Annotated in this window: 55 protein-coding genes and 1 pseudogene (1 of these 56 only partly in view); 41 read left to right on the top strand and 15 right to left on the bottom strand. The window is 68.2% G+C overall.

Annotated features, from left to right (window positions below; all coding sequences use genetic code 11):
* On the bottom strand, window positions 1-1,618 hold the 5' portion of the coding sequence (locus tag ACFU5V_RS30105) for an alkaline phosphatase D family protein (protein ID WP_378703499.1). The gene continues 38 nt to the left of window position 1, outside the view; the window shows 1,618 of its 1,656 coding nt (coding positions 1-1,618); it begins with the start codon at window positions 1,616-1,618; the stop codon falls past the left edge of the window.
* Between the two features lie 240 nt (window positions 1,619-1,858).
* Here ACFU5V_RS30105 and ACFU5V_RS30100 point away from each other — a divergent pair, with 240 nt between their 5' ends.
* The 5 genes from ACFU5V_RS30100 (at window position 1,859) to ACFU5V_RS30080 (ending at window position 6,110) form a co-directional block, all read left to right on the top strand.
* Window positions 1,859-2,071 carry a DUF4287 domain-containing protein gene (locus ACFU5V_RS30100; protein ID WP_087556750.1) on the top strand — a complete coding sequence of 71 codons (213 nt, stop codon included), beginning with the start codon at window positions 1,859-1,861 and terminating at the stop codon, window positions 2,069-2,071.
* Window positions 2,072-2,174: 103 nt separating this feature from the next.
* Window positions 2,175-4,103: a molecular chaperone HtpG gene (gene htpG, locus ACFU5V_RS30095; RefSeq protein WP_378431342.1), complete on the top strand. Its 1,929-nt coding sequence runs from the start codon at window positions 2,175-2,177 to the stop codon at window positions 4,101-4,103.
* A 6-nt stretch (window positions 4,104-4,109) separates the two neighbouring features.
* Complete coding sequence (locus tag ACFU5V_RS30090) at window positions 4,110-5,099, top strand: NAD-dependent epimerase/dehydratase family protein (protein ID WP_378431343.1); 990 nt, start codon at window positions 4,110-4,112, stop codon at window positions 5,097-5,099.
* Between the two features lie 65 nt (window positions 5,100-5,164).
* Complete coding sequence (locus tag ACFU5V_RS30085; protein ID WP_378703497.1) at window positions 5,165-5,734, top strand: mismatch-specific DNA-glycosylase; 570 nt, start codon at window positions 5,165-5,167, stop codon at window positions 5,732-5,734.
* 25 nt (window positions 5,735-5,759) lie between these two features.
* Window positions 5,760-6,110 carry a hypothetical protein gene (locus ACFU5V_RS30080; RefSeq protein ID WP_378703495.1) on the top strand — a complete coding sequence of 117 codons (351 nt, stop codon included), beginning with the start codon at window positions 5,760-5,762 and terminating at the stop codon, window positions 6,108-6,110.
* Between the two features lie 12 nt (window positions 6,111-6,122).
* Here the strand turns inward: ACFU5V_RS30080 and ACFU5V_RS30075 are convergent, their stop codons facing one another.
* Window positions 6,123-7,517 (bottom strand): acyl-CoA dehydrogenase family protein, encoded by a 1,395-nt coding sequence (locus tag ACFU5V_RS30075; protein ID WP_378431346.1) that lies wholly within the window; start codon window positions 7,515-7,517, stop codon window positions 6,123-6,125.
* Between the two features lie 130 nt (window positions 7,518-7,647).
* On the opposite strand from ACFU5V_RS30075, the gene ACFU5V_RS30070 reads away from it, so the two are divergent.
* Together ACFU5V_RS30070 and ACFU5V_RS30065 are read left to right on the top strand one after the other, a co-directional pair.
* Complete coding sequence (locus ACFU5V_RS30070; RefSeq protein ID WP_378431347.1) at window positions 7,648-8,457, top strand: class I SAM-dependent methyltransferase; 810 nt, start codon at window positions 7,648-7,650, stop codon at window positions 8,455-8,457.
* 55 nt (window positions 8,458-8,512) lie between these two features.
* Window positions 8,513-9,190, top strand: a complete 678-nt coding sequence (locus ACFU5V_RS30065) for a L,D-transpeptidase (RefSeq protein ID WP_378431348.1) — start codon at window positions 8,513-8,515, stop codon at window positions 9,188-9,190.
* Window positions 9,191-9,241: 51 nt separating this feature from the next.
* On the opposite strand, the gene ACFU5V_RS30060 is transcribed toward ACFU5V_RS30065, so the two are convergent.
* A complete protein-coding gene (locus tag ACFU5V_RS30060) occupies window positions 9,242-10,939 on the bottom strand; it encodes a fumarate hydratase (RefSeq protein ID WP_378431349.1) in 1,698 nt (565 codons plus the stop codon).
* A gap of 145 nt (window positions 10,940-11,084) precedes the next feature.
* On the opposite strand from ACFU5V_RS30060, the gene ACFU5V_RS30055 reads away from it, so the two are divergent.
* Window positions 11,085-11,888 (top strand): type II CAAX prenyl endopeptidase Rce1 family protein, encoded by an 804-nt coding sequence (locus ACFU5V_RS30055; RefSeq protein ID WP_378431351.1) that lies wholly within the window; start codon window positions 11,085-11,087, stop codon window positions 11,886-11,888.
* 6 nt (window positions 11,889-11,894) lie between these two features.
* On the opposite strand, the gene ACFU5V_RS30050 is transcribed toward ACFU5V_RS30055, so the two are convergent.
* Both ACFU5V_RS30050 and ACFU5V_RS30045 read right to left on the bottom strand, forming a co-directional pair.
* Window positions 11,895-13,139: an esterase/lipase family protein gene (locus ACFU5V_RS30050; RefSeq protein WP_378703494.1), complete on the bottom strand. Its 1,245-nt coding sequence runs from the start codon at window positions 13,137-13,139 to the stop codon at window positions 11,895-11,897.
* Between the two features lie 324 nt (window positions 13,140-13,463).
* A complete protein-coding gene (locus tag ACFU5V_RS30045) occupies window positions 13,464-13,601 on the bottom strand; it encodes a hypothetical protein (RefSeq protein WP_378431353.1) in 138 nt (45 codons plus the stop codon).
* A 303-nt stretch (window positions 13,602-13,904) separates the two neighbouring features.
* On the opposite strand from ACFU5V_RS30045, the gene ACFU5V_RS30040 reads away from it, so the two are divergent.
* On the top strand, window positions 13,905-14,423 hold the full coding sequence (locus ACFU5V_RS30040) for an OmpA family protein (protein WP_378431354.1): 519 nt from the start codon (window positions 13,905-13,907) through the stop codon (window positions 14,421-14,423).
* A 9-nt stretch (window positions 14,424-14,432) separates the two neighbouring features.
* Here the strand turns inward: ACFU5V_RS30040 and ACFU5V_RS30035 are convergent.
* A pseudogene (locus ACFU5V_RS30035) lies at window positions 14,433-15,564 on the bottom strand (NADH:flavin oxidoreductase).
* Between the two features lie 138 nt (window positions 15,565-15,702).
* Here ACFU5V_RS30035 and ACFU5V_RS30030 point away from each other — a divergent pair.
* From ACFU5V_RS30030 to ACFU5V_RS29935, 20 genes are all read left to right on the top strand, one after another.
* Window positions 15,703-17,334 (top strand): amidohydrolase, encoded by a 1,632-nt coding sequence (locus ACFU5V_RS30030; protein WP_378431356.1) that lies wholly within the window; start codon window positions 15,703-15,705, stop codon window positions 17,332-17,334.
* Window positions 17,331-18,743, top strand: coding sequence for a chloride channel protein (locus ACFU5V_RS30025; RefSeq protein ID WP_378703493.1), 1,413 nt, complete (start codon window positions 17,331-17,333; stop codon window positions 18,741-18,743). The genes ACFU5V_RS30030 and ACFU5V_RS30025 overlap by 4 nt, the downstream gene beginning before the upstream one ends.
* 72 nt (window positions 18,744-18,815) lie before the next feature.
* Window positions 18,816-19,715, top strand: coding sequence for a restriction endonuclease (locus ACFU5V_RS30020; protein WP_005253670.1), 900 nt, complete (start codon window positions 18,816-18,818; stop codon window positions 19,713-19,715).
* 190 nt (window positions 19,716-19,905) lie between these two features.
* Window positions 19,906-21,114, top strand: a complete 1,209-nt coding sequence (locus ACFU5V_RS30015; protein WP_378431361.1) for a serine hydrolase domain-containing protein — start codon at window positions 19,906-19,908, stop codon at window positions 21,112-21,114.
* A 108-nt stretch (window positions 21,115-21,222) separates the two neighbouring features.
* Window positions 21,223-21,645, top strand: coding sequence for a hypothetical protein (locus tag ACFU5V_RS30010; protein WP_378431362.1), 423 nt, complete (start codon window positions 21,223-21,225; stop codon window positions 21,643-21,645).
* A gap of 218 nt (window positions 21,646-21,863) precedes the next feature.
* On the top strand, window positions 21,864-22,223 hold the full coding sequence (locus tag ACFU5V_RS30005; protein WP_015889709.1) for an NADH-quinone oxidoreductase subunit A: 360 nt from the start codon (window positions 21,864-21,866) through the stop codon (window positions 22,221-22,223).
* A 49-nt stretch (window positions 22,224-22,272) separates the two neighbouring features.
* Window positions 22,273-22,827: an NADH-quinone oxidoreductase subunit B family protein gene (locus ACFU5V_RS30000; protein WP_005574811.1), complete on the top strand. Its 555-nt coding sequence runs from the start codon at window positions 22,273-22,275 to the stop codon at window positions 22,825-22,827.
* Between the two features lie 120 nt (window positions 22,828-22,947).
* Window positions 22,948-23,784, top strand: a complete 837-nt coding sequence (locus ACFU5V_RS29995; RefSeq protein WP_378703492.1) for an NADH-quinone oxidoreductase subunit C — start codon at window positions 22,948-22,950, stop codon at window positions 23,782-23,784.
* The gene (gene nuoD / locus ACFU5V_RS29990; protein ID WP_378431364.1) at window positions 23,784-25,100 is read left to right on the top strand and encodes an NADH dehydrogenase (quinone) subunit D; all 1,317 of its coding nucleotides are present in this window, start codon (window positions 23,784-23,786) and stop codon (window positions 25,098-25,100) included. The genes ACFU5V_RS29995 and nuoD overlap by 1 nt, the downstream gene beginning before the upstream one ends.
* On the top strand, window positions 25,097-26,017 hold the full coding sequence (nuoE, locus tag ACFU5V_RS29985) for an NADH-quinone oxidoreductase subunit NuoE (protein ID WP_378431365.1): 921 nt from the start codon (window positions 25,097-25,099) through the stop codon (window positions 26,015-26,017). The genes nuoD and nuoE overlap by 4 nt, the downstream gene beginning before the upstream one ends.
* Window position 26,018: 1 nt before the next feature.
* Window positions 26,019-27,317 (top strand): NADH-quinone oxidoreductase subunit NuoF, encoded by a 1,299-nt coding sequence (gene nuoF, locus ACFU5V_RS29980; protein WP_378431366.1) that lies wholly within the window; start codon window positions 26,019-26,021, stop codon window positions 27,315-27,317.
* A gap of 111 nt (window positions 27,318-27,428) precedes the next feature.
* On the top strand, window positions 27,429-29,930 hold the full coding sequence (locus ACFU5V_RS29975) for an NADH-quinone oxidoreductase subunit G (RefSeq protein WP_378703490.1): 2,502 nt from the start codon (window positions 27,429-27,431) through the stop codon (window positions 29,928-29,930).
* Window positions 29,927-31,279 carry an NADH-quinone oxidoreductase subunit NuoH gene (gene nuoH / locus ACFU5V_RS29970; RefSeq protein ID WP_378703489.1) on the top strand — a complete coding sequence of 451 codons (1,353 nt, stop codon included), beginning with the start codon at window positions 29,927-29,929 and terminating at the stop codon, window positions 31,277-31,279. The genes ACFU5V_RS29975 and nuoH overlap by 4 nt, the downstream gene beginning before the upstream one ends.
* Window positions 31,272-31,838 carry an NADH-quinone oxidoreductase subunit NuoI gene (gene nuoI / locus ACFU5V_RS29965; protein ID WP_378703488.1) on the top strand — a complete coding sequence of 189 codons (567 nt, stop codon included), beginning with the start codon at window positions 31,272-31,274 and terminating at the stop codon, window positions 31,836-31,838. Before nuoH ends, nuoI begins: the two co-directional genes overlap by 8 nt.
* A 31-nt stretch (window positions 31,839-31,869) precedes the next feature.
* Window positions 31,870-32,679 carry an NADH-quinone oxidoreductase subunit J gene (locus ACFU5V_RS29960; RefSeq protein ID WP_378703604.1) on the top strand — a complete coding sequence of 270 codons (810 nt, stop codon included), beginning with the start codon at window positions 31,870-31,872 and terminating at the stop codon, window positions 32,677-32,679.
* Window positions 32,676-32,975 (top strand): NADH-quinone oxidoreductase subunit NuoK, encoded by a 300-nt coding sequence (gene nuoK, locus ACFU5V_RS29955; protein WP_005239116.1) that lies wholly within the window; start codon window positions 32,676-32,678, stop codon window positions 32,973-32,975. The genes ACFU5V_RS29960 and nuoK overlap by 4 nt, the downstream gene beginning before the upstream one ends.
* 69 nt (window positions 32,976-33,044) lie before the next feature.
* On the top strand, window positions 33,045-34,937 hold the full coding sequence (gene nuoL, locus ACFU5V_RS29950) for an NADH-quinone oxidoreductase subunit L (RefSeq protein WP_378703486.1): 1,893 nt from the start codon (window positions 33,045-33,047) through the stop codon (window positions 34,935-34,937).
* On the top strand, window positions 34,934-36,502 hold the full coding sequence (locus tag ACFU5V_RS29945) for an NADH-quinone oxidoreductase subunit M (protein WP_378703485.1): 1,569 nt from the start codon (window positions 34,934-34,936) through the stop codon (window positions 36,500-36,502). Before nuoL ends, ACFU5V_RS29945 begins: the two co-directional genes overlap by 4 nt.
* Window positions 36,502-38,124, top strand: a complete 1,623-nt coding sequence (nuoN, locus tag ACFU5V_RS29940; protein WP_378431372.1) for an NADH-quinone oxidoreductase subunit NuoN — start codon at window positions 36,502-36,504, stop codon at window positions 38,122-38,124. Before ACFU5V_RS29945 ends, nuoN begins: the two co-directional genes overlap by 1 nt.
* 155 nt (window positions 38,125-38,279) lie before the next feature.
* Complete coding sequence (locus ACFU5V_RS29935; protein ID WP_378431373.1) at window positions 38,280-39,014, top strand: DUF1906 domain-containing protein; 735 nt, start codon at window positions 38,280-38,282, stop codon at window positions 39,012-39,014.
* Here ACFU5V_RS29935 and ACFU5V_RS29930 read toward each other — a convergent pair.
* Window positions 38,977-39,522 carry a nuclear transport factor 2 family protein gene (locus ACFU5V_RS29930; protein ID WP_378703484.1) on the bottom strand — a complete coding sequence of 182 codons (546 nt, stop codon included), beginning with the start codon at window positions 39,520-39,522 and terminating at the stop codon, window positions 38,977-38,979. The two genes, ACFU5V_RS29935 and ACFU5V_RS29930, sit on opposite strands and share 38 nt — an antisense overlap.
* A 356-nt stretch (window positions 39,523-39,878) precedes the next feature.
* Between ACFU5V_RS29930 and ACFU5V_RS29925 the strand changes: the two genes are divergently transcribed.
* Window positions 39,879-40,349, top strand: coding sequence for a MarR family winged helix-turn-helix transcriptional regulator (locus tag ACFU5V_RS29925; RefSeq protein ID WP_378431376.1), 471 nt, complete (start codon window positions 39,879-39,881; stop codon window positions 40,347-40,349).
* A gap of 9 nt (window positions 40,350-40,358) precedes the next feature.
* Here ACFU5V_RS29925 and ACFU5V_RS29920 read toward each other — a convergent pair whose 3' ends face one another.
* Both ACFU5V_RS29920 and ACFU5V_RS29915 read right to left on the bottom strand, forming a co-directional pair.
* Window positions 40,359-40,709 (bottom strand): hypothetical protein, encoded by a 351-nt coding sequence (locus tag ACFU5V_RS29920; RefSeq protein ID WP_378431380.1) that lies wholly within the window; start codon window positions 40,707-40,709, stop codon window positions 40,359-40,361.
* A 109-nt stretch (window positions 40,710-40,818) separates the two neighbouring features.
* Window positions 40,819-41,601 (bottom strand): hypothetical protein, encoded by a 783-nt coding sequence (locus ACFU5V_RS29915; RefSeq protein ID WP_378429953.1) that lies wholly within the window; start codon window positions 41,599-41,601, stop codon window positions 40,819-40,821.
* A gap of 317 nt (window positions 41,602-41,918) precedes the next feature.
* Between ACFU5V_RS29915 and ACFU5V_RS29910 the strand changes: the two genes are divergently transcribed.
* Window positions 41,919-43,253: a mannosyltransferase gene (locus ACFU5V_RS29910; protein ID WP_378703482.1), complete on the top strand. Its 1,335-nt coding sequence runs from the start codon at window positions 41,919-41,921 to the stop codon at window positions 43,251-43,253.
* On the opposite strand, the gene ACFU5V_RS29905 is transcribed toward ACFU5V_RS29910, so the two are convergent.
* Window positions 43,201-43,485: a 4a-hydroxytetrahydrobiopterin dehydratase gene (locus ACFU5V_RS29905; RefSeq protein ID WP_124389488.1), complete on the bottom strand. Its 285-nt coding sequence runs from the start codon at window positions 43,483-43,485 to the stop codon at window positions 43,201-43,203. The genes ACFU5V_RS29910 and ACFU5V_RS29905 overlap by 53 nt on opposite strands.
* Window positions 43,486-43,543: 58 nt before the next feature.
* Here ACFU5V_RS29905 and ACFU5V_RS29900 point away from each other — a divergent pair, with 58 nt between their 5' ends.
* Window positions 43,544-43,924, top strand: coding sequence for a (deoxy)nucleoside triphosphate pyrophosphohydrolase (locus ACFU5V_RS29900; RefSeq protein WP_378430016.1), 381 nt, complete (start codon window positions 43,544-43,546; stop codon window positions 43,922-43,924).
* A 2-nt stretch (window positions 43,925-43,926) separates the two neighbouring features.
* Here ACFU5V_RS29900 and ACFU5V_RS29895 read toward each other — a convergent pair whose 3' ends face one another.
* Window positions 43,927-44,103, bottom strand: coding sequence for a hypothetical protein (locus ACFU5V_RS29895; protein WP_005253649.1), 177 nt, complete (start codon window positions 44,101-44,103; stop codon window positions 43,927-43,929).
* A 331-nt stretch (window positions 44,104-44,434) separates the two neighbouring features.
* Between ACFU5V_RS29895 and typA the strand changes: the two genes are divergently transcribed.
* The 6 genes from typA to ACFU5V_RS29865 all read left to right on the top strand — a co-directional run bounded on the left by typA (window position 44,435) and on the right by ACFU5V_RS29865 (window position 51,436).
* Window positions 44,435-46,342, top strand: coding sequence for a translational GTPase TypA (typA, locus tag ACFU5V_RS29890; protein WP_276142009.1), 1,908 nt, complete (start codon window positions 44,435-44,437; stop codon window positions 46,340-46,342).
* A 122-nt stretch (window positions 46,343-46,464) separates the two neighbouring features.
* Window positions 46,465-48,312 carry an ABC transporter family substrate-binding protein gene (locus ACFU5V_RS29885; RefSeq protein WP_378703481.1) on the top strand — a complete coding sequence of 616 codons (1,848 nt, stop codon included), beginning with the start codon at window positions 46,465-46,467 and terminating at the stop codon, window positions 48,310-48,312.
* On the top strand, window positions 48,309-49,187 hold the full coding sequence (gene mshB / locus ACFU5V_RS29880) for an N-acetyl-1-D-myo-inositol-2-amino-2-deoxy-alpha-D-glucopyranoside deacetylase (RefSeq protein WP_378703480.1): 879 nt from the start codon (window positions 48,309-48,311) through the stop codon (window positions 49,185-49,187). Before ACFU5V_RS29885 ends, mshB begins: the two co-directional genes overlap by 4 nt.
* A 99-nt stretch (window positions 49,188-49,286) precedes the next feature.
* On the top strand, window positions 49,287-49,445 hold the full coding sequence (locus ACFU5V_RS29875) for a hypothetical protein (protein ID WP_005239161.1): 159 nt from the start codon (window positions 49,287-49,289) through the stop codon (window positions 49,443-49,445).
* A gap of 14 nt (window positions 49,446-49,459) precedes the next feature.
* Entirely contained in the window at window positions 49,460-49,888 is a 429-nt protein-coding gene (locus ACFU5V_RS29870; RefSeq protein ID WP_378429957.1) for a hypothetical protein, read from the top strand.
* Between the two features lie 30 nt (window positions 49,889-49,918).
* On the top strand, window positions 49,919-51,436 hold the full coding sequence (locus ACFU5V_RS29865) for a catalase (protein ID WP_378703478.1): 1,518 nt from the start codon (window positions 49,919-49,921) through the stop codon (window positions 51,434-51,436).
* Here ACFU5V_RS29865 and ACFU5V_RS29860 read toward each other — a convergent pair.
* Window positions 51,433-51,810, bottom strand: a complete 378-nt coding sequence (locus tag ACFU5V_RS29860) for a VOC family protein (RefSeq protein ID WP_378703476.1) — start codon at window positions 51,808-51,810, stop codon at window positions 51,433-51,435. The two genes, ACFU5V_RS29865 and ACFU5V_RS29860, sit on opposite strands and share 4 nt — an antisense overlap.
* A gap of 39 nt (window positions 51,811-51,849) precedes the next feature.
* On the opposite strand from ACFU5V_RS29860, the gene ACFU5V_RS29855 reads away from it, so the two are divergent.
* Window positions 51,850-52,683: a uroporphyrinogen-III synthase gene (locus ACFU5V_RS29855; protein WP_378703474.1), complete on the top strand. Its 834-nt coding sequence runs from the start codon at window positions 51,850-51,852 to the stop codon at window positions 52,681-52,683.
* Window positions 52,684-52,753: 70 nt separating this feature from the next.
* On the opposite strand, the gene ACFU5V_RS29850 is transcribed toward ACFU5V_RS29855, so the two are convergent.
* The 3 genes from ACFU5V_RS29850 to ACFU5V_RS29840 are packed head-to-tail and all read right to left on the bottom strand — an operon-like array spanning window position 52,754 to window position 55,490.
* Window positions 52,754-53,467, bottom strand: a complete 714-nt coding sequence (locus tag ACFU5V_RS29850; RefSeq protein ID WP_378703472.1) for a uracil-DNA glycosylase — start codon at window positions 53,465-53,467, stop codon at window positions 52,754-52,756.
* Complete coding sequence (locus ACFU5V_RS29845) at window positions 53,452-54,993, bottom strand: PH domain-containing protein (RefSeq protein WP_378703470.1); 1,542 nt, start codon at window positions 54,991-54,993, stop codon at window positions 53,452-53,454. Before ACFU5V_RS29845 ends, ACFU5V_RS29850 begins: the two co-directional genes overlap by 16 nt.
* The gene (locus ACFU5V_RS29840; protein WP_378429962.1) at window positions 54,990-55,490 is read right to left on the bottom strand and encodes a PH domain-containing protein; all 501 of its coding nucleotides are present in this window, start codon (window positions 55,488-55,490) and stop codon (window positions 54,990-54,992) included. The genes ACFU5V_RS29845 and ACFU5V_RS29840 overlap by 4 nt, the downstream gene beginning before the upstream one ends.
* 82 nt (window positions 55,491-55,572) lie before the next feature.
* Between ACFU5V_RS29840 and ACFU5V_RS29835 the strand changes: the two genes are divergently transcribed.
* Window positions 55,573-55,758, top strand: coding sequence for a hypothetical protein (locus ACFU5V_RS29835; protein ID WP_378429963.1), 186 nt, complete (start codon window positions 55,573-55,575; stop codon window positions 55,756-55,758).
* Between the two features lie 45 nt (window positions 55,759-55,803).
* Window positions 55,804-56,022, top strand: a 219-nt coding sequence (locus tag ACFU5V_RS29830) for a hypothetical protein (protein ID WP_378703468.1), incomplete at its 3' end; no start/stop codon positions are given.

The following is a 56,022-nucleotide window of genomic DNA, read 5'->3' as shown; positions in this document are numbered from 1 at the left end:
TGGTCTTGAACCGGGGTGTGCCGTCGCTGTCGTTGCGGGCCTGTTCCATCACGAGGCGGGCCGACCGTCCCTTCAGGTGGAGGGTCGCCACCTGATCACCGAAGAACGGTCCGGCGACCTTGGACCAGTCGAGGGGAACCGGTGGCACCCGCGACACCCGGCCCAGGATGAAACGCACGGTCCGCTCGGTGGCGCGCCGCCACGAGATCCGGAACGTCACGTTCATGGCCGCCGGGACGTAGTTGTGGAGGGGTGAGCACGTCAGCTGATAGACCAGTGACTGCAGCGGTTCGGGGTAGTGGGCCTGCGCGGCGTAGGCGTGGTGGACGTCGCCGGACAGCACCGAGATGGTGGACGGCGCGCGGCCACGCGGCCCGGCCCGGTGGCCCTTGCCGACGTCGGCGAGGAGCCGGGCGAGCCGGTCGAACGAGTCACGAAACGCCGCCCAGTGCTCCAGGTCCGCCCCGCGCCGGATCTTCTCGGCCCAGGCCGCCACCCGGGGGCCGCGTGATCCGGCGGCGAGGCGTTCGTTCCAGGACTCCAGGTCGTGGAGGGCACGGGGCAGCAACCACGGAAGCGACGTCCCGACGAGCAGGTGGTCGTAGTCGCCCTCGGTCTGACGTTCGATCCAGGAGAACTCCGGGTCGGACACCATCTCGCGGCGGCCGTCGGCGAGGATGCGCCCACACCGCGAGTCGATGACGAGCAGCCGTGCGACCCCGAGGTCGCGTCGATACGACCATTGCGTGCCCTTCGCGCCGTCCGCCTCCTCGTCGGCGGCCGACGCGAACTCCCGGAGCATCGGTTCGACGTCGCCGCCGTGCTTCCGAACACGTTGGTACAGATCGTTTTCGGCGAGGAGGCTCGGTGACAGGTTCCCCAGGTGCTGATAGACCCAGTACGACGACAACGCGCCCACGATGCGCTCCTCCCACCACGACGTCGCCTCGACGTCGTCGCGCCAGGACTCGGACGTGTTCCAGTCGTCGCGCACGTCGTGATCGTCGAAGATCATCGACGTGGGCACCGTGGACATCAGCCAGCGCACCTGAGGGTCAGACCACGATTCGGCGTACAGCCAGGTGTATTCCTCGAAGTTGCGCACCTGCGGGCCGGGTGGCTCCTTCACGTCGTGGATCTCGGCGACCCGCGCCTCGGTCTCGGGGGAGAGTTCGTCGGCATACACCTGGTCCCCGAGCAGCAGCAGGGCGTCCGGCCACCGGTCCGGGGACTGTCCGGCCATCCGCACCGCGTACGCGTCGAGGGCGTCGGCGCCGAGGTGCCGGTTGTCCTCCGTCGTGGACATCGTGGCGAACCGGCACGATCCGAACGTCAGGACGAGGGCGTCGTCGTCCTCGCGGAGCGTGCGGATCACCGACGGGACGGCATTCGGCAACGGCCACACCGGACGGCCGTCGAGGGTCACGTCGTACGGAGTGGTCGATCCCGGTTCCAGATCGTCCACGACGACGAGCGCGTAATGGTGACCCGACACGTTCCACGTGCGTTCCTCGTGGCCGAGGACCCGGACGGTGCACGCCTCCGACGTCTCGACCCACACCGTCGCATCGCCCGTGCCGACATGTCTGAGCAGCGGTCCCAGAATCAGCTCCGCCACTTTGTCACCCTGCCGGAATTCTCTTCGCGCGTGACCGGTACATACGGTCAGACTACGGATCCCGGGCCAACTGCGAGGCGGCTTCTGCGTCGAAATCGGTCATCGCCGTTTCGAGCGGGAAGCGTGGCTACCGGGAGGTGTCGCGGCAGCTCGCCGAATGGGCACATTCCGTCTGAGTGTCGCTTCCTGAAGATGCTTGTCGGACAGGATGTGTCGGCGGGTGCCGGTAGCGTGTCGCGCATGGCTGAACCGGTGAAGGGTCCCGCGTCGTATTTCCCGTCGATCGAGGAGAAGTACGGCCGGCCGATCAGTGAGTGGCAGACGCTCATCCGCTCGTCCGAGCTGACCAAGCACATGGAGTTGGTGAGCTGGCTGAAGTCGGAGCACGGACTCGGCCACGGTCATGCCAACGCGCTGGTCGCGCACACTCTGAAGGAGGACGCCGCCGGCTGACGGGCCACCAGCGGTAGCTCGCCGCGATGAATCCGGAATTTTGCCGCGGGATATCATTCCGACGAATCTGGTGTCGAGGGTTCTGCTGTCGAAGGGAATCGAAGTGAGCACGAAAATCGAACAACTGGAGTTCCAGGCGGAGACCCGCCAGCTCCTGGACCTCATGATCCACTCGGTGTACTCCAACAAGGACTCGTTCCTGCGGGAGCTCATCTCCAACGCCTCGGACGCGCTGGACAAGTTGCGGCTCGAAGCGTTCCGCAACAAGGACCTCGACGTCGACACGTCGGATCTGCACATCGAGATCGAGGTGGACGCGGACAAGCGCACGCTCACGGTCCGCGACAACGGCATCGGCATGTCTCACGAGGAGGTCGTCGACCTCATCGGCACGCTGGCCAAATCCGGCACCGCGGACCTGCGCCGCAAGTTGCGGGAAGCGAAGGACGCCGCCGCCTCCGAGGAACTGATCGGGCAGTTCGGCATCGGCTTCTACTCGACGTTCATGGTCGCAGACAAGGTGACCCTCCTGACGCGTAAGGCCGGCGAGAGCGAGGCCACGCGCTGGGAGTCGAGCGGCGAGGCCACGTACACGATCGAGGCCGTCGACGACGCCCCGCAGGGCAGCTCCGTCACCCTGCACCTCAAGCCGGAGGACACCGAGGATCACCTGCACGACTACACGTCGGAACGGAAGATCAAGGAACTCGTCAAGCGGTACTCCGACTTCATCGCGTGGCCGATCCGGATGGACGTCGAGCGCACGGTCCCCGCGGAGGGCGACGGCGAGGACGAGGTCACCACGACGTCCGAGACGATCAACTCGATGAAGGCGCTGTGGGCCCGCTCGAAGGACGACGTCTCCGAGGACGAGTACAAGGAGTTCTACAAGCACATCGCCCATGCCTGGGACGAACCGCTCGAGGTCATCCCGATGAAGGCCGAGGGCACATTCGAGTTCCAGGCCCTGCTGTTCATTCCGTCCCACGCGCCGTTCGACCTGTTCATGCGGGACGGGAAGACGGGTGTGCAGCTGTATGTCAAGCGCGTCTTCATCATGGACGACTGCGACCAGCTGATGCCGGAATACCTTCGCTTCGTCAAGGGTGTGGTCGACGCTCAGGATCTCTCCCTCAACGTCTCCCGTGAAATCCTGCAGCAGGACCGGCAGATCCGCGCCATCCGCCGCAGGCTCACCAAGAAGGTCCTCACCACGATCAAGGACCTGAAGGCCGAGCGGCCCGACGACTACCGCACGTTCTGGGCGGAGTTCGGCCGCGCGGTCAAGGAAGGCCTGATGTCGGACAGCGACAATCGGGATGCGCTGCTCGGTATCTCGTCGTTCGCGTCCACCCACAGCGAGGAGGAGCTGACCTCGCTCGAGGACTACGTGGCGCGGATGAAGGACGGTCAGGAGCAGATCTTCTACGCGACCGGCGAATCCCGGCAGCTGCTCGAGAGCTCCCCGCACATGGAGGCCTTCCGTGCGAAGGGCTTCGAGGTGCTGCTGCTCACCGATCCCGTGGACGAGATGTGGGTCGGCGCCGTTCCGGAATTCGACGGCAAGTCGTTCCAGTCGATCGCCAAGGGTGAGGTCGATCTCGACACCGAGGAAGACAAGAAGGCGCACGAGTCGGAGCGGGAGGAGCAGGAGAAGGACTTCGCCGGCCTGCTCTCCTGGATGGCCGACGCGTTGACCGAGCAGGTCAAGGAGGTGCGGCTGTCGACGCGGCTGACCACGTCGCCGGCCTGCATCGTCGGCGACGCGTTCAGCATGTCTCCGGCACTCGAGCGGATGTACCGGGCGTCCGGGCAGCCCGTCCCCACCACGAAGCGCATCCTCGAACTGAACCCCACTCACCCCCTCGTCACCGGGCTGCGCGAAGCGCACGGCGAACGCAACGAGGACCCGGCGCTGGGGGAGACCGCGGAACTCCTCTACGGGATGGCGCTCCTGGCCGAGGGCGGCGAACTCGACGATCCGGCCCGGTTCACCACCATGCTCGCTAACCGTCTCGCCAGGACGGTGTAATACCCCGTGCTGGTATTGGTCACGGGGGGAACAGGTTTCGTCGGAGCGTGGAGCGCGAAGGCGGCGGTGGACGCCGGTCACCGGGTGCGCTTCCTCGTGCGGGATCCTGCTCGCCTCGTGACCAGTGCGGCGGCGCTCGGGCTCGACACGTCCGATCACGTGGTCGGTGACATCACGGACGCCGCCTCCGTGCGCCGAGCGCTGGACGGCTGCGACGCCGTCATCCACGCCGCGGCCGTGGTCGCGGTCGACCCGCGGCGCGCGGAGGAGATGCTGGCGACCAACCTGGCCGGCGCGCAGAACGTGCTGGGAACCGCGGTCGAGCTCGGCCTCGATCCGATCGTCTACGTCTCGAGCATCGCCGCCCTGTTCCAGCCGGGGGCCCGGCTGCTCACCCCCGGCCTCCCGGTGTGCGGACCTTCCGACGCCTACGGCCGCAGCAAGGCGCGCGTGGAGCAGTACGCGCGCGACCTGCAGGCCGGCGGCGCACCCATCGCGATCACCTACCCCGGCATGATCGTCGGCCCGCCCGCGGGAAACCAGTTCGGCGAGGCCGCCCAGGCAGTCGAGGCCGCCGTCCACCTGCGGGGTCTGCCCGGGCGAAGCGCCGCATGGACGATGGTCGACGTGCGTGAGGTGGCCACGGCGCACGCCGCCCTCCTCCAGTCGGGGAGCGGCGCCCGCCGGTTCATGCTCGGAGGTCCCCGGATCCCGATCGCCGGGATCGCCGACATGCTGGCCACGATCACCGGCAGACGGATGGGCGTATACCCGGTGCCGGACTCCGCGCTGCGCCTGGTGGGCAGGCTGGTCGACGCGATCGACCGGTTCGTCCCCTTCGACACCCCGATCTCGGAGGCCGCGATGGAGTACTACACGCGGATGCCCGACACGGACGACCGGCCGAGCGAAACCGAACTCGGGGTGAAGTACCGCGATTCGGCGGAGACCCTGGCCGACACCGTCGCCGGGCTGACGGAGGCGGGCCGACTGTGAATACGGAGGCGGGCCGGCTGTGAATACGGAGGCGGGCCGGCTGTGAATACGGAGGCGGGCAGGCTGTGAGCTTCACGCGCGCCGAGTTGGAGTCGTTCCGGGACGCCGAGGTTCCGGATCTCATCGGACCGGGCTGCCGCCTGCTGTTCGTCGGCATCAACCCGGGACTGTGGACGGCCGCGACCGGGGCGCATTTCGCACGTCCGGGCAACCGTTTCTATCCGGCTCTGCTGGGCGCCGGCATCATCGAGCGGCCGATCAACCCGACGGCGGGCATGTCGGACGCGGATCGCGATCACCTGATCGAGCGGGGCGTCGGTATCACCAACCTGGCGCCACGCGCCACGGCCAAGGCCGACGAGCTGACCGGTGCGGAACTGGCCGTCGGCGCAGAGCGGCTGCGCGGCGTCGTCCGCGATACCGCTCCCCGGGTGGTCGCCGTCGCCGGAATCACCGCCTATCGCACGGCATTCGGGGAGCGGGCCGCGAAGAAGGGCAAACAGCCGCGCACCCTCGAGGGTGCGGAGTTGTGGCTGGTGCCCAATCCCAGCGGGCTCAATGCCCACGAAACGGTCGCTACCCTCGCCGCGTCGTACCGGGAGGCGGCGATCGAGGCCGGAATCGTCTCGCGCTGACCGGGCCGGTCGCTAGGCTGCGGAGATGACCGTCGTCTACAACCTCGTGTTCGTCTGCCACCTGCTCGGCATGGCCGCCCTCGTCGGCGGCTATTTCGCGGTGCTCGCGGCGCCGCGGATCTCCGAGGTGATGGTGTGGGGTGCGCGGCTCCAGTTCGTGACGGGACTGATCCTGGTCGGGCTGGGAGAGGCCGCACTGGAAAAGGACTACAACCACGTCAAGATCGGCGTGAAGCTTCTGCTCTCCCTCGTGGTGGTCGCGCTCGCCGAGATCGTCCGGGGCAAGCAGAAGCGAGGGCAGGAACGCCCGAACCTCGTCCACGTCGTCGGTGGGCTGGGCATCGTCACCGTGCTGGTGGCCGCCCTCTGGACCTGATTTCGCACTCGTTCACTTCTTCGGTGGGGCAAGGATCTTCATCGCCCACCGCTGCGCGGACTCGGGCATCCGGTCCTTCACAGACATCGCGAACTCGCCGGCCTTCGTGCGCACCGACGTGCCCCTGCCGAACCGGCGGTTGAACGCGGATCCCTCGGTCGGCTGATCGAAGTGCAGTGGCGGGGCGCCGTCTGCGGCGCCCAGTGCGCGCCCGATCACCATCCGCTGAATCTCGCTGGTGCCCTCGAAGATGGTGTACAGCTTGGCGTCCCGGTACCACTTCTCGACGGGATGGTCGCTGATGTACCCCCACCCGCCCATCGTCTGCAGCGCCCGCTCGGTGGTTTTCACGGCGACCTCCGACGCCGCGAGCTTCGCCATCGAGCCCTCGCCGTGACGGAACTCCACGCCTGCCGCCGCCATCCACGACGCCCGCCACGTCAGTAGCCGTGCGGCGTCGATCTGGGTCGCGAGGTCGGCCAGCGGAAACGCGATGCCCTGGTTGTCGATGATCGGACCGCCGAACGCCTCCCTCCGGTTCGCGTACTCGGTGGCGTATTCGAGCGCGGCGCGGGCAATCCCCAGCGCCTGAGCCGCGACCATCGGACGGGTCTGCTCGAACGTGCCGAGGGTGGCCGACTTCCGCCGCGGCGCGCCGGTGGCCACCTCCTCCTGCACCTCACGGGCCTTCCGCATGCGGTGCTGCAGTTTGTCGTCGCCGCCGAGCAGATGGTCGGCGGGCACCCGCACCCGATGGAACTTCAGCTCCGCCGTGTGCGACGCACGGCAGCCCAGCTTGTCGAGCTTGCGGACGAGTTCGATGCCCGGGCTTCCGCCGGGAACCACGAACAGCGCCTGCCCCCGATGCCCCAGCTCCGGGTCGACGGTGGCGTTCACGACGTGCACGTCGGCGATGCCCCCGTTGCCGATCCACATCTTGTGGCCCTCGATCACCCAGTCGTCGCCGTCGCGCGTCGCGGTGGTCCGCAGATTGCGGACGTCGCTGCCGCCCTCGGGTTCGGAGATGCACAGTGCGGCGAGTTTAAGGTTGCCGGGCTCGCCGAAGCACTCGGGTGCCCAGCGCAGCATCTGCTCCGGCGTCGCGGCCTGCCCGATCGACGACAGCGCCAGCGCGGGCATCACGATGGCAAGCCCGATTCCGGCGCAACCCCAGAACAGCTCCTCCATGAACAGGGGGAGGGACAGGCCGGTCGGGTCGCCGATCAGGTCGCGATAGAACAGCGGACTGTAGAAGCCCGCGTCCGCGGCCTTCTCGAGGACGTCCCAGGGGAACTCCTGTGCGCGGTCGTGCTCGGCGGCCACCGGCCGGATCACGTTCTCCGCGAAAGCGTGCGTCCGCTCGACGAGGTCCTTCTGCGCCGGGGTGAGCGCGAGGCTGAAGGTCATGGCGGTCCCTCGGTTGCCGTGTTGGTGTGCAACAACGTAACACTCACGGCCCGCGAGAGCTGTGGATCGCAGAATCCTGAGGAATGGGATAGTGATCTCATCATCTGACCGGAGTTGCTAGCGTCGAGGCATGGACGGCGACGAGACGGTCTACACCCACGGCCACGACGAATCGGTGCTGCGAAACCATCGATGGCGCACCGCCGAGAACTCCGCCGGCTACCTACTCCCGCGCCTGCGAACAGGCATGACACTGCTCGACGTCGGGTGTGGGCCGGGCACCATCACCGCCGACCTCGCGGAACTCGTCGCGCCCGGAGTCGTCACCGCCGTCGAGATGAACGACGAGGCGCTCTCGCTGGCGCGGAACGAGTTCACCGAGCGCGGGATCGCGAATATCGAGACCGTCGTATCGGACGTCCACGCACTCGACTTCCCCGACGACAGCTTCGACGTGGTGCACGCGCATCAGGTCCTGCAGCACGTCGGCGATCCGGTGCAGGCTCTGCGCGAGATGAAGCGGGTGTGTCGACCCGGCGGAATCGTTGCCGCCCGCGATGCGGACTACGGCACGTTCACGTGGTATCCGCCGACACCCGAACTCGACGACTGGCTGACGCTCTACAAGGCCGTCGCGCGGGCGAACGGCGGTGAACCCGACGCCGGTCGTCGCCTGCGGTCGTGGGCGCACGAGGCCGGTCTCGGCGACGTCGTGAACACGGCGAGCACGTGGTGTTTCGCGTCCGACGAGGATCGCGAGTGGTGGGGAGGGTCGTGGGCCGACCGCTCGCTGCGATCGGCCTATGCGGACCGGGCGCTCGCGCTGGGGCTCGCCACCGAGGCGGACCTCGACCGCATCGCGGCCGGCTGGCGTGCGTGGGTGCGGGAGAACGACGGCTGGTTCGCGCTCCTGCACAGCGAGATCCTCTGCCGGGTGTAGTGCAGCGCGCAGCGAAAATCTCGCGACCCGCGCCCGGGAATGGAACACTCGCCCCATGACGACGTTGCGCGTGGGTCGACTGTGGTTGCCGGGGCTGATGGTGATTCTGATCGGGCTGGTGTTCGCCCCCGGTGCCTCCGCGGCCCCGGAACGAGCGGTCTTCTCCGGAGACTCGGACCAGGTGGTTACCGTCTACGCCCCGTCGGCGGGGTCGGTGCGCGCCGAACTGACCGCCTGGGAGCGGGGCTCGGACGGCACGTGGCAGGTGTTCGCGGGTCCCGTCCCCGCCGACGTCGGCGCAGAGGGAATCGGTGCGGCGAGCGAATTCTCCACCCGCACGCCTGCCGGTGTCTTCCCGCTGTCGCAGGCGTTCGGCCGGCAGCCCGCACCGGCGACGGCGATGCCGTACTTCCAGGCGGATCGGCGTGACTGGTGGGATTCGAATCCGCTCTCGCCGACGTACAACACGCACGTCCGGCAGGATTCGAGCCCCGGCGGAAACAGCGAGAACCTCTACTCGGCCGGACCGCTCTACGACTACGCGCTCGCGATCGGCTACAACGCCGCCCGCATCCCCGGCCTCGGCTCGGCGATGTTCCTGCACGTCACGGACGGCACCACCACCGAAGGGTGCGTTGCCACCGACCGCGACACGCTGACGACCCTCCTCGGCCGACTCGATCCGGCGAAGAATCCGGTGATCGAGATCGCCGTAGGCGCTTCGCGCCCGTGAGCGGTTAAAGAGTCCAGAGACTCGTTAACCACTCACGGGCGGCGGAGCCGCCTACAGCCCGGGGCGCTTACCGATGGTGAGGGTGGGGGTGGAGACACCGGCGAAGAAGTCCTCGCCCTTGTCGTCGACGACGATGAATGCGGGGAAGTCCTCGACCTCGATCTTCCAGACCGCTTCCATGCCGAGCTCTTCGTACTCGACGATCTCGACCTTCTTGATGCAGTCGAGCGCGAGACGCGCCGCGGGGCCGCCGATGGACCCCAGGTAGAAGCCGCCGTAGGACTTGCAGGCGTCGGTGACCTGCTTGGACCGGTTGCCCTTCGCGAGCATCACCATGGAGCCGCCTGCGGCCTGGAACTGATCCACGTAGGAGTCCATCCGACCGGCCGTGGTGGGGCCGAAGGAACCGGACGCCATGCCGTCGGGGGTCTTGGCGGGACCGGCGTAGTACACCGGGTGGTCCTTGAGGTACTGCGGCATCTCCTCGCCGGCGTCGAGCCGTTCCTTGATCTTGGCGTGGGCGATGTCGCGGGCGACGACGAGCGGGCCGGTGAGCGACAGCCGGGTCTTCACCGGATGCTTGGACAGCTCGGCGAGGATCTCGGGCATCGGCTTGGTGAGATCGATCTTGACGGCGGCGCCCTTGCCGGTGCCGGAGATGCCGTCGGTCTCGGCGTCGAGCTGGGCGTCGGTGACCTCGGGGAGGAACCGGCCCGGGTTGAATTCCAGCTGCTCGAGGAAAACGCCCTCCGGGGTGATCTTCGCCTTGGCCTGGCGGTCCGCCGAGCAGGACACGGCGAGAGCGACGGGCAGCGAGGCGCCGTGGCGGGGGAGCCGGATGACGCGGACGTCGTGGCAGAAGTACTTGCCGCCGAACTGTGCGCCGATGCCGATCTGGCGGGTCAGCTCGAGCACCTTCTCCTCGAGTTCCAGGTCGCGGAAGCCGCGACCGGTGATCGCGCCCTCGTTGGGAAGTTCGTCGAGGTAGTGCGCGGACGCGTACTTGGCCGTCTTCAGCGCGAACTCCGCGGACGTGCCGCCGACGACGATCGCGAGGTGGTACGGCGGGCAGGCTGCGGTGCCGAGGGCACGGATCTTCTCCTCGAGGAACCGCATCATGCCGTCCGGGTTGAGGATCGCCTTGGTCTCCTGGAACAGGTAGGACTTGTTGGCGCTGCCGCCGCCCTTGGCCATGTACAGGAACTTGTACGTGTTCTCGTGGCCGGTCGCCGTGTCGGCGTAGAGCTCGATCTGGGCGGGGAGGTTGCTGCCGGTGTTCTTCTCGTCCCACATCGTGAGCGGCGCGTTCTGCGAGTACCGCAGGTTGAGCCGGGTGTAGGCGTCGTAGACGCCGCGCGCCACGGCCTTCTCGTCGTCGCCGGGGGTGAGCACGTGCTGGCCGCGCTTGCCCATGACGATCGCGGTGCCGGTGTCCTGGCACATCGGCAGGACACCGGCGGCGGAGATGTTGGCGTTCTTGAGCAGATCGAGCGCCACGAACTTGTCGTTGCCCGACGCCTCGGGATCGTCGAGGATGCTCGCGAGCTGCTTCAGGTGATCGCTGCGCAGGTAGTGCGAGATGTCGTGGAGGGCGGTCTCGGTGAGCAGGCGCAGCGCCTCGGGCTCGACGGACAGGAAGGTGCGGCCGCCGGGTCCTTCGACAGTCGACACCCCCTCGGTGGTCAGCAGCCGATATTCGGTGGGGTCCTCACCGATCGGCAGCAAGTCCTCGTAGAGGAAGTCGGCCATTCTATCTCCTGGACAGCGGGTTGTGTGAAGTTCGTCTTCAGGCTAGACGCGGCACCCGGTGGCCCTGTGACGCGGGGGCATGCTTTCCCCTGTGCAGTGGCGCGGCTCACAGAGTTCTCACAAGTAAATCCGTACACTTGACTGGATGCTTGAACACGGAACCAGCTCGGCCGGCCGAACGACCCTTGCGGTCCAGGACGCCGGAGCCGTCGACGACGAGAAGTCCGGTGCACGTGCCAAGCGGCCCGTACTGCACGCCTACCTCGACATCGCGATCGTGGTGGTCGTCCTCGCGGCCACGAACCTGATCGCGCATTTCACCACCGCGTGGGCCAGCATCGCGACCGTTCCCATCGCGGCCGTCGTGCTGCTCGTGCTCACCCGGCGCCGCGGCCTCGGCTGGGCCGAGCTGGGGCTCTCGCCCCGGCACTGGCGCAAGGGGTCGCTCTACGCCCTCGCGGCGATGGGCCTCGTGATCGGCGTCGTCGCGATCGGTGCCGCCCTGCCGATCACCCGCCCCTTCTTCATGGCCGACCGGTACGCCACCATCTCCGGTGCGCTGATCGCGTCGATGATCGTCATCCCGCTGCAGACCGTCATCCCCGAGGAACTGGCGTTCCGCGGCGTGCTGCACGGCACCCTCGACCGGGTGTACGGCGCGCGCGGCGTCTTCGCGGCAGGATCGCTGATGTTCGGTCTCTGGCACATCGCGTCCTCGATGGGACTGACGTCGGGCAACAAGGGATTGTCGAGCTTTCTCGGTGGTGGTGTTCTCGGACAGGTGCTCGGCATCCTCGCGGCGGTGGTCGCCACCGCGGCCGCGGGCGTCGTGTTCACGTGGCTCCGACGCCGCAGCGGCAGTCTGATCGCGCCCATCGCGCTGCACTGGTCGTTGAACGGTGCGGGCGCGCTCGCCGCCGCCGTCGTGTGGCACACGACCATGGGCTGAGCAGGCTCAGCCGGACTCCGGGGCGCCCAGCCACTCGAGCAGCTTCTCGTACACCGACTCGTGGTTGAGCATCGTGAAATGGTTCGCCGGCGACAGGTGCATGCCGTCCTCGTCGCGGAAGCCGACCATCCGCGTCCGATTCCGCCCGGACGCGGACGGCACGAGCACCATGCCGTCGCCGAGCAGACGGCCGAGCGGATGTCTCGGGCTTCGCGTGATCGTCGCGGAGACGAAGAAGTACGTCACGCCGTCGAGGAGGGGGACCTCGCTGACGGCCGCGGCACGGAGGGCGTCCGGGTCGCGACCTCGCCAGTCCTCGTCGACGAGGGAGCCCTGATTCAGATCCCGGATGCCGGCGCTCCTCCGGCGCAGGAGTCCGGAGATCGCGCGCGTCTCGGGCAGTGCGGCCAGGCCGGCGCTCGCATAGTGGACGGCCTGCTCCAACGGGGCGCCCAGGTGAGGTGAGCCGAGGCTCACGACCTGCCGTACCCGCCGCACCCACGGGCGGTCGTCGAGGAAGGCGATCCGGCAGGCGCTGCGGGCGACGAGGCCGCCCATGGAATGCCCGACGAGTGCGATCGACTCGACGTCCACCGGCCAGTGCTCGGTGACCGTATCCAGAAGTTCGGACAGGCTCCTGCCGTTGTCGGAGATGTGCCTGCCGGAGTTGTAGCGGATGTGCAGCGCCGTGTATCCCAGGTCGGTCTCGAGTCGCTCACCGTAGGTCGGGCGGCCGCCCAGCGACCACGCGTCCTCGGTCTCGACGAGTCCGTGCAGGAAGACGACGATACGACTGCGGGCGTGGGGGAAGGCATCGGCGAGCGTGGACTCGTCCGCGGTGAGCGCGACTCCGCCCACCCGTATCGACAGGGGTTCGGCGAGCACGGACCCCTCCGATTCCAGTACGTCGCCGATCAGTCCCTGGATGGCGGCGATGGCCCGGGCTCCGCTGCGGGTCTGGGACGGCGGGACGTTCTCCGCCGACGGGAAGTCGAGGAACTGCCCTGCGAGGGAACCCCCGAGCCGGGCGGTACCGGCGACGAGTGCGTACACGGCGTCGGAGATCTCGTCGTGAAGCGCTTCGGCGGGCCGCGCACGGGCGCCGACGCCGAGGCGTACCCCGGCGAAGACGCGGTCCGAGACGGCGCGGTGGATGCTGCCGATGCCGCCGGCGGCGGCCCCGATTTCGTCGAGAGCCAGCCGGGCGAGTGCCCGCACCTCGGAGCGGCGTCTGATCTGCGGGTCGGTCACAGGATTTGAGTGTACGCATGTGCACTGAGATTGGCGCGTGCTGCGAAACATCGAAACTGCGCAGCGCACGCGATTATTTTGCGAATAAACCAACGGTGAAACGGAAAAGTTGATCTTGCGAATGTCGGCTCAATTGGTCGAGCGACCAATTCCGGGGAAAATGCTGGTGACGCGGATAATGAACATGTTCACGTTACGAATTTTTCATCGTGATAGGTACGTGATCGAATGACGGTTATCCTGCCGACAGCACCGCGACGGGGCTCATGCGCTCGAGCGCACGAACCCCGTCGCGGGTGTTCAAGTCTTGTGCCAGCGGAAATGCTAGCCAAGCGTGGCTGCGGCCGCCGTTGCGGCGTCTCCGCCACCGCCCAATGCGTCGGCGGAACCCGAGAAGAAGTCCAGGGCGCCGGCGAGGTCGGAGAAGGCGGAGAAGAATTCGGACAGGAAGGCGAGATCCATGCGTTTAACTCCTTGCTCGGTTGTGGGCATTTATGTCGGCGCTGAGCGGGCGCCGGATTCATTCCTACCGTTATTGAAATGAGATCGCAATCCGGAGATTTAACCGAATTGGAACGGAAGGCGAATCAACGGTTTCCGGGCAGGTGAGAAGCCTGTGTCCGCATTCACATCCACCCGATTCATCTCACGATGTGGGAGACGGGGCCGTGTTCGAATCCCGCCTTCGGGGGACGCGGGCGGGGCTATCCTCGTCCCACGACGTGTAGCGCTTTCCGGACATACGGACGTATAGGGGAAACCATCATGCGTAAGACCATCGTCACCGGCATCGCGGTCGCGGCCCTCGCGCTGCTCGGTGTGGCCGGCTGTTCCGACGACTCGAACGAGGCTCCGATCGCGACCACGACGACGTCCTCCCCGTCCGATCGGGTGGAAGGCGCGATCAGCAGTGTGCAGGCCACGGCGTCGTCCGCCGTGAACACCGCACGCGAGGCCACCCAGAACGCGATCAACTCGGCCATCGCGGCGGTCCCGATCGGATTCGAGTCGGGAACCGCCGAACTCAACGCCCTCTCGGACGTGACCGTCAAGGCGGTGGCCGCCGCGATGAAGGCGGGCGACGCCAGGATCGAGGTCGAGGCGTACGCGAGTAACTCGGACGAGGCGGCCGCCCAACTACTCGCCGACCAGCGCGCTCAGGCCGTCGCGAACGCCCTCGAGGCGCAGGGGGTCGACAAGAGCCGCATCTCGACCGAGGGCACGGCGAACCCACCCGAAGGCGTGAACGTCGATCAGGTGGAGATCACCGTCGAGGACAGCTGACCGGCGCGGTCAGTGCAGGACCGCCCGGTGCTCGTTGCTGTACGGGATGTGCTCGGCCGTCCTGCCGTCGCGGAGCTTGAGCACCCACTCCGGATCGGACAGAAGTGCGCGGCCGACGGCCACGAGATCGAACTCGCCGTTCTCGTACTGCCGGAGCAAGCGGTCCACGCCGGCGGTATTCGACGCGCCGTCCGACGTGAAGGCCGTCGTGAACACGTCGTCGAGACCCACCGAGCCGACCGTGATCGTGGGCAGTCCCGTCAACCGCTTGGTCCACCCGGCCAGCCCGAGTTCCCCGTCCTCACCGGACAGTTCGGCGAAGGCCGGTTCCCAGTGCCTGCGGGTGGACGGGTGCAGCACGTCGACACCGGCGGCGATGAGGGGCGTGAGCACGGCCGCGAGTTCGCCGGGGGTCTGCGCGATGCGCGAATCGTAGTGATTCGACTTCCACTGGGAGAACCGGTAGACGATCGCGAAGTCGTTCCCGACGGCCTCGCGGATCGCTGTGACCACCTCGACGGGGAACCGGGTGCGTGCCTCGAGGGATCCGCCGTAACCGTCGGAGCGGACGTTGGTGCGGTCCCACAGGAACTGGTCGAGCAGATAGCCGTGGGCGCCGTGCAGTTCGATGCCGTCGAAGCCCACGTCGCGTGCGTTGACGGCGGCCGCCACCCAGGCCTCGCGGAGGGTGTCGAGATCGGGCCCGGTGAATTCGCGTCCCAGCCGGGTCCCGTCCAGGGCGATCCCGGACGGGCTGGCGGTCGTCACCTCGGGGTTCAGCCCGGGGCTGCGGGCCGCGTTCGACGCCCAGATGCCACAGCTGCGGAATGATCTGCCCGCCCTCCGCGTGCACCGCGTCCACCACCGACTTCCAGCCCGCGAGACTGTCCTGTCCGTAGAGGAGCGGCACCCGGGTGTGCGATCCGGCGGCCGGGTCCGGAATGTACGTCCCCTCGGTGATGACCAGACCCACCCCGCCCGCCGCACGCCGGCGGTAATACGCCGCCACGTCCTCCCCGGGAATGCCGTCGGGGGAGAAAGCCCTGGTCATGGGTGCCATCGCGAAGCGATTCCGGAGTCGGAGGGATTTGACGGCGAACGGCTCGAAGAGGCCGTCCACGGGCAGCGGTGTGTCGGTCATGCCTGTCTGCAACCGATCGCGGTTACGCACTATTCCTGCATACGACCTGCTGCGTAGTTGTAATCTGAAGTCACAGTCGACACTCGCTGCCGGCGCAGGGGCACTCGCCCGCGCCCGGTCTGACGGGAGGGTGCACTGATGGGCACGAACGACGGAAAACCTGCCGATCTGGTGCTGTTCGGTGACGTGGTCACCATGAACGACGCCGCGCCACGCGCTCGGGCGGTCGCGGTGCGGGACGGGCGGATCGCCGCCGTCGGCAACGACGCCGCGGTGTTTCCGCTGATCGGACCGGAAACGATCGCGGTCGACGTGCACCGGGCCTGCATCCTCCCCGGGTTCATCGAGGCACACGGTCACCCGCTGAACTCGGCGGTGCTGCTCGGCGAACCGGTCGTGGACATTAGGCCGGTGACCATCGCCGACGCAGGTGAAGTGGTCGACGCCGTCCGCCGTGCCGTCGACGAGCACCCCGACGGCGCCGTGCTCAACGGCTGGGACCCGCTGCTCCAGAAGGGGCTGCCGGAACCGTCCCGGGAATGGCTCAATTCCGTTGCTCCCGACACCTCTCTGGTGATCCTGCACAACACCGGTCACGTGGCGTACTTCAACGACGTCGCCGCCCGGGACGCCGGATTGTCCAAGAAGACCCCAGACCCGGAAGGCGGCAGCTTCGGCCGCGACGAGTCGGGGGAACTGAACGGTTCGGCGTTCGAGGCGCCCGCCGTGATGGCGGTGGCCGCGTCCATCCTCGCCGGCGCGTCCACCCGGCTGCCGGAACTCCTCGCCGCGGAATGCGCGCGGATGAACGCGGCAGGCATCACCACCGCCAGCGAGATGGCATTCGACCCACGCTTCCGGAGCGCCCTGACCGCGATCGCACGGTCCGGGGCGCTCACCACCCGGCTGCGGCTGTACGAGATGTCGAACCCGGAGCGCTCCACGGACGTGTCACCCGGAGTGGGCGACGACCTGCTGCGCCAGGTGGGGATCAAGATCTGGTCGGACGGCTCGCCGTGGGTGGGTAACGCGGCCACCAGTTTCCCGTACCTCGACACGGACGTCACCCGGTCGCTCGGCCTTGCCGGAACACGCGGCAAGGCCAACTACACCGCGGACGAGATTCTCGAGATCAGCACGCCGTACTTCGAGAACGGCTGGCAGATCTCCTGTCACGCCAACGGTGACGCCGCGGTCACCCTGGCCCTCGACGCGTGGGAGCGGATGCTCGCCGACTCGCCACGTGACGATCACCGACTGCGACTCGAGCACGTGGGGGCGATGACCCCGGAGCAGTTCCGCCGTGCGACCGCACTCGGCGTCACGTGCAGCCTCTTCGTCGACCACCTCTACTACTGGGGTGACGCGCTCGTCGACGACCTGTTCGGTCCTGAGCGCGGAGCACGTTGGGCCGCTGCAGCTTCCGCGATCGCAGCGGGGCAGCGGATCTCGTTCCACAACGACGGCCCGGTGACCCCGACCAACCCGTTGCGCAACATCGCCGACGCCGTCACCCGCCGCACCCGGTCGGGACGGGTGCTCGCCCCGGAGGAGCGAATCTCGGTCCCGGACGCCCTGCGCGCGGAGACGATCAACTCGGCGTGGCACCTCCGGAGCGAGGACGCCATCGGGGCGATCGTCCCCGGGCTGCACGCCGATCTCGTCGTGCTGTCGGCCAACCCGCTTCTGGTGGATCCCGACGACATCGCGGACCTCGAGGTGCTCGCCACCATCCTGGAGGGCCGGACGGTCTTCGGAAAGCTGGAGTGATCCGGGTGGCGTCCGGGTCGCGGGCTCTGCGGTCGATCGGGGCGTCCGCCGGGGCCTGGATCCGCACCGCGGGCTACACCCGCAAATGGCTGGTCCTCGGTGTCGTCATCGGTGTCGTCGCCGGGCTCGGGGCGATCGTGTTCTACATCGCGCTGTCGGAGGCGACGCAACTGCTCATCGTCGACATCGGCGGCTACCACCCGCCGACCGCGGCCGGGGACGGCGGCGCGGCAGGCAGCAGGGAGTTCACGAGACCGTGGGCGATTCCGCTCGTGGTGTGCCTGGGCGGTCTGGTGTCGGGCCTCCTCGTGTTCACCCTGGCACCCGAGGCCGAGGGGCACGGCACCGACGCGGCGATCGAGGCCGTGCACCGGGACCCCCGCATGATCCGTGTCCGCGTCGTGCTGGTGAAGCTGGTCGCGTCGGCGATCACGATCGGATCCGGCGGGTCCGGCGGCCGTGAGGGCCCCACCGCGCAGATCTCGGCGGGGTTCGGATCGCTCCTCGCCCGCAGGCTGGACCTGTCGCCGCGGGACGGTCGCATCGCCGTGGCGATCGGCATCGGCTCCGGGATCGGCGCCATCTTCGGCGCCCCGCTCGGTGGTGCCGTCCTGTGCTGCACGATCCCGTACAGGGAGGACTTCGACTTCGAGGTGCTCGTGCCGGCGCTGGTCACGTCGATCGTCAGCTACACCGTGTTCGGCAGCGTCCTCGGCTTCGGGCCGCTGTTCGGGTACGCCGCCCAGGACTACGTCTTCGACACTCCGGCGCAACTGGTGTGGTTCGCGCTCATCGGTGTGCTCGGCGGCCTGATCGGATTGCTCTACAGCGGGACGTTCTACACGGCCGTCGACCTCACGCACCGCCTGCCGGGCAGCCGGATCGTCAAGCCGGCGGTCGGCGGGCTGCTCGTCGGACTGATGGCGCTGGTGCTGCCCGAGGTTCTGGGCAGCGGATACGGCTGGATCCAGCAGTCGATGGCCCGCGTCGACCTCGCGGCCATCCCCTTGTGGGTGGTGCTGCTGCTGCCGTTCGCGAAGATCCTCGCGACGTCGCTCTCCATCGGATCGGGCGGATCGGGTGGCATCTTCGGCCCGGGCATGGTGATCGGGGCGTTCACCGGGGCCGCGGTGTGGCGACTGCTGGAGCCGATCGCCCCGGGCGTCCCCGACAATCCGGCGCCCTTCGTCATCGTCGGCATGATGGCGTGTTTCGGCAGCATCGCCCGCGCGCCGCTCGCGGTCATGCTGATGGTCGCGGAGATGACGGGAAGCATCGGCGTGCTGGTGCCGGGGATGATCGCCGTCGGACTTTCCTATCTCATCGTGCGCCGATCGGGGAAGACGATCTACCGCGCGCAGCTCGAGAACCGGGCGGAGGCTCGGCTCGCCCAGGGTTCGCCCGGGTGACCGGGTGGGCGTCCGTGTGCCGAGTGCCCGGAGGATCCGGGTCCGTGTGCGGAGCGTTCGGTGGATTCGGGCATGCTTGTGGCCATGACTGTTCACGTTCCTCAGTACGTCGACCTCCTCTGGCCAGCGCTTCAGGCTGCCATTGCTCTCGGTGGTTCGGCGTCCAACGAGGAGCTCGACAGCGCAGTCGTTGAGCGAGAAGGTCTTTCGTCGGACGTGCAGGGCGTGCTGCACGGTGACGGTCCGAGCACCGAGATCGAGTACCGGCTGGCGTGGGCCCGCACCTACCTCAAGGGGATGGGTCTGCTCACCAACAGCCGTCGCGGGGTGTGGAGCGTGACGGAGAAGGGCCGCGAGGTCGCCGAGAGCGAGATCCGCCCGTTGCACGCCGAATTCTCCGCCGAGAACCGTAAGAAGAACGCCGCCCGCAAGTCGGCGAAGGCCGCATCCCGGAGGAACGACGAACCGGACGCCAACATCGCAGAGGCCGAGAACGACGCGGACTGGAAGGACCTGCTGCTCGACACGGTTCTGAAGATGTCGCCGCCGGCGTTCGAGCGGCTGACCCAGCGGTTGCTGCGGGAGGCCGGATTCTCGAGCGCGTCCGTCACCGGTCGCGGCGGGGACGGGGACATCGAGGGCCTCGGCGTGTACCAGTTGTCGCTGCTCAGTTTCCCCGTGTTCTTCCAGTGCAAGCGCTACAGCGGCAGTGTCGGCGCCGGGGCGGTGCGCGATTTCCGTGGCGCGATGGCGGGTCGCGGCGAGAAGGGTCTGCTCATCACGACCGGAACGTTCACCGGTGACGCCCGCACGGAGTCCAAGAGGGACGGTGCCCCGCCGATCGACCTCATCGACGGCGACCGGCTGTGCGACCTGTTGAAGGAGCATTCGCTGGGGGTCCAGACCACCACGCGTCTCGTCGAGGACGTCGAGGTCAGGTCCGATTACTTCCACTCCCTCGAGCCGAAATGATGATGGTCGAGTCACCTCTCCGGATCATGGTCGAGTCACCTCCCCGGGGCCTGGGCACTCTTTCCCGTTGCGGTATGGCCACGAAGCGGTCACGCGGGCTCTGAAGCGGTGCCGACGGCGTTCTCCCGTGTGTAAAGAGGAAGTTAAATACACATGTCACTGACGTGAAGAGCGACCGAGGGAAGTCGACATGACGACCACATCGCCGTGGCCGTTGAGGCGCCGCACCGTACGGCCACCGGCGGGGATGCTGGCGGACCGTCGATTCGGGGTGCTCGTCGACCAGTTCTTCCGGCTCTTCCACGACGCAGGCCAGGGTGGCGGCGCGCTGGCCGTCTATCTCCACGGTGAGCCGGTCGTCGACGTGTGGGCCGGGTGGGCGAGCCGCGACACGTTCTGGCAGGACGACACCGTCACCCTCACGTTCTCCACGGGCAAGGGCGTCGCGTCGACCGTGCTGCACCGTCTCGCGGGACGCGGGATCATCGACTACGACGTCCCCGTGGCGCAGTACTGGCCCGAGTTCGCCGCCGCGGGCAAAGACGAGATCACGGTGCGCGAACTGCTGTCGCACCGCGCCGGGCTGCACCGCGTGCGCGGGCTCGTTCCCGGACCGCTGAGTCTGATGGACCATGGCCTGGTCAGCGCCGCGCTGGCCGCGGCGACCCCGGATCGGCGGCGGCTGAAGGCCCCCGGCTATCACGCCGTGACCTTCGGTTCGCTGGTGGCCGAAGTGGCGGCGCGCGCGGCCGGAACGCACTTCACCGATTTGGTGCGCACCGAGGTCGCCGAACCGCTCGGGGTGAAGGAATTCTGGTACGAGGTGCCCCCCGCCGAGCGGACCCGGATCGCCAGGACGTTCCCGCACATCAACCCGTTCGGCGTTCCCTGGGGTGCGACGTCGTTCGCGATGGCGCGGCTGCCCGGTCTCCGCAACGTCGCGGACGCCGGCATGCCCGCCGGTTTCGACGCTCTCGTCCGCAACCCCGCGATCCACGACAGCGTCATGCCGGGGTGGAACGGCGTGTTCAGTGCCCGCGCCCTGGCGCGCATGTACGGGGCGCTGGCCAACGGCGGAACCGTCGGCGGTGTCGAGTTCCTCCCACCCGACGTCGTGGCGCAGCTGAGCCAGGTGCAGACCACGGCCCGCGACTACGTACTGGGCATACCGATGAACTGGCGGCTCGGTTACCACGCGGGAATGGTGGCGCGCCGCAAGCAGCCGTCGAATACCTTCGGGCACTACGGGTTGGGCGGGTCGGGTGCGTTCGCCGACGCCGACACCGGCATGTCGATCGCGTTCGTCACCAACCGGCTCGGCAACATGCTGACGCCCATCGCGGATCTCCGCCTGCCGAAGCTCGGTTCCACGGCGCTCGCCATCGCGGAAAGGTTGTAGCCGGGCAGCCCCGCGGCCGCCGGTCAAACCAATTCGATGTCGACGCGCCGTTTTTCGATCGACGCGAGCCTCCGGTCTGGAAGGCGGGGGACCGGTAGCATCGTGTCCGTGACCGACGCGACCGCCCACACCAGCCGTCCTGATCGGTTGCGTGTCCTCGTCTACAGCGACGACGCGAGCACCCGTCAGAAGGTCGTTCTGGCGCTGGGGAAGCGTCCGCACCCCGACCTTCCGGAGCTGGAGTACGTCGAGGTGGCGACGGCGCCCGTGGTGATCCGGGAGATGGATGCCGGCGGTATCGACCTGGCCGTCCTGGACGGCGAGGCGGTGCCCGCGGGCGGGATGGGGATCGCCAAGCAGTTGAAGGACGAGATCGACGAGTGCCCGCCGATCCTGGTCCTGACCGGACGTCCCGACGACGCCTGGCTCGCCAGCTGGTCGCGCGCCGAGGCCGCGGTGCCGCACCCGCTCGACCCGATCCGGTTGTCCGAAGCGGTCATAGCGCTGCTCCGCACCCGACTCTCTGCTTAGGGTCTCCTGACTTCCGATTCGGCCGCCGGAAGGCGCATCGAGCGCCTGTCCCGCAGCGGTTTTCCGCATTTTCAGATCGCCTGGAACTCGCTCGGTCAAATCGGCCGGGCCCGACGACTTCCCTTGTACGCTGTGGCATAACTCACAAGAGCGTAGCTTCGGAAACGACCGCCCGGGAATCGGGCGGACAGGCTCGGGAAGAGGGGAGCTGAGACGGCATGAATGTCTACGTGCCGATCCTCGTGCTCGGGGCGATCGCGGTCGCGTTCGCGGTGTTCTCCGTGATCGTGGCGAGGATCGTCGGTCCGAGACGGTACAACCGTGCCAAGCTCGACGCCTACGAGTGCGGGATCGAGCCGACGTCCTCGCCGCTGGGCGCGGGGCGCATCCCGGTGAAGTACTACCTGACGGCCATGCTGTTCATCATCTTCGACATCGAGATCGTGTTCCTCTATCCGTGGGCTGTGCACTTCGACGCCCTCGGCTTCTTCGGTCTCGGGGCCATGGCCCTGTTCATCTTCAACGTCTCCGTCGCCTACGCGTACGAGTGGCGGCGTGGCGGTCTCAGTTGGGACTGATCGGTCCTGCCAGCGATCCAAAAGCTAAGTCGGAAGAGAAGAGTCGGATATGGGCATCGAGGAGAAGCTGCCGAGCGGCTTCCTGCTGACCACGGTCGAGGGGCTTGCGGGTTACGTCCGCAAGGGCTCGCTGTGGCCCGCCAGTTTCGGGCTCGCGTGCTGTGCGATCGAGATGATGGCCACCGCAGGCGGACGCTTCGACATCGCCCGCTTCGGTATGGAGGCGTTCCGGGCCTCACCCCGGCAGGCCGATCTGATGATCGTCGCCGGCCGGGTGAGCCAGAAGATGGCGCCGGTGCTGCGGCAGATCTACGACCAGATGGTGGAGCCGAAGTGGGTGCTGGCGATGGGCGTGTGCGCGTCGTCGGGTGGGATGTTCAACAATTACGCGATCGTGCAGGGTGTCGACCACATCGTCCCTGTCGACATCTACTTGCCGGGGTGCCCGCCGAGGCCCGAGATGCTGCTGAACGCGATCCTCGCGCTGCACGAGAAGATCCAGCAGATGCCGCTCGGTGTTCACCGCGAGGAGGTGGCGCGTGCGGCGGAGCAGGCCGCCCTGGCCGCCACCCCCACCATCCAGATGAAGGGCCTGCTCCGGTGACGGCCTGCATGGGCCGAGGTCGTGCGGCGAGGGCCCGGAGCTGTGCGGCGAGGGAGCGGAGCGAGCCGAGCAAGTGCCGGAGCCGTGCGGTCTGGACTGAGGAACGAGGGAGCGTAGCGAGTGAGTGACGAGGGAAGACCGCACGATCAAGCTCCGGCACCCGCGAGCGAAGCGAGCCAGACCAACACAGGAAGACCGCACGATCAAGCTCCGGCACCCGCGAGCGAAGCGAGCCAGACCAACACAGGAAGACCGCACGACCAAGCTCCGGCACCCGCGAGCGAAGCGAGCCATGTCCCAGAGCAGATCGGTGTGCGTAGGGGTTTGTTCGGGGTGCGGGGTAGTGGGGATACGTCGGGGTATGGGCGGTTGGTGCGTCCGGTGTTGTTGCCGGGGAGTACGCCGCGGCCGTTCGGCGGGTATTTCGACGAGGTGGCGGATGGGTTGGGGGCGGCGCTGGCGGAGTCGGGGGTGGGCTTCGAGGTGGCGGTGGAGTCGGTGGTGGTGTTTCGGGGTGAGGTGACGTTCGGTGTGCGGCGTGAGTTCTTGGTGCCGGTGGCGCGGGCGTTGCGGGATGAGCCGGATTTGCGGTTCGAGATGTGTCTGGGTGTGAATGGTGTGCATTTCCCGCAGGATGCGGGCCGCGAGTTGCATGCGGTGTATCCGTTGTTGTCGATTACGCACAATCGGCGGATCCGTCTGGAGGTGGCGGTGCCGGATGCGGATCCGCATATTCCGTCGTTGTACGACGTGTATCCGACGAATGATTGGCACGAGCGGGAGACGTTCGACTTTTTCGGGATCGTGTTCGACGGTCATCCGTCGTTGACGCGGATCGAGATGCCGGATGACTGGCCGGGTCATCCGCAGCGGAAGGATTATCCGCTCGGCGGTATTCCCGTCGAGTACAAGGGCGCGGAGATCGCGCCGCCGGACGAGCGGCGGGGGTACAGCTGATGAGTGAGGACACGGTGTTCACGGTTGCCGGTCAGGATTGGGACGAGGTTGTCGATGCGGTGAAGGCGGCGTCGGAGGATGCGGGTTCGGGGAGCGGCGAGGAGCGCATCGTCGTGAATATGGGTCCGCAGCATCCGTCGACGCACGGGGTGTTGCGGCTCATCTTGGAGATCGAGGGGGAGACGGTCACGGAGGCCCGGTGCGGTATCGGTTATCTGCATACGGGGATCGAGAAGAACCTGGAGTTTCGTAGCTGGACGCAGGGCGTGACGTTTGTGACGCGGATGGATTATCTGTCGCCGTTTTTCAACGAGACGGCGTATTGCCTGGGTGTGGAGAAGTTGCTGGACATCACGGAGCAGGTGCCGGAGCGGGCGAGTGTCGTCCGGGTGATGTTGATGGAGTTGAACCGCATTTCCTCGCATCTGGTGGCGCTGGCCACGGGCGGGATGGAGTTGGGTGCGGTGACCGCGATGCTGTTCGGTTTCCGGGAACGTGAGTTGGTCCTGGATGTGTTCGAGTTCATCACGGGGTTGCGGATGAATCATGCGTATATCCGGCCGGGTGGGTTGTCGCAGGATCTGCCGGAGGGGGCGGTGGAGAAGGTCCGCGAGTTGCTGACGCTGCTGCCGGAGCGGTTGCGGGACATGGAGAATCTGCTGAACGACAACCGCATCTGGAAGGGCCGCACCGAGGGTATCGGGTATCTCGACCTCACGGGGTGCATGGCGCTGGGGGTGACGGGTCCGATGCTGCGTGCGACGGGTCTGCCGCACGATCTGCGGAAGTCGCAGCCGTATTGCGGGTACGAGAATTACGAGTTCGAGGTCAGCACCGACACCGGGTGCGACGCGTACGGCCGCTACCTGATCCGGGTCGACGAGATGAAGGAGTCGCTGAAGATCGTCGAGCAGTGTCTCGACAGATTGCGGCCGGGGCCGATCATGGCGGAGGACAAGAAGATCGCGTGGCCTGCGGATCTGACGTTGGGCCCCGACGGTCTGGGTAATTCGCCGGAGCATGTCCGCGAGATCATGGATTCGTCGATGGAGTCGCTGATCCATCATTTCAAGTTGGTGACGGAGGGTTTCCGGGTGCCGCCGGGCCAGGTGTATGTGGCGGTGGAGTCGCCGCGGGGTGAGCTCGGGGTGCACATGGTGAGCGACGGCGGCACGCGCCCGTTCCGGGTGCATTTCCGGGATCCGTCGTTCACGAATCTGCAGTCGGTGGCGGCCACGTGTGAGGGCGGCATGGTGGCGGATGTGATTGCCGCGGTCGCGAGCATCGATCCCGTCATGGGGGGAGTGGATCGATGACCGAGCGAGCCGCACCGGCGCAACCACCTGTTTTCATCGAGTTCGGGCCTCGGCCGGAGGAGAACGGACGGCTGGTGCGGCCGGGTGCGCGGGAGGAGTATCCGCCGGAGATCCGGGCGCGGCTCGACGCCGACGCCGACGTCGTCGTCGCGCGGTACCCGAATTCGCGTTCTGCGCTGCTGCCGCTGTTGCATCTGGTTCAGGCGGAGGACGGGTGCATCACGCCGGCGGGGGTCGAATTCTGTGCCGGCCGGCTGGCGTTGACGGGCGCCGAGGTGGCCGCGGTGGCGACGTTCTATTCGATGTACCGGCGCGAGCCGACGGGCGACTATTACGTGGGGGTGTGCACCAACACGTTGTGCGCGGTCATGGGTGGCGACGCGATCCTCGCCGCGCTGGAGGAGCATCTCGATCTGCCGCACGGCGGCACGTCCGCGGACGGCAAGGTGACGCTGGAGCACATCGAGTGCAACGCCGCGTGCGATTACGCCCCGGTGGTGATGGTGAACTGGGAGTTCTTCGACAATCAGACCCCGGAGTCGGCCCGCTCGCTCGTCGATTCCCTGCGGTCGGGGGAGCGGGTGTCGCCGAGCCGCGGCGCGACGCTGTGCACGTTCCGGGAGACCGCCCGCATTCTCGCCGGGTTCCCCGACGAGCGTCCCGGTGTGCTGGAGGAGGGCGCCGCCGGCGACGCCACGCTGGCGGGCCTGCGCGTTGCGCGGGAACGAGGGATGACGGCGCCGGATCCGGCGGAGACGTCCCTCGTCCCGGAGCCGCGGTCGCGGGACACCGAGGCGGTGGCGGCGGAGTCGACGAAGGACGAGCCTGCGCCTGCCCCGTCGGCGACGGTGCCTCCGGATCGGTCCACCTCCGAAACGAACCCGGCCGCCACCGACCCCGGACGGAAGGGAGACTGACATGCCGCTGACCCCGGTCCTGAGCCGCTATTGGGACGAGCCCGAGTCCTGGACCCTCGACACGTACCGTCGCCACGACGGGTACGAGGGCCTGCAGAAGGCGCTGCGCATGGACCCGGACGAGGTCATCGCGACGGTCAAGGAGGCCGGACTGCGCGGCCGCGGCGGTGCCGGGTTCCCGACCGGCATGAAGTGGTCGTTCATCCCGCAGGGCGACGACAAGCCGCATTACCTCGTGGTCAACGCGGACGAGTCCGAACCGGGCACCTGCAAGGACATGCCCCTCATGCTGGCAACGCCGCACGCGCTCGTGGAGGGCGTCATCATCGCGGCGTACGCGATCCGCGCCGGGCATGCCTTCATCTACGTGCGCGGCGAGGTGGTGCCGGTGCTGCGCCGGCTGCAGGCCGCGGTCGCGGAGGCGTACGCGGCGGGCTACCTCGGCAAGAACATCCTGGGCACCGGCTTCGACCTCGAGTTGGTCGTGCACGCGGGTGCCGGGGCGTACATCTGCGGTGAGGAGACGGCGCTGCTCGACTCGCTGGAGGGGCGCCGCGGCCAGCCCAGGCTGCGTCCGCCGTTTCCCGCGGTGGCCGGTCTCTACGCGTCCCCGACCGTCGTCAACAACGTCGAGTCGATCGCGAGCGTCCCGCCGATCATCGTGAACGGCATCGAGTGGTTCCGCTCGATGGGCAGCGAGAAGTCGCCCGGGTTCACCCTCTACTCGCTGTCCGGGCACGTGACCGCACCCGGACAGTACGAGGCGCCACTGGGAATCACGTTGCGGGAGTTGCTCGGGTATGCGGGCGGCGTCCGCGCCGGGCACCGGTTGAAGTTCTGGACACCGGGCGGTTCGTCGACGCCGATCTTCACGGACGAGCATCTCGACGTCGCCCTCGACTACGAGGGGGTCGGTGCCGCCGGGTCGATGCTGGGCACCAAGGCCCTGCAGATCTTCGACGAGACCACGTGCGTGGTGCGCGCCGTGCTCCGCTGGACCGAGTTCTACGCGCACGAGTCGTGCGGCAAGTGCACGCCCTGCCGGGAGGGCACCTATTGGCTGGTGCAGATCCTGGAGCGGCTCGAGCGGGGGGAGGGGACCGATGCGGATCTGCAGAAGTTGCTCGACATCGCGGACAACATCCTCGGCAAGTCGTTCTGCGCTCTCGGTGACGGTGCGGCGAGCCCGATCATGTCCTCCGTCAAGTACTTCCGCGACGAGTACCTCGCGCACTTCGAGCAGGGCGGCTGTCCGTTCGACCCGCATCAGTCCACCCTCATGGCTGGAGTGGACGCATGATGTGGCACCGGGGCGATGCGCGAGCCGTGACTCGGCGGCGGGGCGATGCGCGAGCTGTGACTCGGCGCCGGGGCCGCGCGGTCTGGACCGAGGAGCGAGGGAGCGCAGCGAATGAGTGACGAGGGAAGAGCGCGCGTGAAAGCCCCGGTGCCCGCGAGCGGAGCGAGCCGTGACTCAGCCCCGGCGCTTGCGAGCGGAGCGAGCCCTGACGGAGTCAGCATCACTATCGACGGGGTGGAGGTGAGTGTTCCCAAGGGCACGTTGGTGATTCGTGCGGCGGAGATGATCGGCATCCAGATTCCGCGGTTCTGTGATCATCCGCTGCTCGACCCGGTGGGCGCGTGCCGTCAGTGCCTCGTGGATGTGGAGGGGCAGCGGAAGCCGCTCGCGTCGTGTACCACGACTGTCACGGACGGCATGGTGGTGCACACCCAGCTGACGTCGCCGGTGGCGGACAAGGCGCAGAAGGGGGTGATGGAGTTGTTGCTGATCAACCATCCCCTGGATTGTCCGGTGTGCGACAAGGGCGGTGAGTGCCCGTTACAGAATCAGGCGATGTCCAACGGGCGCGCGGAGTCGCGTTTCGGGGAGATCAAGCGCACGTTCCCCAAGCCGATTCCGCTGTCCACGGAGGTCCTGCTGGACCGGGAGCGGTGTGTGCTGTGCGCGCGGTGTACCCGGTTCTCCGAGCAGGTTGCGGGGGATCCGTTCGTCGAGCTGATGGAGCGGGGTGCGCTGCAGCAGGTCGGGATCTATGCGAAGGAACCGTTCGAGTCGTATTTCTCCGGCAACACCGTCCAGATCTGCCCGGTGGGCGCGCTGACGGGTACCGCGTACCGGTTCCGGGCCCGCCCGTTCGATCTGATCTCCAGCCCCAGTGTGTGCGAGCACTGTGCGAGCGGGTGCGCCCAGCGCACCGATCATCGGCGGGGCACGGTGTTGCGGCGGCTGGCGGGCGACGATCCCGAGGTCAACGAGGAATGGAATTGCGACAAGGGGCGGTGGGCGTTCGCGTACGCCACCCAGCGCGACCGGATCACCACTCCACTGGTCCGCGGCGACGATGGCACGCTGGCGCCCGCATCGTGGTCGGAGGCCCTGGCAGTCGCGGCGCGGGGACTGACCGCTGCACGGGGCAGCGCGGGTGTTCTCGTCGGCGGTCGGTCCACGTGGGAGGACGCCTACGCGTACGCGAAGTTCGCGCGAATGGCGCTCGGCACCAACGATATCGACTTCCGCAGTCGCGCGCACTCCGGTGAGGAGGCCGACTTCCTGGCGGCCCGGGTGGCGGGGCAGCGACTCGCGGTCACCTACGACGATCTCGACGCCGCGCCGGTCGTCCTCCTCGCCGGGTTCGAGCCGGAGGAGGAATCACCGATCGTGTTCCTCCGCCTGCGCAAGGCGGCGCGCACGAAGGCCGTTCCGGTGTACTCGATCGCCCCGTACACGTCCCGCGGCCTCGAGAAGGTGTCCGGCAGACTGTTGCGGGCCGCGCCGAATGCGGAACCGGAGGTCCTCGACGGACTCCGCACGGGCGAGGTGGATCCGGGGGTCACGGAGTTGCTTCGCCGACCGGGTGCGGTCGTCGTGGTGGGGGAGCGGCTCGCCGCGGTGCCGGGGGCACTGTCCGCCGCGGTCCGGTTGGCCGACGCCACCGGGGCCCGGCTGGCCTGGGTGCCGCGACGGGCCGGTGAACGCGGCGCACTCGAGTCGGGCGCGCTGCCCGGACTGCTCCCGGGTGGCAGGCCGGTGGGCGATCCCGAGGCCCGTCGGCAGGTCGCGCACGTGTGGAATGTCGCGGATCTACCGGACACCGTGGGCCGCGACGCCGCGGGCATCCTCGCTGCCGCCGAATCGGGGACGCTGGGGGCGCTGGTGATCGGCGGTGTGGAGATCGACGACCTCCCCGACCCGCAGGCCGCGTCGGCGGCCGTCGAGGCGGCCGGGTTCGTCGTGAGTCTGGAACTGCGCCGCAGTGCGATCACCGACCGCGCGGACGTGGTGTTCCCCATCGCACCGGTCATGGAGAAGCCGGGTACCTTTCTCGACTGGGAGGGCCGCACACGGGATTTCGACGCCGCCCTCCGCGGTACCGGGGCGATGCCCGATCAGCGGGTGCTCCACGCGATCGCCGGCGAAATGGGGGTCGCGCTCGGTCTTCCCGACGCGGCGACCGCACGGCGGGAACTCGAGCGGCTCGGCGCCTGGGACGGGGACTTCCCGGACCCGCCCGACGTCCCGCAGTCCCCACGGCGGGAACCCGGTCCGGGGCAGGCGGTGCTCGCCACGTGGCGGATGCTGCTCGACTCGGGGCGGATGCAGGACGGGGAACCGCACCTGGCGGGCACGGCGCGTACCCCGGTCGTGCGGATGTCCGCGGCGTCGGCGGCCGAGACGAGCGCCGGCGACGGAGATCCGGTCACCGTCTCGACGGAACGAGGCGAGGTGACGTTGCCGTTGGTGATCACCGACATGCCGGATCGGGTGGTGTGGTTGCCGCTCAACTCGCCCGGCTCCGCGGTCTACCGGCAACTGGCTGCCGGGGCGGGAACCGTCGTGACCGTTCGCCGCCAACCCGGCATCAACGGGATCGCCCCGGGAGGTGCGCTGTGACGATCGCGGCCGTCTACCCCGACCCGGCACTGTTCGGGCACGACCCGTGGTGGCTGGTTCTGGGCAAGGCGCTGGCCGTCTTCGTGTTCCTCGTCCTCACCCCGCTTCTGACGATCCTGGCCGAACGCAAGGTCATGGCCTGGATGCAGATGCGCGTCGGCCCGAACCGGGTCGGCCCGCGGGGCATGCTGCAGAGCCTCGCCGACGGCATCAAGCTCGCCTTGAAGGAGGGAATCGTCCCGAAGGGTGTGGACAAGCCGATCTACATCCTCGCGCCGATCATCGCCGCGGTGCCCGCGTTCATGGCGTTCGCGGTGATCCCGTTCGGCCCGGCGGTGTCGATCTTCGGGCACTACACGCCGTTACAGCTGACGGACTTGCCGGTGGCCGTGCTCTACGTCCTCGCAGCCACGTCGATCGGCGTCTACGGCATCGTGCTCGCCGGCTGGGCGTCCGGCTCCACGTACCCGCTGCTGGGGGGTCTGCGCTCGACGGCGCAGGTGATCTCGTACGAGATCGCGATGGCATTGTCGTTCGCCGCCGTCTTCCTGGACGCCGGAACGATGTCCACGTCGGGCATCGTCGCCTCCCAGGAGCACACCTGGTACGTCTTCCTGCTGCTGCCGTCGTTCCTCATCTACGTCACCTCGATGGTGGGTGAGACCAACCGGGCGCCCTTCGACCTGCCCGAGGCCGAAGGTGAACTGGTGGGCGGGTTCCACACCGAGTACTCCTCGCTGAGTTTCGCGATGTTCATGCTCGCCGAGTATGTGAACATGGTGACGGTCTCGGCGCTCGCCACCACCCTGTTCCTCGGCGGCTGGCATGCACCGTTCCCGCTCAGCCTGTGGGACGGCGCGAACTCCGGTTGGTGGCCGGTGCTGTGGTTCACGCTGAAGGTCTGGGGTTTCCTGTTCGTGTTCGTCTGGTTGCGGGCCACGCTGCCCCGGCTCCGGTACGACCAGTTCATGGGTCTCGGCTGGAAGATCCTGATCCCGATCTCGCTGGTGTGGGTCATGATCGTCGCCACCGTCCGGGCCTTCCGCAACGAGGGTTACGACACGAGGACGATCACCCTCGTCGTCGCGGGCCTCGTCGTGGCCCTCGTCGTGGTGGCGTTGGCGTGGAGGCGCCTGCGTCCGGGCCGCGTTCGCGCACCCGAGAAGCCGGTCGAGCCGCGCGACCGCGCCGAACCGTCCCCCGAGACACTCGAACCGTTCGACCCGATGGCCGGCGGATATCCGGTGCCGCCGATGCCGGGGCAGACGTTGCCCGCGTTCCGGCGCACGCCCGTCTCCGTCACCAGCGCGCACTCCACCGGATCGACCCAGGAGAACAGCGATGACTAAATTCCTCGGCCCCATAGCGGGATTCGGCGTGACCTTCTCCACGATGTTCAAGAAATCGAACACCGAGTTCTACCCGGAGGAGAAGACGCCGACGGCACCCCGCTATCACGGCAGGCATCAGCTCAACCGGTACGCGGACGGGCTGGAGAAGTGCATCGGGTGCGAACTGTGCGCCTGGGCGTGCCCCGCCGACGCCATCTTCGTCGAGGGGGCCGACAACACCGACGAGGAACGCTTCTCGCCCGGCGAGCGGTACGGCCGGGTGTACCAGATCAACTACCTGCGCTGCATCGGGTGCGGGCTGTGCATCGAGGCGTGCCCGACACGGGCGCTGACCATGACCAACGAATACGAGATGGCCGACGACAACCGGGCGGGCCTGATCTACGAGAAGGATCGGCTGCTGGCCCCGCTCGAGTCCGGCATGGTCGATTCGCCGCACCCGATGGCCCCGGGAACCACAGCCGAGGACTACTACCGCGGCACGGTGACCGGGGGAGCGGCGCCCGCGTCGCAGGACGAGCCCGAGGCGGACGACACGGCGGGGGACAGGCCGTGATCGAGGGAGGAGAGCCGACGTGACGAACACGATGCCGGCCGCGGTCCACCTGGTCGCGGAAACCTTCACCCAGACCTCGACCGGCGAGGGCGTGCAGTTCTGGGTCCTCGCGACCGTGGCCGTGATCGGCGCGCTCGGAGTGGTCAGCGCGACGAAAGCCGTCTACTCGGCGATCTTCCTCGCCACGACCATGATCATCCTGGCCGTGTTCTACATCGCCCAGGGCGCGCTGTTCCTCGGCGTCGTGCAGATCGTGGTCTACACCGGAGCGGTCATGATGCTGTTCCTGTTCGTGCTCATGCTCATCGGCGTCGATTCCTCCGAATCCCTCGTCGAAAACCTGCGCGGTCAGCGGGTGGCCGCGATCGCGGCGGGGCTGGGATTCGGTCTCCTGCTGATCGGCGGCCTCGGAAGTGCGTCCGTCTCCGCGTTCACCGGTCTCGACGAGGCCAACGCGGCGGGCAACGTCCAGGGGCTGGCCGAACTCGTCTTCGTCCGGTACGTGTGGGCCTTCGAACTGACCGGCGCCCTGCTGATCACCGCGACGATCGGTGCCATGGTGCTCGCCCACCGGGAACGGTTCGAGCGGCGAAAGGACCAGCGCGAGCTGTCCCAGGACCGTGTCCGCGAGGGTGCCCGGGTCACGCCGCTACCCAGTCCCGGGGTCTACGCGCGGCACAACGCCGTCGACATCCCGGCGCTGCTGCCCGACGGCACGTTCTCCGACCTCTCCGTCAGCCGGTCGCTCGACCGGCGGCCGAGCATGCCCGCCCGGGCACTGGGCACCGCCGACGTCGCGGCCCCCGAACCCGCCGCGACCGAAGACGGGGGTGGGCGATGAACCCCGAGAACTACCTCTACCTGTCGGCGCTGCTGTTCACGATCGGTGCCGCTGGGGTCCTGATCCGCCGCAACGCGATCATCGTGTTCATGTGCATCGAACTGATGCTCAACGCCTCGAATCTGGCGTTCGTGACGTTCGCCCGGATGCACGGCAACCTCGACGGGCAGGTCTTCGCGTTCTTCACCATGGTCGTCGCGGCCGCCGAGGTGGTCGTCGGTCTGGCGATCATCATGACCATCTTCCGTTCCCGCCGTTCGGCTTCCGTCGACGACGCCAACCTCCTCAAGAACTGACGGGTCCCCGATGACGCACATCCTCGAGAAGGTGACTTTGCCCGACGACACCCCGATCGGCGGTGCGGCATGAGCGGAACGCTCTCGTCGGCCGTGTGGCTGCTGCCGGTTCTGCCGCTCCTCGGCGCCGCCGTGCTCCTGCTGGCGGGCAGGCGCAGCGATGCGTGGGGTCATCTCCTCGGCTGCGTGACGGCGCTGGCCTCGTTCGCACTCGGTCTCGTCTTCTTCGTCGACATGCTGGGCCGGGACGCCGCCGACCGGGTGGTGCACCAGATCCTGTTCAGCTGGGTGCCGGTCGGCGAACTCCAGGTGGACTTCGGTCTGCAACTCGACCAGCTGTCCGTGTGCTTCGTGCTGCTGATCACCGGTGTCGGCTCGCTGATCCACATCTATTCGGTCGGCTACATGGCGCACGACCCGGAGCGCAGGCGGTTCTTCGCCTACCTCAACCTGTTCCTCGCGGCGATGCTGCTGCTGGTACTGGCCGACAACTTCCTGGGACTGTACGTCGGGTGGGAGGGTGTCGGTCTCGCGTCGTACCTGCTCATCGGGTTCTGGCAGTACAAGCCGTCCGCGGCGGCCGCGGCGAAGAAGGCGTTCGTCGTCAACCGCGTCGGCGACATGGGGCTGATCCTCGCGATCATGATCATGTTCTCGACGTTCGGGTCCATCGAATTCGCCGACGTGTTCACGCGCGCCGACGCCGCGAGCGAGGGCGTGCTCACCGCGATCGGGCTCGCGCTGCTGCTCGCCGCCTGCGGAAAATCGGCGCAGGTTCCGCTGCAGTCCTGGCTCGGCGACGCGATGGAGGGCCCGACACCGGTGTCCGCGCTCATCCACGCCGCGACCATGGTCACGGCGGGTGTGTACCTCATCGTCCGCTCCAACGCGATCTTCGACCTGGCGCCGAACGCGCAACTCGGCGTCGTGATCGTCGGCGCGGTGACCCTGCTGTTCGGCGCGATCATCGGCTGCGCGAAGGACGACATCAAGAAGGCGCTGGCGGCGTCGACGATGAGCCAGATCGGGTACATGGTGCTGGCCGCCGGTCTGGGACCGGCCGGGTACGCGTTCGCGATCATGCTGCTGCTCACCCACGGCTTCTTCAAGGCCGGCCTGTTCCTCGGCGCGGGCTCGGTGATGCACGGCATGAACGACGAGGTGAACATGCGCCGCTACGGCGGTCTGCGCACCGTCATGCCCGTCACGTTCGTCACGTTCGGGCTGGGATACCTGGCCATCATCGGGATTCCGCCGTTCTCCGGCTTCTTCTCCAAGGACAAGATCATCGAAGCGGCGTTCGCCGCCGAGGGCGCCCAGGGCGTCGTCCTCGGGACGGTGACGCTGCTCGGTGCGGGACTCACCGCCTTCTACATGACCAGGGTGATGCTGATGACCTTCTTCGGACGCCGCCGATGGGCACCAAATTCCGACCCACACGAATCGCCGGGGGTGATGACGGTGCCGATGATCCTGCTCGCGGTGGGTTCGGTCGCCGCGGGAGCCCTCCTCGCGATCGGCTCCTCGCTGCAGCACTGGCTGGAACCGGTCGTGGGCGCCCACCACGGCGAGCCTGCCCTCCCCGTGTGGGCGATCACCGGACTCACCCTGGTGGTGGTGCTCGCCGGGGTCGTGGTGGCCTACCGGCAGTACGCCCGGCAGCCGGTCCCCGACGTCGCGCCGACGGACGTCACCGCGCTCACCGTCGCGGCCCGGAGGGACCTGTACGGCGACGCGTTCAACGAGGCGGCGCTGATGCGTCCCGGACAGGAGTTGACGCGGACGCTCGTGACCGTCGACGACCGGGGCGTCGACGGCGCCGTCAACGGGTTCGCCGCGCTCGTCGGCGGAACGTCGGTGCGGGTGCGGCGTCTGCAGACCGGGTTCGTCCGGTCGTACGCCCTGTTCATGTTCGCGGGTGCGGCGCTTCTGGTCGCCACGATGCTGGTGAGGCTGTGGTGAGCGGCTTCCCGTGGCTGACGGTCCTGTGGGTGTTGCCACTCGTCGGCGCCGGCGTGGTCCTGGCCTTGCCCGTCGACAGGCGCGCGCTCGCGAAATCGGTCGCGGTCGGTGTGTCCGTGGTGGTCCTGTGCCTGGCGGTCGTGCTGGCGATCCGGTTCGACCCGACCGGCGAGCAGTACCAGTTCGTCGAATCGCATGCCTGGATCCCCGCGTTCGGCACCCGGTACATCCTGGGCCTGGACGGCATCGCGCTCGTCCTGGTGCTCCTCACCGCGGTGCTGGTGCCCCTGCTGCTGCTGGCGGGGTGGAACGACGGCGACTCCGCTCCGGACTACGAGCGGCGGCGGATGGCGCACACGTACGTGGCGCTGACGCTGATGGTCGAGGCGATGGTGATCGTCTCGTTCACCGCCCTCGACGTCCTGCTGTTCTACATCTTCTTCGAGGCGATGCTCATCCCCATGTACTTCCTGATCGGAGGATTCGGCGGGGCGGGGAGGTCGTATGCCGCGGTGAAGTTCCTGCTGTACAACCTGTTCGGCGGCCTGATCATGCTGGCGGCCGTCATCGGGCTGTACGTGGTGACGGCGCGGCAGGACGCGTTCGGCGGTGGCACCTTCGACTTCCGGGTGATCGTCGCCGAGGGGCTGGACGCCGACCCCGGCGTGCTGAAGGCGTTGTTCCTCGGGTTCATGTTCGCGTTCGCGGTCAAGGCCCCGCTGTGGCCGTTCCACACGTGGCTGCCGGGTGCCGCGGTGGAAGCCACGCCGGCCAGCGCGGTGCTCATGATGGCCGTCGTCGACAAGGTCGGCACGTTCGGGATGCTGCGGTTCTGTCTGCAGATGTTCCCGGATGCGTCCGCGTACTTCGCACCGTTCGTCACGGTGCTGGCGGTGATCGGCATCGTCTACGGCGCGGTGCTGGCGATCGGACAGACCGATGTGATGCGACTGATCGCGTACACGTCGATCTCGCACTTCGGGTTCATCATCCTCGGCATCTTCGCGATGACGAGCCAGGGGCAGGCCGGATCGACGCTGTACATGGTCAACCACGGCATCTCGACCGCGGCGCTGTTCCTGATCGCCGGGTTCCTGGTGTCCCGGCGCGGCACCCGCCTCATCGCCGACTACGGCGGGGTGCAGAAGGTCGCTCCGGTGATGGCGGGCACGTTCCTCGTGGCGGGGCTGGCCACGCTGTCGCTGCCGGGCCTGGCGCCCTTCATCAGTGAGTTCCTCGTCCTGGTCGGGACGTTCTCGCGGTATCAGATCGCTGCCGTGGTCGCGACTCTCGCGCTCGTCCTCGCCGCGATCTACGTGCTGTGGCTCTACCAGCGGATGATGACGGGACCGCTGAAGGAGGGCAACGAGACCGTCCGCGACCTCGTGCGCCGTGAGATCGCGGTCGTGGCACCGCTGATCGCCCTGCTGCTCGTCCTCGGCGTCTACCCCAAGCCGGTGCTGGACGTCATCACCCCCGCGGTGAGTCACGTCCTCGTCACCGTCGGTCAGCACGATCCTGCCCCCACCGTCGCCGGGCAGGATTCAGAGGGAGGCACACCCTGATGAGTACCTCCGAATTCGTCCTCGCCCAGTCCGAGACGTTGCCTGCGCCGGACATCGAATACGGTCAGCTGGCGCCCATGCTGATCGTGTTCGGCGTCGCTGTCGCCGGTGTGCTCGTCGAGGCGTTCCTGCCCCGCCGCGGCCGCTACTCGAGCCACCTGGTTCTCGCGCTCGGCGGACTCACCGCGGCGTTCGTGGCCGTCGTCCTGCTCGCCGGAACCCGCGACTCGGTGGTCGGGGGAGCGGTGGCCGTCGACGGTCCGACGCTGTTCCTCCAGGGCACGATCCTGCTGATCTCGATCCCGGCGATCCTGATCATCGCCGAGCGGAGCGTCGACAGCGGGGTGGGCGCGGCGACCGCGGAGGTCACGGCCGTCCGCGGGGCGGAACCGGAAGGCGGAACCGACGCCTTCACCCCGCAGGCGTTCGCCGTCCCCGGCAGTGTCGCCGAGCGGGAGGCCACCCGGAACGCCCCGGGGCACACCGAGGTCTTCCCCCTCACCTTGTTCGCGGTCGGCGGGATGCTCCTGTTCCCGGCGTCGAACGACCTCCTCACCATGTTCGTGGCGCTGGAAGTGCTGTCGCTGCCGCTGTATCTGCTGTGCGGGCTGGCGCGGCGCCGCCGCCTCCTGTCTCAGGAGGCCGCGATGAAATACTTTCTGCTCGGGGCGTTCTCGTCGGCGTTCTTCCTGTTCGGGGTGGCGTTGCTGTACGGCTACGCGGGCACCGTCGCGTTGCCGGGGATCGCCGACGCGCTGGCCCGGGGGGCCGAGGACCGGACGCTGGCGTTGATCGGCACCGCGCTGCTGTCGGTGGGTCTGCTGTTCAAGATCGGCGCCGTCCCGTTCCACTCCTGGATCCCCGACGTCTATCAGGGTGCGCCGACACCGATCACCGCGTTCATGGCGGCGGCCACCAAGGTCGCGGCCGTCGGGGCGATGCTGCGCATCTTCTACGTGGCACTGCCCGACCTCCGCGCGGACTGGCGGCCGGTGATGTGGGGCGTCGCCATCCTCACCATGGTGGTCGGTGCCGTCATGGCGGTCACGCAGAACGACGTCAAGCGGATGCTTGCGTACTCCTCGGTCGCGCACGCCGGATTCATCCTCACCGGTCTGATCGCGGCCAACCGGGAGGGCCTGTCGTCCACCATGTTCTACCTCCTGGCCTACGGGTTCAGCACGCTCGGCGCGTTCGCCGTCGTCACCCTCGTGCGGGACAGCCGGGGCGAGGCGACAGACCTGTCCCGCTGGGCGGGGCTGGGTCGGCGATCCCCCCTGGTGGGCGGGGTCTTCGCCCTGTTCCTGCTGGCGTTCGCCGGAATCCCCTTGACGAGTGGGTTCGTCAGCAAGTTCGCGGTCTTCCAGGCCGCCATCGAGGGCGGTGCCGTTCCGCTCGTTCTCGTCGGCGTCGTCAGCAGCGCGATCGCAGCGTTCTTCTACGTCCGGGTGATCGTCCTGATGTTCTTCTCGGAACCGCAGAGCGATGCCCCGACGATCGTGGTGCCCAGCATGTTCACCGCCGCCGCCATCGCCGTGGGAGTGGTGGTGACGGTGGTGCTCGGAATCCTGCCGCAGGGGGCGCTGGATCTGGCCGACCAGGCCGCGGTGTTCTTCCGCTGACCCCGCGGTGCCGGCGGGCCGCGAGTGTCCGATGTGACGGATGTAGTCCAAGTGGCTGGCGGGACCCGTGTGAGTGTGGTGGAATGCAAGCCGGACAACATACCGACTGAGCGAGAGTGAATGTCGGAGACACGCCGGAGCGCGATCGATCGGATATGGGGGCCACAGTGGAATTTTCTCGGAGAGACCTGTTCCGGTACGCGGCAGCGGGATCCGCTGTGGCGGGGATCGCGGCGCTCACGTCCACCACGTCCTCGGTCGCCGTCGCGAAGGCGGACAGCCTCGGCATCCTGATCGACTACGCGGGCGGCGTGCCTTCGGCGGACGCCATCCTCGAGGCCGGATACGCCGGCGCCATCCGCTACGTGTCGGATCGCCGTCCCGGCGCCGAGTGGATGGAAGGCAAGCCGATGCTCGCCGACGAGGCGCAGGCGCTGCTCGACGCCGGGCTGTCGGTCGTCTCGTGCTATCAGTTCGGCAAGGGGCCGACCGCCGACTGGCGCGGCGGGCTCGAGGCCGGCAAACGGCACGCGGAGCGCGGACTCGAATTGCACCTTGCCGCAGGCGGTCCCGAGGATCGCCCCATCTACGCGTCCATCGACGACAATCCCTCGCCCGCCGATTTCCTCACCATGATCGCCCCGTATCTCGCGGGGTGGGAGTCGGTGGTCGGCAAGGGCAACACCGGCATCTACGCCAACTCCACGACGCTGGATCTGGCGGTACTCGCCGGGCTCGGGTCGTGGTACTGGCAGCACGACTGGGGCACACCCGAGGGGTACGTCCACCCGTCGGCGCACCTGCATCAGTACGAGATCGACGCGAGCAGCGTCGACGGGGTGGGCATCGATCTCAACGACATTCTGAAGCCCGATTACGGGCAGTGGTGACCGGTCGGGCCGCCGGTCGATCGCCCATCCGCGAGAGCCATTCCCGCGCGTCTTCGGGTAGGTTGCCCGCGGCTTCGGCTGCGCGGCACCACTTCTTGGCCGAGGCGAGGAAGTTCAGCGGGTTGTACGCGTCTTCTTCGCGTGACCACAGGTTGCCGCCGGCGTAGTGGAGGATCGTGATGTTGGCAGCGGCGTGCCGGGAGCCGTCGCCGGGATCCTCCATGGGGTTGTCGATCTCGCAGATCACCCATCCCCGGTCCTCGTCGATCACGTACCAGTTCGCCGGAAACTCCGTCATCCGGCTTCCGGGGAAGGCCGACATGGTGCGCGTGACCCAGGTGCGGATGGCCTCGCGTCCGGTGAAGTGTCCGAACGCGTGCTCGACGTACGTGGCGTCCTCCGTGAAGAGGTCGGCGAATCCGTTCCAGTCTGCGAGTTCGACGCAGCGGCTGACGGTGCGCTGGTAGTGCGCGAACGCCTCGTCGAGTTCGGCGCGACTCCACGGCATGGTGCATCCCTTCTCTCGTCCGGCACCGCGTCTGCGTGCCTCGAAGAATGAGAACACGTTTCAGTTCGGTCGTGGGGTGTTTTCCGGTGGGTGGGATCGATGAAACGCGACCCGGGGCAACTCCGATTACCTGTTGTCACTCGTGTCACTCTGGAACCCGGAGGTTCTGCCATGGATCTGCTGATCAATTTCGTGTACACCGTTGCGTCGGTTCTCTACACCGCGCTGTTCGTCAACGGATCCTGATCCGCGTTCGGGGTACCGGAATGTGCACGCTACACATGATGTGTATGGTGCACAATGATGCCCCGGACGCGGTTGCCGCGCCTCGGGCAGAATTACGGTGACCCTGGGAGGTGTCGGTGTCCGATCGTGACGAGGTGGCGGCTGAAGTCGAGAACGAATTGACACTGCTGTCGCGCTACCACGCCCACGCGCAGCGGGCGGGATTCCAACTCGACCGTTCCGCCTACCTGCTCCTCGGGCGGCTGGAACTCGAACATCCGCTCAGCCTGAAGCAGCTCGCCGAGGCATTCCGGCTCGACATCTCGACGATCAACCGGCAGATCGGCGCGTTGCTGAAGCGCGGACTCGTCGAACGGGTCCCCGACCCGGACGGGGGAATGGCCCGCAAGGTCGAGGCCACTGCCCGGGGGCTCGAGCAGCTTCACGCGGACCGGGCGCTCGGCAGGAACGGTGTCGAACGCATCATCGCCGAGTGGAGTGATCACGACCGGAGTGAGCTGCGCCGCCTGCTGACCAAGTTCAACGGCGAGATCGAGAAGTACGACGGGAACTCCTGGCCGCGCGCCGGCCGGACGTCGTGACCGGACACGTCAGGACTGGACGTGCGCGGTCGCGTCCCTTGTGAGGTCCGGTTCGTCGGCGATCACCGTGAGATGAGGGTGTTCGGGCGGCGTGTCGTGCCAGCCCTTCCACGACAGCAGAGACCACCGCGACAGCCCCGACAGCGCAGATCCGAGGCTGGCGAACGACGCGGTGCTCAGTGCCGAACCGCACGATCCGACGGATCCGATCGACAGCACCGAGCCGACACTCCCGATCGAGAGGACGGAGTAGGCGGAACCGATCGAGAGGACCGATCCTTCCGAGCGGATCGACAGGATGGAACGCCGGGCGTGTCGCGATCGCAGGGAGTGGTCCGGTGCGTGGTGCGTCGAGTGCATTCCTCGGTCTACCACGGTGGGGCCGTCGGCAAACAGTGAAGCGGTGCAGACATGGGCGAGGGGCCCTCCGGACGGATCCGGAGGGCCCCCGCTCGTCAGCTGTGAAGTGCTACGCGACCTGGAACATGCCGACGGTGGGGAGGAAGCTGCACGTGATCGGCGCCGCGCCCTCCTTCTGGGTCGTCAGACCGCCCGACACGACCGCGAGGACGCGGCCCGGGCCGGTGTCCGCGATCGCCGACAGGGTCGCCGGTCCGTCGGGGTTGATCTTGGCCTCGTTGGTGAGATTCTGGGTGGCGCGCCGCTGGTTGTCCAGGTTGATCCACGTCACGGTCAGCGGATTGGGCTGTTCGGCGGCAACGGAACTGGTTCCGAGGGCGGTGAACACGAAACCGGCCTGACCTGCCTTGGGTCCGGGCGGGGGCAGCTGGGCCGGACCGGGGACCGCGAGCGCGGTGCCCACCGAGTCGGCGCCTTCGCCGATGCAGCCCTTGCCGATGGTCGGGTAGAGGAACTGCGCGATGACGGGTGCGTTCTCCTGCGGGATCTCGGGGCCGCCGCCGCCGCTGCCGTCGAGGAACGTGATGACGCGCTCGAGGGTGGACTTGAGTTCCGGCGGGATGCCGGGGGACTCGAGGAGGTTGCGGGCCTGGTCCAGGATCGCGTCCTGGGGTCCTGCGGCGATGTCTTCGGTACCAGCGGCCGCGCCGATGATGGCGGGTGCGAACGATGCGAGCATCTCCACGGGGATGCCTTCGGGTACGGGCGGCGGCGTCGGCTGCGCGATCGCCTGGGCCGGCACTGCCATAGCGGCTGCTGCGGCCACGGCGAGAGCAGTCACTGCTCTGCGCATACCTCGGGTTCGAAGCACAGTCTCCCCATCCTTAGTCATAACAGCGTGGACGACAACTCAATCCACGTCTGACGGCTCGGGGGGTCACTCTATGTACAGCGCCCCCGGGTTGTACAGCTCACGAGTTCGTTCACCGGTAGCTGCGGCACCCCGGTGGGAGTGTATGGCATACAGACCCCGACGGTGATCCTCCGGTGACGATAGCGTGTGGTTCGTGTGGTTCGTGTGATTGGTGATGCAACTGTTACGCACGGCTACGGACACCTCGGGGGCCGCGGGCGGCGCCGTCTACGCTGTGCGGGACCGTTTCGGGATCGGCTGAGACATCTACACACCTCACGGGAGAGCGCCACACTGTGTCCGACCATGCAGCGTCCGACGGCGGAGCAGCCTCCGACGACCCGACATCCGAGCGTTCACCCACGTCGACGCGGGGAGTATCCGCCCTGCACACCCTGTTGCGATGCGCGCCTGTGCTTCTCGTGCTGTCGGTGCTCGGGCGGATGGCGTGGACGCTGTTGAGTCCCAACGGGATGAACCTCGTCGACCTGCACGTCTACGTCGACGGTTCCGAGGCGCTCCACGGTGGCAGTCTCTACGACTTCACCTATTCGGAAGTGACACCGGACTTTCCGTTGCCGTTCACCTACCCGCCGTTCGCGGCGCTCGTCTTCTTTCCCCTGCACTACCTGCCGTTCCCGCTGGTCGGGGTCGGCTGGCAGCTGCTCACCATCCTCGCCCTGTACGCGCTGGCGCGAATGAGCCTGGGGCTCGTACTCGGCGATGCCGCGCGCAGCCCGCACTGGCGTGCGGTCGCGGTGCTGTGGACCACGGTGGGGGTGTGGGTGGAACCGGTGCGCACCACGCTGGACTACGGCCAGATCAACGTCTTCCTGGCGCTGCTCGTGATGACCGCGGTCCGCAGTTCCCGGTGGTGGCTGTCCGGTGCGCTCGTCGGATTCGCCGCCGGGATCAAACTGACCCCGGCGATCACCGGCCTCTACTTCCTGATGCAACGCCGCTGGAAGGCCGCCGTGTTCTCGGGGGTCGCGTTCGCGGCGACCGTCGGAGTCAGTTACCTGCTGATCGGCTCGGAGGCGCGGGAGTACTTCACCCACCTGCTCGGTGACGCCGATCGCATCGGGCCGGTCGGCTCGGTCTGGAACCAGTCGCTGCGCGGTGCGTTGTCGCGGCTGCTCGGATACGACGTCGAGACGGGCGCCCTCTGGCTACTGGCGGTGGCGCTGACCGTCGTCCTCGCCGTCCTGGCCTGGCGGGCGATTGCCCGGGACGATCGGCTCGGCACCCTCGTCATCGTCGAGTTGCTGGGGCTGCTCGTCTCCCCGATCTCGTGGTCACACCACTGGGTGTGGGTGATCCCGATGCTGATCTGGTTGCTGCACGGCCCCTACGGGGCGATGCTCGGCACGCGGATCCTCGCCGGATACTGGCTCGTCACCACCCTCATCGGCGTGCCCTGGGTGCTCAGTTTCTTCCAGGACTCGATCTGGCTGATCTCCCGGCCCGCGGTACTCGCGTGGCTGGGCACCGTCGACGTCGTCGGCGCGTTCGGTGTCTACCTCTGGGTGGCCTACGCCGGGCGGCGCACGAAGCGTGCCGCCGCGGCCGTCGGCGAGATCAGCCCGCCAGTGAGTCGATCTGCGCAGCAAGATCAAGATCCAGCTGCGTGAGACCACCGGCGGAGTGCGTCGACAGCGTGTAGGTGACCTTGCGCCACCTGATGTCGATGTCCGGATGATGGTTCGCGGCCTCCGCCGCCTCCGCGACCTTCCGGACCAGCTCCACGGCTTCGGGGAAACTCGGCGATTCCACGGTGCGGGCGAGGGAATCACCCGCCCGCTGCCACCCGGGCAGTCCTGCGAGCGCGGTGTCGATCTCTCCGTCTGACAGCAACTCGGCCATACCTCATGATGGTGCCGTGCCCGAGGAACGTGCAAGACCTGTCGAGAACACCGGTGAGGTGGTGGCGGCCGCGATCATCGTCGACGGCCGGCTGCTGCTGGCGCAGCGGACGCGGCCCCCGGAACTCGCCGGACTGTGGGAGCTGCCCGGCGGCAAGGCGGAGGCGGGGGAGAGCGCCGAGGACGCGCTGCGCCGCGAACTGCGGGAGGAACTCGGCGTCGAGGTGTCGGGCGGCGACCGGATCGGTGACGACGTGCCGCTGCCCGACGGCCGGGTGCTGCGCGCCTATCGCGTCGAACTGGTATCGGGCACACCTGCTGCGCTCGACCATGCGGAACTGCGGTGGGTGGACGAACGGGAACTGGGCGAGATCGATCTCGTCGGCAACGACCGCGGATGGGTGCCGGACCTGCGGCTGCACCTGAACGGGTGGGCCTGACCTCAGGCCGCGCGGGCCTTCTTGAGCCCCTTCTTCAGTTCCTTCTTGGACGCGCCCTCGTTCTCGAGCTTCTTCATGCGCATGATCACGACCGGACACTTGATGCACCGTGTCTTGCTGCGGCAACACTTCTTCTTCGGCTTGAGACCCGAGACCTTGCTGGCCTTCACCTTGCCCATCGGCTCGGCCTTCCTACTCCGGTGAACGCCGGTATCCACCGGCTCCGATCAGGTTAGCGTCCCCTCAGCTTTCTGCCTCACCGCACAGGCGAGGCAGGCCGAATTCGACGTGGCGCAGATCACTTTACGCTGGTCGGGCATGCCCCGCGAAGCTGGCGATGCGCGAAGTAGCCGTTCGGGCGGGTAGTATTCACGTGGCCGCGATGCCTGTACTGGGCGATTTACCATCGCCTCGACGAGGATTCTGAATCGAGATGACAAGGCGGCCGCCAGAAAGCCGTGCGAGGGAACTTTCGCGTGGCCGAATCAACTCAGCCAGGAGAGCCACCGCGTGACCATCACCAGCTTCCGTAACGTTGCCATCGTCGCACACGTCGACCACGGCAAGACCACTCTCGTCGACGCCATGCTGCGTCAGTCGGGGGCATTCGAGGAGCGCGCCGAACTGGTCGATCGCGTGATGGACTCCGGCGACCTCGAACGCGAGAAGGGCATCACCATCCTCGCGAAGAACACCGCCGTCCACAAGCACCACGGCGACGGCAGTGTCACGGTCATCAACGTCATCGACACCCCCGGTCACGCCGACTTCGGCGGCGAGGTCGAGCGCGGCCTGTCCATGGTCGACGGTGTCGTCCTGCTCGTCGACGCCTCCGAGGGCCCGCTGCCGCAGACCCGCTTCGTGCTGCGCAAGGCGCTCGCCGCGTCGCTGCCCGTCATCCTGGTGGTCAACAAGACCGACCGTCCCGACGCCCGCATCGAAGAGGTCGTCTCCGAGAGCCACGACCTGCTGCTCGACCTGGCGTCCGACCTCGACGACGAGGCCGCCGAAGCCGCCGAGCTCGCCCTCGACCTTCCCGTCCTGTACGCCTCCGGCCGTGAGGGCAAGGCGTCCAAGGTGCAGCCCGAGAACGGTCACGCGCCGGACGCCGAGAACCTCGACGCCCTGTTCGAGGTCCTCCTCAACTACGTGCCCGCGCCCAAGGGCAACGTCGACGCGCCGCTGCAGGCTCACGTCACCAACCTCGACGCGTCCGCATTCCTCGGCCGTCTCGCGCTGGTCCGCATCCACAACGGCGAGCTGACCAAGGGTCAGACCGTCTCCTGGTGCCGCGAGGTCGACGGCGAGCCCGTCGTCACCAAGGCCAAGATCACCGAACTGCTCGCCACCGTGGGCGTCGAGCGCCAGCCCGCCGAGAAGGCCGTCGCCGGCGACATCGTCGCGGTCGCCGGTTTCGCCGACATCATGATCGGCGACACCCTCGCCGACCTGGAGAATCCGGTGCCGCTGCCGCGGATCACGGTCGACCAGCCCGCCATCTCGGTGACCATCGGCACCAACACCTCGCCGCTCGTCGGCCGGGTCAGCGGACACAAGCTGACGGCCCGCATGGTGAAGTCGCGCCTCGACCAGGAACTGGTCGGCAACGTCTCGCTCAAGGTCCTCGACATCGGCCGCCCCGACGCCTGGGAGGTCCAGGGCCGTGGTGAGCTCGCGCTCGCCATCCTCGTCGAGCAGATGCGCCGCGAAGGTTTCGAGCTGACCGTCGGCAAGCCGCAGGTGGTCACCCGTCAGGTCGACGGCAAGGTGCACGAGCCCTTCGAGGAGCTCACCATCGACTGCCCCGAGGAGTACCTCGGCGCCATCACCCAGCTCCTCGCCAACCGCAAGGGCAAGATGGTGCAGATGGCCAACCACGGCGCGGGCTGGGTCCGGATGGAGTTCATCGTCCCCTCGCGCGGCCTGATCGGGTTCCGCACCGACTTCCTCACCGAGACCCGCGGTACCGGTATCGCGAACGCCGTCTTCCACGGCTACGCGCCGTGGGCCGGCGAGATCCGCGCGCGCCACACCGGCTCGCTCGTCTCGGACCGCACCGGCTCGGTCACCCCGTTCGCGATGATCCAGCTCGCCGACCGCGGAACGTTCTTCGTCGAGCCCGGCGCCGACACCTACGAGGGCATGGTCGTGGGCATCAACCCGCGCCAGGAAGACCTCGACATCAACGTCACCCGCGAGAAGAAGCTCACCAACATGCGTCAGTCCTCCGCCGACGTGATGGAGACCCTCGCCAAGCCGATCAAGCTGGAGCTCGAAGGCGCGATGGAGTTCTGCGCCGGCGACGAGTGCGTCGAGGTTACCCCGGAGGTCGTGCGGGTGCGCAAGGTGCACCTGTCGGCCACCGACCGTGCCCGTGAGCGTTCGCGTTCCAAGGCCCGCGACAAGGCGGCACTGTAGTCGGCACGTCCGACCACGTCGAACACAACCGGGCGGATGTACCTTCGATCGATCGTCGACCGAAGGTACATTCGCTCGTGGGTTTCCGGAGCCTTCCGGTATCTCTGAGGAAAGGCGGCGCGGTGGGTGCTGGGGGTCGACTCGAGAGGGTCCGAGCAGTTCGCGGAGTGCGGGCAGTTCGGGGAGTGCGGGGCCGAAGGCGCGGGAACGGTACGGCGGTGACCGCACTCCTGCTGGCCCTGTCGACGGCGGTACTCACGTCGTGCACCGCCGATCCGCCGCCCCCGGTCGAGAGCACCGACAGCCCCAAGCCGACGGTGTCGCCGACCGAGAAGCAGCCCGTCGTCGTCGCGATCGACGACGTGGGCAGCGGATTCAACCCGCACCTGCTGTCGGACCAGTCGCCGGCGAACTCCGCGGTCAGCGCTCTCGTGCTGCCCAGCCCGTTCCGGCCGGTGCCCGACCCGGCGCACCCGGGCGGCAGCACCTGGATCCCCGACTCCTCCCTCGTCGTCTCCGCCGACGTCACGTCGCAGGAACCGTTCACGGTCACGTACCAGCTGCGCAACGAAGCGCAATGGTCCGACGGCGCGCCCATCGCCGCCGAGGACTTCCGCTACCTGTGGCAGCAGATGATCAGCGCCCCCGGCGTGGTCGACCCCGCCGGCTACGACCTGATCCAGGACGTCCGGTCCTCGGGCGGCGGCAAGACGGTCACCGTCGTGATGAAGGCCGCCTACCCGGCGTGGCGTGAACTCTTCACCGACCTCCTGCCGTCCCACCTCATCAAGGATTCGCCGGGCGGCTTCGCGACCGGGCTGGCCGAGAACATCCCGGTGTCGGGCGGGCACTTCCACATCAAGTCGATCGACCGCGGCCGCGACGAGATCCTGCTCGAACGCAACGACCGGTTCTGGGACAAGCCGGCGACACCCGACCAGATCCTGATGCGTCGCGACGGCACCCCGTCGCAGCTCGCCGACTCGATGCGCAACAACGACACCCAGATCGTCCAGATTCACGGGGGCACAGCGACGTCCGCTCAGCTCGCGGCGATCCCGACGGTGCGGACCGGGGCGTCGTTCCAACCCCGCGGCCTCGACCTCACACTGAACGGCCGGGTGCCCGAACTCGCCGACGTCCGGGTGCGGAAGAGTCTGCTGAACCTGCTGGACACCGAACTGCTCGCCGTCGTCGGCGCGGGCAGCGAGGCGTCGGCGGTCCCGGCGCGCTCACAGGTCTACGCCCCCTCCGATCCCGGTTACAGCGCGACCGCACCCGCGCGGCCGAGCCGCGAACAGGTGCTGGCACAGCTGGCCGAATACGGCTACGTCGCCGAAACGCCTACGGACACCGTCGTTCCCGCGGGCACGGTGCCGCCCACCCGGCTCGTCCGCGAGGGCGTCCCGCTCACGCTCGTCATCGGCACGCCCGAGGGCGACGACACGGCGAGCGCCGTCGCCAACACGGCGGCCGACCAGTTGCGCGGCGCCGGCATCGACGCCACCGTGACGTCGCTGCCCGCCGAGGAGTTGTACGGGGAGTCGCTGAGCAAGGGCGACATCGGAGCGGTCGTCGGCTGGTCGCGGGCCGGGTCCGACCCGGCGACGGCGCTGGCGTCCCGGCACAGCTGTCCGCCCACAGTGGTCGCAACGACCCAGCCGAACGCGGAAACCGCCGGACCCGAGCGTGATTCGGTGTCGGAAGCCGAGGCCCCGTCGAATCTGTCGGGAGTCTGCGACCCCACCCTGCAGCCGTCGATCGACGCCGCGCTGCGCGGGGTCGGTGACGTGCCGCAGGCCCTCGCCGACGCCGATCGCAGGCTCTGGGACCTGGCCGCGGTGCTGCCGATCATGCAGGACCGCACGCTGGTCGCGGCCGGGCCCGGTGTCGACGGAGTATCGCTGTCGGGCGCGGTGCCGGTCGGAATATTCAGTGACGCAGCAGACTGGAGCAGGATCAAGGAATGAGTGAGCGGCGACTTCTGCTGGTCCATGCCCATCCCGACGACGAGACCCTCACCACCGGCGGCACCATCGCGCACTACGCCGCCGACGGTGCCGACGTCCACGTCCTGACGTGCACACTCGGCGAGGAGGGGGAGGTGATCGGCGACGAGTGGGCGCACCTGGTCGCGGATGCCGCCGATCAACTCGGCGGGTTCCGGATCGGTGAGCTGACGTCCGCGCTGGCGTCTCTCGGTGCCGGGCGGCCGCGATTCCTCCTGGGAGCGGGGCGCTTCCGTGACTCCGGCATGGCGGGCACGGCGTCGGCGGCGAACCCGCGCGCCTTCGTCAACGCCGACCGCGACGCGGTGACCGCAGCGATCGTGGCGGTCATCCGCGAGGTGCGGCCGCACGTCGTCGTCACGTACGACCCGGACGGCGGATACGGGCACCCCGACCACATCCAGGCGCACGGGATCGTCACGGCGGCCGTCGAGGCGGCGGGAACGGAACAGTTCCCCGACGCGGGCGTCCCCTGGGAGGTCGCGAAACTGTACTGGACGGTGACCGAGGCGAGCGCGCTCGAGGCGGGACTCTGCCGCATCGGTGATCTTCCGGACGGCTGGCGGCTGCCGGAGCCCGGCGAATTGCCGAGCGTGCCGGACGCCGACGTGACGACGGTGATCGACGTACGGGGTGTGCTCGACGCGAAGCGGAACGCGCTGTCGGCGCACGCCACCCAGGTGACCGTGGCGCCGAGCGGCACCGAGTACGCACTCTCCAACGACATCGCGCAGCCGATCCTGGTGGAGGAGCACTTCGTGCTGGTCCGCGGCGCCCTCGGGGATCGGGACGCCGACGGCCGGGAGCGGGACCTCTTCGGTGGCGTGGTTCTCTGACCGCAGGTGTCTGTGACCGGCGTTACGTATTACACTGTGGCGCACGTCACGCAGCGGCCGCGGTCGAGTCCGCGTGGCACCCGTCAGGAGAGGCGATAGATGTACAACTGGGATGTTCAGAACGCCATCGTCGCGTTCGTCGATACGCTCCGGCCCTCGTGGCCGGCCCAGCACGACCTGTACTACAGCGTGCTGTACGGATTCGCCGACATGCAGAGCCATTTGCTGACCCTGCTGGGCTACCCGCCCGTCGCCTGATCCACTATTGACACATGACCGTCGGCACCGCAGCGCAACCCGGGCACCTCGACGCTTTGGGGAGGGTCACCCTCGCGCTGCTGGTGTTCGACGGTTTTCTGTGCGCCGTCCTGTCGGTGCTGTTCCTGCCCAGCTATCTCGGTGCCACGCCGTTTCCGATCAGCATCCTCGCCGCCGCCGTCGCCAATCTGGCGCTGGTGATCGCCGCCCGGTCCACGACCGGCCGGGTCGGGTCGGGAGTGCTGCCACTCGCCGGCTGGGGGGCCGGTTTCCTGCTGTGCATGTTCGGCGGTCCGGGCGGCGACGTGCTCATGCTCGCGTCCGTCTGGACGCTCCTGCTCCTCATCGGCTCGCTGCTTCCCGCGGCGGTCTACCTGTGGAAGGTCAGTGTCAAAGCGGCTTTCGGGGCTGTTTCGCCTCCGGAACGCGGGGGTACGCGGTAGCGACCAGCAGTCTGCTGAAGGAGCATCGCGATGACAGATCAGAACTTCACGACCGACGACGCCGGCATCCCGGTCACGAGTGACGAACACTCGCTCACCATCGGGACGGACGGGCCGATCCTTCTCCAGGACCACTATCTGATCGAGAAGATGGCCCAGTTCAACCGCGAACGCGTAGCGGAGCGCCAACCGCACGCGAAGGGGGGCGGGGCGTTCGGACGGTTCGAAGTCACCGAGGACGTCTCCGCGTACACGAAAGCCGATCTCTTCCAGCCCGGGAAGAAGACGGATCTGCTGATCAGATTCTCGTCCGTCGCCGGCGAGCGCGGCAGCCCGGACACCTGGCGCGACCCCCGCGGGTTCGCCGTGAAGTTCTACACCGAGCAGGGCAACTACGACATGGTCGGAAACAACACGCCCGTCTTCTTCGTCCGCGACCCGATGAAGTTCCAGGACTTCATCCGGTCGCAGAAGCGGCGCGCCGACAACAACCTTCGCGACCACGACATGCAGTGGGACTTCTGGACGCTGTCCCCGGAATCGGCACACCAGGTCACCTGGCTGATGGGCGATCGCGGGATCCCGCGCACCTGGCGGCACATGAACGGCTACTCCAGCCACACATACATGTGGGTCAACGCCGCCGGCGAGAAGTTCTGGGTGAAGTACCACTTCCACACCGACCAGGGCATCGAGTTCTTCACGCAGCACGAGGGCGACCAGATGGCGTCCGTCGACACCGATTACCACACACGGGACCTGTGGGAGCACATCGACGGCGGCGAGTACCCGAGCTGGACGCTGAAGATGCAGATCATGCCGTTCGAGGATGCGGACGACTACCGGTTCAACCCGTTCGACCTCACCAAGGTGTGGCCGCACGGTGATTACCCGCTGATCCCCGTCGGCAGAATGACCCTCGACCGCAACCCCACCGACTACCACTGCGAGATCGAGCAGGCCGCGTTCGAACCCAGCAATCTGGTTCCCGGCATCGGCCCGAGCCCCGACAAGATGCTCATCGGCCGGCTGTTCTCCTACCCGGACGCCCACCGCTACCGGATCGGCGCCAACTACAAGGAACTGCCCGTCAACCGGCCGCACGTGCCCGTCCACTCGTATTCGAAGGACGGCAACATGCGGCACCACAACCCCGGGGACCCGGTGTACGTGCCGAATTCCAAGGGGGGCCCGCATGCCGACCCTTCGCAGGTCGGGGAGACCGCCACCTGGTACGGCGCCGGCGACATGGTCCGCTCGCCCTACGCACTCCACCAGGAGGACGACGACTGGGGTCAGGCCGGGACGATGGTCCGTGACGTACTCGACGACGCCGCCCGGGACCGCCTGGTGGACAACGTCGTCGGGCATCTGCTGAACGGCGTCAGCGAACCGATCCTGGCGAAGGCGTTCGAGTACTGGCGCAACGTCGACAAGACGCTCGGCGACCGGATCGCCGACGGGGTGTCGACGAAACAGTCGGAGACCGATCCCAAGGCGGGGGAGCAGGCCAATCCGGCGCGCAGCAGCGCGCAGGCGAAGGCTTAACGCTCGAACGCCACCGGGTGCCGAGGCTCGTACAGCGTCATCTCTCCCGCTCCGGGGATCTTCAGGGAGGTGGTGAGGCCGTACCCGTCGTCGCGGATTCCGCGGCTGAACTCGGCACCCTTGGCCTCGAGTTCCGCCACGGTCGACTCGATGTCTTCGCACATCAGCGAGATCTCGTGGTGCGGCCGGGTCGACCACGGCTCACCGCCCCGATCGTCCGAGGTGGGATGCACACCCATCTCGGACGGCCCGGTGCGGAAGATCAACCAGCCGCCGCCGGCGTCGACGTGCCGCCAGCCCAGCACGTCGCGGAAGAAGTCGCGGGCGGCTTCGGCGTCGTCCGCGTAGACCAGAGTGTGCACAGCTGTGATCATGTGCGCAGCCTAGTGCGATTCGTCCGTCACACTGAGAGAATGTCGAACGACGAACTGTCCGGACTGACCATCGCCGTCACCGCCGAACGCCGGGCCGCCGAATTCATCACGCTGCTCGAACGGCACGGCGCCGCCATCGTCCACACCCCTGCCATCCACGTGCTTCCGCTCGTCGACGACTCCGATCTGCGCGCCCGCACCGCCGAGATCATCGCGTCGCCGCCGGATCTCCTCGTGGTCAGCACCGCCGTCGGGTTCCGGGGGTGGCTGGACGCGGCACGGGCCTGGGACGAGGAGGACGCGCTGCTCACCGCCCTGCAGTCGGCGCGGATCATCACCCGCGGTCCCAAGGCGAAGGGCGCCGTCCGCGGCGCCGGCCTGCGCGAGGAGTGGTCGCCCGACACCGAATCGTCCGAGGAAGTGCACGAACACCTCGTCGCGGAGGGCGTGCGCGGACTACGCGTCGCGGTCCAGTTGCACGGCACCATCACCGAATGGGAACCGATGACCGACCTCAGCGTCTCCCTCGCCGGCGCCGGGGCCGAGACGACGGCCGTGTCGGTGTACCGGTGGATCCGGCCCGAGAATCAGCAGCCGCTGCTCACGCTGCTCGACCGGATCATCCGAGCCGACGTCGACGCCGTCACGTTCACCAGCGCACCCGCCGTCTCCTCGCTGCTCAGCACCGCGAAGGACACCGACAGGGTCGACGCCCTCCTGCGGGCGTTCCACGGTCCGGTCGCACCCGTCTGCGTCGGATCCGTGACGGCCTCGCCGCTCACCGTCCTCGGGGTGGACACCCTGCAACCGGCCCGCCCCCGGCTCGGCAGCATGGCCAAATACATCATCGAGGAGCTCCCGAAGCGGCGCTGACGGTCCTCCCCGCCGGACGAACGGGACGCCCGTTGCGTCAGATCCAACGGGCGTCCCGTTCGTCCCGAGGTCACCCGGGCAACCCGGCCGCGCGGGCGGCGTCGGAGAGCACCGACTCGAGCATGGCGGGGGTGAGCCGGCCGGTGAACGTGTTCTGCTGGCTGACGTGGTAGCACCCGAACAAGTGCAAGGGACGTTCGGCGCCGGCCAGTTCGACGTGCGCGCCGTGCCCGAACCTGGGTCGCGGCCGGGGGACGGCCCAGCCGGCGTCGTCGAGGACGGGCAGCAGCGACTGCCAGCCGAACCCGCCGAGCACGATCACGGATCGCAGGTGGGGTTGCAGGATGCGCAGCTCGGCGTCGAGCCAGTGGCGGCAGTTGTCGCGTTCCTCCGGGGTGGGTTTGTTCGCGGGCGGTGCACAGTGCACCGGGGACGTGATCCGGACGCCGAACAGTTCGAGGCCGTCGCCGATGCGGGTGGCTGTCGGCTGGCTCGCGAGACCCACGGCGTGCAGGGCGGCGTAGAGGAAGTCGCCGCTGCGGTCGCCGGTGAACATGCGTCCGGTCCGGTTCGCACCGTGCGCGGCGGGCGCGAGACCCACGATCAGCAGGGACGCATCGGCCGGACCGAATCCGGGAACCGGACGGCCCCAATAGGTTTCGTCACGGAACGACGCGCGCTTCTCGCGTGCGACGGTCTCCCGCCACTCGACGAGGCGGGGGCACGCCCGGCAGTCGATGAGGTGGGCGTCGAGCCCGGCGATGTCGGTCAGCGCCGCGCCCACACGTCACCTCCGCCGGGTGTCACCGACTCGACGAGCGACCACGCCTGATCGGCGGGCAGGTCGATCACCAGGTACTTGCCGGTGCCGGCGGGGGTCGCGGTGATGACGGTCGCCACCCCGGCCCGCCGCTGGAAGAACGTCTGGCGGACGGTCCACCCGATGATGCCGTCGGCCTCGAGGCTGTCCCGGGCGCGGTCGAGGGAGCCGCTGCGGGTGATCAACCACCCGGGCAGCACCGCGTGACCGAGACCGCGGTACCGATCCCACGCCAGCGCCACGCCGCCGACGGCGAGCACCGCGATCCCGGCCCACACCGCCCAGAACACGGGCCGGTCGAGGATCCGGAACACGAGGGCGGCGGCCAGCGCGACCTCCGCGGGGATCAGCGCCCGGGTGTAGCGGCGCCGCTGGGCGACCGGCCCGTGCGGGGTGAGCGGGACCGCGGCCTGGCGGTGGTCGCCGATGACGGTGGCCATCACCCGCTCCGCTTCCGCGCGTGGCGCCTGCGGGAGCAGCAGCGACGACTCCCGTCTCTCGGCGCTGACACCGGTCATCACGGCATCCAGCCGGGCGCCGCCGGCGAGCCGCAGGAGCAGTGGTTCCTTCAGGGTCGTTCCGCGCAAACGGGCGCGGTCCAGGGTGGTCTGGCGGGTCTTCAGCAGGCCGTGGCTGACGTGCAGGGTGCGGCCGTTGTCCGTCACCGTCATGTTGCCGTACGTCAGCAGGTACCGGACGCACGCGAGGCCGCTGGAGGCGATCAGGAGGACGACGATGCCGACGACGACGGCCACGGCGATCCCGACGCGCTCGGCGGATTCGATCCCCTCGGCCACCGTCGACGAGCGGGCGATCTTCGCGCCGATTCCGTACTGGAACGCGAGTCCGACGATCGCCGCGATGGTCACCACCCCGGTCACCGAGAACGGGGCGTAGCGCACCCAGGCGGGGGTCCAGCGGCCGATCTCGGTCACCGCGGGTTCCTGCGCGACCGCGGCTTGCCCGACGTCGACTGCGGGCTGCCGGGCGAGGAGTGCGGCCCGCAGGTCCGGAACGAGCCCGGCGGAGAGGGCGTTGAGTTCGAACTTCGCCGCGTCGGGTGTGGAACCCACCTGCCGGCCGGTGCCGATGCGCACGATCGACAGGCCGAGCAGGCGATGCAGGACCCCCGCCTCGACGTCGACGGACCGGATGCGGTTGCGCGGAACGGACAGCAGTCGTTTGTTGAACAGGCCCTGCCGCAGTTGCACGTGCACCGGGCCGATGCGGTAGCTCGTCGTGAACCAGCGCGCGACGCCGAGCATCACGAACACGACGACGGCGACGAGGCTCCACACGTGGTTACCGCTCTGGGTGCCGATCACCAGCGAAATCAGCAACACCGGCAGGAGTTTGACGATCTCGTTGACGGGGTGGACCAGCAGCATCCGGCGGTCCAGGCGCAACCAGGGTTGCTCCTCCTCCGCGGCGACCGCGGCCTCGCCCTGCGCGATGGGCGGAGCGATGCCCGGTTCCGGTGCCGCACTCATGTGGCGTCACCGACGTTGGTGCCCGCGATCTCGGTGAGCCGCGCGACGGTGCGGTCGGCGGTGTCCTGGTCGAGTGCGGCGATCTCGACGGCGCCGGCGGACGACGCGGTCGTGACGGTGACGGTCGCCAGCCCCAGCATGCGGTCGATCGGTCCGCGTTCGGTGTCGACGGTCTGGATGCGGGAGATGGGCGCGATGCGCCGTTCCTGGGTGAACCAGCCGCTGCGCGTGTAGACCGCCGTGTCGCTGATCTCCCACCGATGCACCCGGTACCGCCAGAACGGGACGACGGCGACGTGGACGATCGCGAGCACCGCGGTGATCGCGAGGACCGTCAGGTGCACCCACACGGGCCACCAGTGGAAGACGAGCGCGACGGCCTGCACGACGAAGACGGGAAACCAGAGGAGGGCGGCGTTGATTGCCCACAGCTGCTTGGCTTTGGGGCTGGGCCGCCACAGCGGCTCCGCCATGGTGACGGTGGTGGGCACACTCATGCCCCTACTTTGGCCGTGCCCCGCCATTCTGTCGAGAACGGACCTATGGTGGGAGGACCCCCGAAGTGAAAGGAGCGCAGACATGACGTCATTCGATGCGGCCGATTCTCCGGAGGTTCCCGAGGCGGACCGGCTCGAGCAGGAAATCGCCGTCGACGACGACAATTCCGACGAAGTCGAGGAAGCGTCGTCGCTGGAGGTGAACGAGGCGGACGCTGCCGAGCAGAGCAGGGCGGTTCCGGTCGACGAGGACTACCCGCGCGGGTAGCGATCCGCGCCGCTCGCGGAGTCTGGGTGGCACGGCTCGTCGTCGATGGCGCATGATCGCTGGGTGACCCATTCAGGTGAAGAGTCCGGCCGGCCCACGATGCTTCCCATGCCGGGTGTTCCGGCGGCACCCCCGTCCGGCGCATCGGCGCAGGAAGTGGCCCCCACCGCGTCTGCGATGCGGCGGGTGTTGCGGCGGGCGCGGGACGGTGCCACGTTGAACGTGGACGAGGCGGCGGTGTTGTTGCAGGCGCGCGGCGAGGAT

Origin of the sequence: Rhodococcus sp. NPDC057529, assembly GCF_042802055.1 — a bacterium.
Classification (GTDB): domain Bacteria; phylum Actinomycetota; class Actinomycetes; order Mycobacteriales; family Mycobacteriaceae; genus Rhodococcus_F.
Note: the sequence above shows the minus strand (reverse complement) of the source record. Positions and strands in the feature narration are given on the sequence as shown.

Bases quoted from the DNA above. Each gene is read 5' to 3' on its own strand.
- ACFU5V_RS30100 (WP_087556750.1), top strand. From the start codon at position 1,859: ATGGCTGAACCGGTGAAGGGTCCCGCGTCGTATTTCCCGTCGATCGAG.
- ACFU5V_RS30080 (WP_378703495.1), top strand. From the start codon at position 5,760: ATGACCGTCGTCTACAACCTCGTGTTCGTCTGCCACCTGCTCGGCATG.
- ACFU5V_RS30075 (WP_378431346.1), bottom strand. From the start codon at position 7,517: ATGACCTTCAGCCTCGCGCTCACCCCGGCGCAGAAGGACCTCGTCGAG.
- ACFU5V_RS30070 (WP_378431347.1), top strand. From the start codon at position 7,648: ATGGACGGCGACGAGACGGTCTACACCCACGGCCACGACGAATCGGTG.
- ACFU5V_RS30065 (WP_378431348.1), top strand. From the start codon at position 8,513: ATGACGACGTTGCGCGTGGGTCGACTGTGGTTGCCGGGGCTGATGGTG.
- ACFU5V_RS30060 (WP_378431349.1), bottom strand. From the start codon at position 10,939: ATGGCCGACTTCCTCTACGAGGACTTGCTGCCGATCGGTGAGGACCCC.
- ACFU5V_RS30055 (WP_378431351.1), top strand. From the start codon at position 11,085: ATGCTTGAACACGGAACCAGCTCGGCCGGCCGAACGACCCTTGCGGTC.
- ACFU5V_RS30045 (WP_378431353.1), bottom strand. From the start codon at position 13,601: ATGGATCTCGCCTTCCTGTCCGAATTCTTCTCCGCCTTCTCCGACCTC.
- ACFU5V_RS30040 (WP_378431354.1), top strand. From the start codon at position 13,905: ATGCGTAAGACCATCGTCACCGGCATCGCGGTCGCGGCCCTCGCGCTG.
- ACFU5V_RS30030 (WP_378431356.1), top strand. From the start codon at position 15,703: ATGGGCACGAACGACGGAAAACCTGCCGATCTGGTGCTGTTCGGTGAC.
- ACFU5V_RS30020 (WP_005253670.1), top strand. From the start codon at position 18,816: ATGCTTGTGGCCATGACTGTTCACGTTCCTCAGTACGTCGACCTCCTC.
- ACFU5V_RS30015 (WP_378431361.1), top strand. From the start codon at position 19,906: ATGACGACCACATCGCCGTGGCCGTTGAGGCGCCGCACCGTACGGCCA.
- ACFU5V_RS30005 (WP_015889709.1), top strand. From the start codon at position 21,864: ATGAATGTCTACGTGCCGATCCTCGTGCTCGGGGCGATCGCGGTCGCG.
- ACFU5V_RS30000 (WP_005574811.1), top strand. From the start codon at position 22,273: ATGGGCATCGAGGAGAAGCTGCCGAGCGGCTTCCTGCTGACCACGGTC.
- nuoD (WP_378431364.1), top strand. From the start codon at position 23,784: ATGAGTGAGGACACGGTGTTCACGGTTGCCGGTCAGGATTGGGACGAG.
- nuoE (WP_378431365.1), top strand. From the start codon at position 25,097: ATGACCGAGCGAGCCGCACCGGCGCAACCACCTGTTTTCATCGAGTTC.
- nuoF (WP_378431366.1), top strand. From the start codon at position 26,019: ATGCCGCTGACCCCGGTCCTGAGCCGCTATTGGGACGAGCCCGAGTCC.
- ACFU5V_RS29975 (WP_378703490.1), top strand. From the start codon at position 27,429: ATGAGTGACGAGGGAAGAGCGCGCGTGAAAGCCCCGGTGCCCGCGAGC.
- nuoI (WP_378703488.1), top strand. From the start codon at position 31,272: ATGACTAAATTCCTCGGCCCCATAGCGGGATTCGGCGTGACCTTCTCC.
- ACFU5V_RS29960 (WP_378703604.1), top strand. From the start codon at position 31,870: ATGCCGGCCGCGGTCCACCTGGTCGCGGAAACCTTCACCCAGACCTCG.
- nuoK (WP_005239116.1), top strand. From the start codon at position 32,676: ATGAACCCCGAGAACTACCTCTACCTGTCGGCGCTGCTGTTCACGATC.
- nuoL (WP_378703486.1), top strand. From the start codon at position 33,045: ATGAGCGGAACGCTCTCGTCGGCCGTGTGGCTGCTGCCGGTTCTGCCG.
- nuoN (WP_378431372.1), top strand. From the start codon at position 36,502: ATGAGTACCTCCGAATTCGTCCTCGCCCAGTCCGAGACGTTGCCTGCG.
- ACFU5V_RS29935 (WP_378431373.1), top strand. From the start codon at position 38,280: ATGGGGGCCACAGTGGAATTTTCTCGGAGAGACCTGTTCCGGTACGCG.
- ACFU5V_RS29930 (WP_378703484.1), bottom strand. From the start codon at position 39,522: ATGCCGTGGAGTCGCGCCGAACTCGACGAGGCGTTCGCGCACTACCAG.
- ACFU5V_RS29920 (WP_378431380.1), bottom strand. From the start codon at position 40,709: ATGCACTCGACGCACCACGCACCGGACCACTCCCTGCGATCGCGACAC.
- ACFU5V_RS29915 (WP_378429953.1), bottom strand. From the start codon at position 41,601: ATGACTAAGGATGGGGAGACTGTGCTTCGAACCCGAGGTATGCGCAGA.
- ACFU5V_RS29905 (WP_124389488.1), bottom strand. From the start codon at position 43,485: ATGGCCGAGTTGCTGTCAGACGGAGAGATCGACACCGCGCTCGCAGGA.
- ACFU5V_RS29895 (WP_005253649.1), bottom strand. From the start codon at position 44,103: ATGGGCAAGGTGAAGGCCAGCAAGGTCTCGGGTCTCAAGCCGAAGAAG.
- mshB (WP_378703480.1), top strand. From the start codon at position 48,309: ATGAGTGAGCGGCGACTTCTGCTGGTCCATGCCCATCCCGACGACGAG.
- ACFU5V_RS29875 (WP_005239161.1), top strand. From the start codon at position 49,287: ATGTACAACTGGGATGTTCAGAACGCCATCGTCGCGTTCGTCGATACG.
- ACFU5V_RS29870 (WP_378429957.1), top strand. From the start codon at position 49,460: ATGACCGTCGGCACCGCAGCGCAACCCGGGCACCTCGACGCTTTGGGG.
- ACFU5V_RS29865 (WP_378703478.1), top strand. From the start codon at position 49,919: ATGACAGATCAGAACTTCACGACCGACGACGCCGGCATCCCGGTCACG.
- ACFU5V_RS29860 (WP_378703476.1), bottom strand. From the start codon at position 51,810: ATGATCACAGCTGTGCACACTCTGGTCTACGCGGACGACGCCGAAGCC.
- ACFU5V_RS29855 (WP_378703474.1), top strand. From the start codon at position 51,850: ATGTCGAACGACGAACTGTCCGGACTGACCATCGCCGTCACCGCCGAA.
- ACFU5V_RS29845 (WP_378703470.1), bottom strand. From the start codon at position 54,993: ATGAGTGCGGCACCGGAACCGGGCATCGCTCCGCCCATCGCGCAGGGC.
- ACFU5V_RS29840 (WP_378429962.1), bottom strand. From the start codon at position 55,490: ATGAGTGTGCCCACCACCGTCACCATGGCGGAGCCGCTGTGGCGGCCC.
- ACFU5V_RS29835 (WP_378429963.1), top strand. From the start codon at position 55,573: ATGACGTCATTCGATGCGGCCGATTCTCCGGAGGTTCCCGAGGCGGAC.